This window comes from Salibacter halophilus (assembly GCF_008806325.1).
GTDB classification, from domain to species: Bacteria; Bacteroidota; Bacteroidia; order Flavobacteriales_G; family Salibacteraceae; genus Salibacter; species Salibacter halophilus.
Map to the genome: position 1 here is coordinate 57,672 of NZ_WACR01000003.1, position 57,671 is coordinate 115,342.

Annotated in this window: 54 protein-coding genes (2 of these 54 cut by a window edge); 5 read left to right on the forward strand and 49 right to left on the reverse strand. The window is 42.0% G+C overall.

All coding sequences use genetic code 11. The annotated features are described in order from the left end of the window. A protein-coding gene (locus tag F3059_RS03785; RefSeq protein WP_151166658.1) for a heavy metal translocating P-type ATPase crosses the window boundary here: on the reverse strand, nucleotides 1-740 show its beginning. Its footprint begins 1,294 nt before the window's first position; only the first 740 of its 2,034 coding nucleotides appear in the window; the start codon lies at nucleotides 738-740; its stop codon lies off the left edge, out of view. Between the two features lie 122 nt (nucleotides 741-862). Between F3059_RS03785 and ettA the strand changes: the two genes are divergently transcribed. Next, nucleotides 863-2,554: an energy-dependent translational throttle protein EttA gene (ettA, locus tag F3059_RS03790; RefSeq protein ID WP_151166659.1), complete on the forward strand. Its 1,692-nt coding sequence runs from the start codon at nucleotides 863-865 to the stop codon at nucleotides 2,552-2,554. Between the two features lie 202 nt (nucleotides 2,555-2,756). After that, nucleotides 2,757-3,299, forward strand: a complete 543-nt coding sequence (gene azu, locus F3059_RS03795) for an azurin (protein WP_223274533.1) — start codon at nucleotides 2,757-2,759, stop codon at nucleotides 3,297-3,299. Nucleotides 3,300-3,350: 51 nt separating this feature from the next. On the opposite strand, the gene F3059_RS03800 is transcribed toward azu, so the two are convergent. From F3059_RS03800 to F3059_RS03890, 19 genes are all read right to left on the reverse strand, one after another. Next, nucleotides 3,351-5,465 (reverse strand): endonuclease MutS2, encoded by a 2,115-nt coding sequence (locus F3059_RS03800; protein ID WP_151166661.1) that lies wholly within the window; start codon nucleotides 5,463-5,465, stop codon nucleotides 3,351-3,353. An 86-nt stretch (nucleotides 5,466-5,551) separates the two neighbouring features. Next, a complete protein-coding gene (locus F3059_RS03805) occupies nucleotides 5,552-6,031 on the reverse strand; it encodes a DUF6495 family protein (RefSeq protein ID WP_151166663.1) in 480 nt (159 codons plus the stop codon). A gap of 40 nt (nucleotides 6,032-6,071) precedes the next feature. Continuing rightward, nucleotides 6,072-6,788 carry a hypothetical protein gene (locus F3059_RS03810; protein ID WP_151166664.1) on the reverse strand — a complete coding sequence of 239 codons (717 nt, stop codon included), beginning with the start codon at nucleotides 6,786-6,788 and terminating at the stop codon, nucleotides 6,072-6,074. Nucleotides 6,789-6,869: 81 nt separating this feature from the next. Then, the gene (locus tag F3059_RS03815) at nucleotides 6,870-7,583 is read right to left on the reverse strand and encodes an SIMPL domain-containing protein (RefSeq protein ID WP_170265025.1); all 714 of its coding nucleotides are present in this window, start codon (nucleotides 7,581-7,583) and stop codon (nucleotides 6,870-6,872) included. A 103-nt stretch (nucleotides 7,584-7,686) separates the two neighbouring features. After that, the gene (locus F3059_RS03820) at nucleotides 7,687-8,202 is read right to left on the reverse strand and encodes a hypothetical protein (protein WP_151166668.1); all 516 of its coding nucleotides are present in this window, start codon (nucleotides 8,200-8,202) and stop codon (nucleotides 7,687-7,689) included. Between the two features lie 83 nt (nucleotides 8,203-8,285). Then, nucleotides 8,286-8,711, reverse strand: coding sequence for a hypothetical protein (locus tag F3059_RS03825; RefSeq protein ID WP_151166670.1), 426 nt, complete (start codon nucleotides 8,709-8,711; stop codon nucleotides 8,286-8,288). Between the two features lie 4 nt (nucleotides 8,712-8,715). After that, nucleotides 8,716-9,255 (reverse strand): hypothetical protein, encoded by a 540-nt coding sequence (locus F3059_RS03830; RefSeq protein ID WP_151166672.1) that lies wholly within the window; start codon nucleotides 9,253-9,255, stop codon nucleotides 8,716-8,718. 243 nt (nucleotides 9,256-9,498) lie between these two features. Beyond that, complete coding sequence (locus F3059_RS03835) at nucleotides 9,499-9,870, reverse strand: DUF6567 family protein (protein ID WP_223274534.1); 372 nt, start codon at nucleotides 9,868-9,870, stop codon at nucleotides 9,499-9,501. A gap of 209 nt (nucleotides 9,871-10,079) precedes the next feature. After that, nucleotides 10,080-12,542, reverse strand: coding sequence for a replication restart helicase PriA (gene priA / locus F3059_RS03840; RefSeq protein WP_151166674.1), 2,463 nt, complete (start codon nucleotides 12,540-12,542; stop codon nucleotides 10,080-10,082). 172 nt (nucleotides 12,543-12,714) lie between these two features. Beyond that, nucleotides 12,715-13,773: a glycosyltransferase family 2 protein gene (locus F3059_RS03845; RefSeq protein WP_151166676.1), complete on the reverse strand. Its 1,059-nt coding sequence runs from the start codon at nucleotides 13,771-13,773 to the stop codon at nucleotides 12,715-12,717. Between the two features lie 111 nt (nucleotides 13,774-13,884). Then, the gene (locus F3059_RS03850; protein WP_151166678.1) at nucleotides 13,885-15,558 is read right to left on the reverse strand and encodes an efflux RND transporter periplasmic adaptor subunit; all 1,674 of its coding nucleotides are present in this window, start codon (nucleotides 15,556-15,558) and stop codon (nucleotides 13,885-13,887) included. Nucleotides 15,559-15,560: 2 nt separating this feature from the next. Beyond that, nucleotides 15,561-16,799, reverse strand: coding sequence for a TolC family protein (locus F3059_RS03855; RefSeq protein ID WP_151166680.1), 1,239 nt, complete (start codon nucleotides 16,797-16,799; stop codon nucleotides 15,561-15,563). Then, entirely contained in the window at nucleotides 16,796-20,746 is a 3,951-nt protein-coding gene (locus F3059_RS03860; RefSeq protein ID WP_151166681.1) for an efflux RND transporter permease subunit, read from the reverse strand. The genes F3059_RS03855 and F3059_RS03860 overlap by 4 nt, the downstream gene beginning before the upstream one ends. Before the next feature lie 70 nt (nucleotides 20,747-20,816). After that, a complete protein-coding gene (locus F3059_RS03865) occupies nucleotides 20,817-21,245 on the reverse strand; it encodes an HYC_CC_PP family protein (protein WP_151166683.1) in 429 nt (142 codons plus the stop codon). A gap of 47 nt (nucleotides 21,246-21,292) precedes the next feature. Further along, nucleotides 21,293-22,615 (reverse strand): DUF58 domain-containing protein, encoded by a 1,323-nt coding sequence (locus F3059_RS03870; protein WP_151166685.1) that lies wholly within the window; start codon nucleotides 22,613-22,615, stop codon nucleotides 21,293-21,295. Then, nucleotides 22,616-23,683 (reverse strand): AAA family ATPase, encoded by a 1,068-nt coding sequence (locus F3059_RS03875; RefSeq protein ID WP_151166687.1) that lies wholly within the window; start codon nucleotides 23,681-23,683, stop codon nucleotides 22,616-22,618. Beyond that, entirely contained in the window at nucleotides 23,680-24,930 is a 1,251-nt protein-coding gene (locus F3059_RS03880; protein WP_151166689.1) for a DUF4350 domain-containing protein, read from the reverse strand. The genes F3059_RS03875 and F3059_RS03880 overlap by 4 nt, the downstream gene beginning before the upstream one ends. Beyond that, nucleotides 24,917-25,579 carry a hypothetical protein gene (locus tag F3059_RS03885; protein ID WP_151166691.1) on the reverse strand — a complete coding sequence of 221 codons (663 nt, stop codon included), beginning with the start codon at nucleotides 25,577-25,579 and terminating at the stop codon, nucleotides 24,917-24,919. The genes F3059_RS03880 and F3059_RS03885 overlap by 14 nt, the downstream gene beginning before the upstream one ends. After that, nucleotides 25,576-27,438, reverse strand: a complete 1,863-nt coding sequence (locus F3059_RS03890) for a stage II sporulation protein M (RefSeq protein WP_151166693.1) — start codon at nucleotides 27,436-27,438, stop codon at nucleotides 25,576-25,578. The genes F3059_RS03885 and F3059_RS03890 overlap by 4 nt, the downstream gene beginning before the upstream one ends. Before the next feature lie 53 nt (nucleotides 27,439-27,491). Here F3059_RS03890 and F3059_RS03895 point away from each other — a divergent pair, with 53 nt between their 5' ends. Continuing rightward, a complete protein-coding gene (locus tag F3059_RS03895) occupies nucleotides 27,492-28,202 on the forward strand; it encodes an RDD family protein (RefSeq protein WP_151166695.1) in 711 nt (236 codons plus the stop codon). Here F3059_RS03895 and F3059_RS03900 read toward each other — a convergent pair. Further along, entirely contained in the window at nucleotides 28,192-28,641 is a 450-nt protein-coding gene (locus F3059_RS03900; protein WP_151166696.1) for an RDD family protein, read from the reverse strand. The two genes, F3059_RS03895 and F3059_RS03900, sit on opposite strands and share 11 nt — an antisense overlap. Nucleotides 28,642-28,782: 141 nt before the next feature. On the opposite strand from F3059_RS03900, the gene F3059_RS03905 reads away from it, so the two are divergent. Further along, entirely contained in the window at nucleotides 28,783-29,805 is a 1,023-nt protein-coding gene (locus F3059_RS03905) for a DUF4421 family protein (protein WP_151166698.1), read from the forward strand. A gap of 252 nt (nucleotides 29,806-30,057) precedes the next feature. Here F3059_RS03905 and F3059_RS03910 read toward each other — a convergent pair whose 3' ends face one another. The 14 genes from F3059_RS03910 to F3059_RS03975 all read right to left on the reverse strand — a co-directional run bounded on the left by F3059_RS03910 (nucleotide 30,058) and on the right by F3059_RS03975 (nucleotide 39,365). Beyond that, nucleotides 30,058-30,699, reverse strand: a complete 642-nt coding sequence (locus tag F3059_RS03910) for a DUF6266 family protein (RefSeq protein ID WP_151166699.1) — start codon at nucleotides 30,697-30,699, stop codon at nucleotides 30,058-30,060. A 180-nt stretch (nucleotides 30,700-30,879) separates the two neighbouring features. Beyond that, entirely contained in the window at nucleotides 30,880-31,083 is a 204-nt protein-coding gene (locus tag F3059_RS03915) for a hypothetical protein (RefSeq protein ID WP_151166701.1), read from the reverse strand. A gap of 243 nt (nucleotides 31,084-31,326) precedes the next feature. Beyond that, entirely contained in the window at nucleotides 31,327-32,070 is a 744-nt protein-coding gene (locus F3059_RS03920; RefSeq protein WP_151166703.1) for a CPBP family intramembrane glutamic endopeptidase, read from the reverse strand. 26 nt (nucleotides 32,071-32,096) lie between these two features. Beyond that, on the reverse strand, nucleotides 32,097-32,477 hold the full coding sequence (locus F3059_RS03925) for a cupin domain-containing protein (RefSeq protein ID WP_151166705.1): 381 nt from the start codon (nucleotides 32,475-32,477) through the stop codon (nucleotides 32,097-32,099). A 2-nt stretch (nucleotides 32,478-32,479) separates the two neighbouring features. Beyond that, a complete protein-coding gene (locus F3059_RS03930) occupies nucleotides 32,480-33,217 on the reverse strand; it encodes an alpha/beta fold hydrolase (RefSeq protein ID WP_151166707.1) in 738 nt (245 codons plus the stop codon). A gap of 9 nt (nucleotides 33,218-33,226) precedes the next feature. After that, nucleotides 33,227-33,559: a putative quinol monooxygenase gene (locus tag F3059_RS03935; RefSeq protein WP_151166709.1), complete on the reverse strand. Its 333-nt coding sequence runs from the start codon at nucleotides 33,557-33,559 to the stop codon at nucleotides 33,227-33,229. 114 nt (nucleotides 33,560-33,673) lie between these two features. Further along, on the reverse strand, nucleotides 33,674-34,072 hold the full coding sequence (locus F3059_RS03940) for a hypothetical protein (protein WP_151166711.1): 399 nt from the start codon (nucleotides 34,070-34,072) through the stop codon (nucleotides 33,674-33,676). Between the two features lie 67 nt (nucleotides 34,073-34,139). After that, complete coding sequence (locus F3059_RS03945) at nucleotides 34,140-34,967, reverse strand: helix-turn-helix domain-containing protein (protein WP_170265027.1); 828 nt, start codon at nucleotides 34,965-34,967, stop codon at nucleotides 34,140-34,142. A 5-nt stretch (nucleotides 34,968-34,972) separates the two neighbouring features. Next, entirely contained in the window at nucleotides 34,973-35,443 is a 471-nt protein-coding gene (locus F3059_RS03950; protein WP_151166716.1) for a hypothetical protein, read from the reverse strand. Continuing rightward, nucleotides 35,440-36,204, reverse strand: coding sequence for a hypothetical protein (locus F3059_RS03955; protein ID WP_151166718.1), 765 nt, complete (start codon nucleotides 36,202-36,204; stop codon nucleotides 35,440-35,442). Before F3059_RS03955 ends, F3059_RS03950 begins: the two co-directional genes overlap by 4 nt. A 144-nt stretch (nucleotides 36,205-36,348) precedes the next feature. Then, on the reverse strand, nucleotides 36,349-37,539 hold the full coding sequence (locus F3059_RS03960; RefSeq protein ID WP_151166720.1) for an FAD-dependent oxidoreductase: 1,191 nt from the start codon (nucleotides 37,537-37,539) through the stop codon (nucleotides 36,349-36,351). A gap of 88 nt (nucleotides 37,540-37,627) precedes the next feature. Further along, on the reverse strand, nucleotides 37,628-38,611 hold the full coding sequence (locus F3059_RS03965) for a hypothetical protein (protein WP_151166722.1): 984 nt from the start codon (nucleotides 38,609-38,611) through the stop codon (nucleotides 37,628-37,630). After that, the gene (locus F3059_RS03970) at nucleotides 38,604-39,110 is read right to left on the reverse strand and encodes a transposase (RefSeq protein ID WP_151166724.1); all 507 of its coding nucleotides are present in this window, start codon (nucleotides 39,108-39,110) and stop codon (nucleotides 38,604-38,606) included. The genes F3059_RS03965 and F3059_RS03970 overlap by 8 nt, the downstream gene beginning before the upstream one ends. A 9-nt stretch (nucleotides 39,111-39,119) precedes the next feature. Beyond that, entirely contained in the window at nucleotides 39,120-39,365 is a 246-nt protein-coding gene (locus tag F3059_RS03975) for a hypothetical protein (protein WP_151166726.1), read from the reverse strand. 81 nt (nucleotides 39,366-39,446) lie between these two features. On the opposite strand from F3059_RS03975, the gene F3059_RS03980 reads away from it, so the two are divergent. Beyond that, nucleotides 39,447-39,926: a MarR family winged helix-turn-helix transcriptional regulator gene (locus F3059_RS03980; protein ID WP_151166727.1), complete on the forward strand. Its 480-nt coding sequence runs from the start codon at nucleotides 39,447-39,449 to the stop codon at nucleotides 39,924-39,926. 76 nt (nucleotides 39,927-40,002) lie between these two features. On the opposite strand, the gene F3059_RS03985 is transcribed toward F3059_RS03980, so the two are convergent. The 14 genes from F3059_RS03985 to F3059_RS04045 form a co-directional block, all read right to left on the reverse strand. Beyond that, entirely contained in the window at nucleotides 40,003-40,656 is a 654-nt protein-coding gene (locus F3059_RS03985; RefSeq protein WP_151166729.1) for a pentapeptide repeat-containing protein, read from the reverse strand. 881 nt (nucleotides 40,657-41,537) lie between these two features. Beyond that, nucleotides 41,538-41,747: a GDCCVxC domain-containing (seleno)protein gene (locus tag F3059_RS13775; protein WP_151166731.1), complete on the reverse strand. Its 210-nt coding sequence runs from the start codon at nucleotides 41,745-41,747 to the stop codon at nucleotides 41,538-41,540. A gap of 20 nt (nucleotides 41,748-41,767) precedes the next feature. Further along, nucleotides 41,768-43,114, reverse strand: a complete 1,347-nt coding sequence (locus F3059_RS03995; protein ID WP_151166733.1) for a dihydrolipoyl dehydrogenase family protein — start codon at nucleotides 43,112-43,114, stop codon at nucleotides 41,768-41,770. Between the two features lie 3 nt (nucleotides 43,115-43,117). After that, entirely contained in the window at nucleotides 43,118-43,732 is a 615-nt protein-coding gene (gene merTP, locus F3059_RS04000; protein WP_151166735.1) for a mercuric transport protein MerTP, read from the reverse strand. Continuing rightward, nucleotides 43,729-44,115, reverse strand: a complete 387-nt coding sequence (locus F3059_RS04005; RefSeq protein WP_151166737.1) for an ArsR/SmtB family transcription factor — start codon at nucleotides 44,113-44,115, stop codon at nucleotides 43,729-43,731. The genes merTP and F3059_RS04005 overlap by 4 nt, the downstream gene beginning before the upstream one ends. Before the next feature lie 130 nt (nucleotides 44,116-44,245). Continuing rightward, the gene (locus F3059_RS04010) at nucleotides 44,246-44,581 is read right to left on the reverse strand and encodes a YnfA family protein (RefSeq protein WP_223274535.1); all 336 of its coding nucleotides are present in this window, start codon (nucleotides 44,579-44,581) and stop codon (nucleotides 44,246-44,248) included. After that, nucleotides 44,578-44,943: a DUF3703 domain-containing protein gene (locus tag F3059_RS04015; RefSeq protein ID WP_151166739.1), complete on the reverse strand. Its 366-nt coding sequence runs from the start codon at nucleotides 44,941-44,943 to the stop codon at nucleotides 44,578-44,580. The genes F3059_RS04010 and F3059_RS04015 overlap by 4 nt, the downstream gene beginning before the upstream one ends. Nucleotides 44,944-44,964: 21 nt before the next feature. Continuing rightward, entirely contained in the window at nucleotides 44,965-45,759 is a 795-nt protein-coding gene (locus F3059_RS04020; protein WP_151166741.1) for a cation diffusion facilitator family transporter, read from the reverse strand. 1 nt (nucleotide 45,760) lies between these two features. Then, entirely contained in the window at nucleotides 45,761-47,032 is a 1,272-nt protein-coding gene (locus tag F3059_RS04025; protein ID WP_151166743.1) for an efflux RND transporter periplasmic adaptor subunit, read from the reverse strand. 27 nt (nucleotides 47,033-47,059) lie between these two features. Next, the gene (locus F3059_RS04030) at nucleotides 47,060-51,472 is read right to left on the reverse strand and encodes a CusA/CzcA family heavy metal efflux RND transporter (protein ID WP_151166745.1); all 4,413 of its coding nucleotides are present in this window, start codon (nucleotides 51,470-51,472) and stop codon (nucleotides 47,060-47,062) included. A 308-nt stretch (nucleotides 51,473-51,780) separates the two neighbouring features. Continuing rightward, entirely contained in the window at nucleotides 51,781-52,104 is a 324-nt protein-coding gene (locus F3059_RS13865) for a DUF6660 family protein (RefSeq protein ID WP_394349547.1), read from the reverse strand. A 63-nt stretch (nucleotides 52,105-52,167) separates the two neighbouring features. Next, nucleotides 52,168-53,619: a DEAD/DEAH box helicase gene (locus F3059_RS04035; protein ID WP_151166747.1), complete on the reverse strand. Its 1,452-nt coding sequence runs from the start codon at nucleotides 53,617-53,619 to the stop codon at nucleotides 52,168-52,170. Then, nucleotides 53,620-55,671: a Piwi domain-containing protein gene (locus F3059_RS04040; RefSeq protein WP_151166749.1), complete on the reverse strand. Its 2,052-nt coding sequence runs from the start codon at nucleotides 55,669-55,671 to the stop codon at nucleotides 53,620-53,622. 12 nt (nucleotides 55,672-55,683) lie between these two features. Continuing rightward, a protein-coding gene (locus F3059_RS04045; RefSeq protein ID WP_151166751.1) for a type I restriction endonuclease subunit R crosses the window boundary here: on the reverse strand, nucleotides 55,684-57,671 show its 3' portion. The gene runs 1,267 nt beyond the window's last position; the window shows 1,988 of its 3,255 coding nt (coding positions 1,268-3,255); its start codon lies off the right edge, out of view; it ends in the stop codon at nucleotides 55,684-55,686.

Below are 57,671 nucleotides of genomic sequence, written 5' to 3' on the forward strand. Positions count from 1 at the left end.
TTTAGCGAACCATTGTCGTTTACTGATCCTCCGATGACTTCGTCACCATCGCTTTTAGCCACAGGTTTGGATTCACCTGTGAGCATCGATTCGTTGACATGGCTCTGACCATCCTTCACAATACCATCAGCCGGAATTTTAGCTCCAGGTTTGATGAGTATGACGTCATTTTGTTTGAGATCTGTTATTTCAACTTCCTCAGTTTCATTCTCGCTCGTAAAGCGAAGGGCAGTGGAGGGCATCAGTTTGGCTAGTTCTTCCAGTGCATTGGAAGCGCCCATAACCGATTTCATTTCAATCCAGTGTCCCAAAAGCATGATATCGATAAGGCTGGCGAGTTCCCAAAAAAATACTTTTCCACTGAGACCAAAAACGACTGCACTGCTGTAAAAATAGGCGACTGCAATAGCCAGTGCAATCAGAGTCATCATGCCGGGCTGTTTATCACTGATTTCATCTTTTAACCCTTTGAGGAAAGGCATTCCTCCGTAAATGAAAATGACCGTTGAAAGACCGAATAGCACGTATTTGTCTCCCGTAAACTCGATGGAAAAACCAAACAGGTTTTGGATCATGGGAGAGATAAAGACAATTGGAATAGTGATGATCAGCGATATCCAAAATCGCTTTTTAAAATCTTCGATCATGTGAGCGTGATGGTCGTGGTGATCGTGGTGTTCGTGATCTTTATGATTATCGTGATTGTGCTCTTTGTGTTCGTGGTGATGTTGATGATTCATGCTTTCAAAATTAAAAATATGTAGCAACATTTAAAAGCTCTGCGGACAATAGTACCTGCTGTGCAACCTTTCAACAAAATTGTTGCAAATTTGCCCTCGCAATTTTTAAACGAACACTTCCAATGTCTGACGATAAAAAGATTATTTTTTCGATGCAGGGTGTCAGCAAGATACACCCGCCAAATAAACAGGTTCTCAAAGATATTTACCTGAGCTTTTACTACGGAGCCAAGATCGGTATTCTCGGTTTAAACGGTGCCGGTAAATCAACGCTCCTCCGCATTATTGCCGGAAAAGATGAAAGCTACCAGGGCGATGTTGTGTTTACACCGGGTTATTCTGTTGGCTTTTTAGAGCAGGAACCTGAGTTAGATGAAGCGAAAACGGTAAAAGAGGTCGTGAAAGAAGGAGTTGCTGATACGATCAAGCTCCTTGAAGAATATGAAGATATCAACAAGCAGTTTGAAAAGCCTGAGGTCTATGAAGATCCCGATAAAATGGAAAAACTCATGGAGCGCCAGGGCAAACTGCAGGATAAAATAGACTCATCAGGAGCGTGGGAAATCGATCAAACGCTCAACCGCGCGATGGATGCACTCAATTGTCCGGATGAAGACAAGAAAATAGAAGTCCTTTCAGGTGGTGAAAAAAGGCGTGTGGCGCTATGTCGCTTGCTACTACAAAAGCCTGATATTCTTTTACTCGATGAGCCTACTAACCACCTCGATGCTGAATCGGTACTGTGGTTAGAGCATCACTTGCAGGAGTACAAAGGAACTGTAATCGCGGTAACGCACGACCGTTATTTCCTCGACAATGTTGCAGGATGGATTCTCGAACTGGATAGAGGTGAAGGCATTCCGTTCAAGGGAAATTACTCGAGCTGGCTCGAGCAAAAATCAAAACGTTTAGAGCAGGAAGAAAAGCAGGAGACAAAGCGTCAGAGAGCACTCAAAGAAGAGCTCGAATGGGTTCGTAAAGGACCAAAAGGACGACAATCAAAATCGAAAGCACGTCTCAAGAATTACGAGACAATGCTCAATGAGGACGTCAAAGAGAAAGAAAAGAATCTCGAGATATGGATTCCGCCAGGGCCGCGCCTCGGGAATGAAGTGATCAAGGCTGAGCACGTCAAAAAGGCTTATGGAGATAAACTGCTCTACGAAGACTTGAACTTCGATCTTCCGCCTGCAGGAGTTGTTGGGATTATCGGTCCAAACGGTGCCGGTAAAACTACGATCTTCAGGATGATTATGGAAAAGGAACAGCCTGATGCTGGAGACTTCAGCATTGGCGATACAGTTGAGATCTCTTATGTCGATCAGAGCCATGAGGATATCGATCCTGAAAAAACAGTTTGGGAAGTGATCTCGGGCGGTAATGAACACATCGAACTCGGAGGTCGCTCGATTAATAGCCGTGCGTATTGCTCGCGTTTCAATTTCAATGGATCTGACCAACAGAAAAAAGTGGGAACGCTTTCCGGAGGAGAACGAAACAGATTGCACCTCGCGATGAGTTTGAAACAGGAGGCGAATGTGCTGTTGCTCGATGAGCCTACTAACGACATCGATGTGAATACGCTGCGCTCGCTCGAAGAGGCGATCAATAACTTTGCGGGTTGCTCCGTGATTATTTCACACGACCGCTGGTTCCTCGATCGTGTTTGTACGCACATTCTTGCATTTGAAGGGGATTCACAGGTTTATTACTTCGAAGGTTCGTTTACTGAGTACGAAGAGAATAAGCGCAAAAGAATGGGCGATGTTGAGCCCAGACGCTTCAAATACAAAAAGCTCACTAAAGAAGATTAATACTCGAAAGCCTCTGAATTTCAGAGGCTTTTTTTGTAAGATTATTCAATGGTTTAAAATCATTTATTTTACCTTGAATTCTCTGAACCAATCCTGGTTAAACCTGTTATAACAGCAATTAATAATACGATAAAGCGAAATATGATTTTTGTCACATTGAGTTAAAAACTCAAATGTTAATTTTGAACAAAATTTAAAAACTATGAACAAGGTATTTCTAACTATTACAGCAGCTACAATGCTACTCGCTTCTTGCGGAGGCGGTGGAGGAGAGTCTAAAAAAGATTCTTCTAAAGATGAAGGAATGAAGATCGAACAAAAGACTCAGGAAAAAGCTGAGAAAGATGTTCCTGAAACAGTTGAAATCACTATTGAAGGTGATGACCAAATGAAGTTCAACATGAAAAAGATTGAGGTTTATGAAGGTCAAACTGTAAAACTCACTCTCAAGCACGTTGGTAAAATGACGAAAAAAGCAATGGGTCACAACTGGGTACTCTTAGCTAAAGGTGTTGACAAAGCTGCTTTTGGCGCTGAAGCTGCCGGAATGGAAAACGGAATTGAAAACGATCACATTCCCGCAGACAGAAGTGAAGACATCATTGCACACACTAAACTTCTTGGCGGTGGCGAAGAAACAACGATCGAATTTGAAGCTCCTGAAGCTGGCGGATACGATTTCATGTGCAGCTTCCCCGGACACTACGCTTCAATGAATGGTAAATTTATCGTGAAGAAGCCGTAAGGATTAAGCACAATATTTCTTAAAAAAACCGACTTTCACGAGTCGGTTTTTTTATGCCTGGTGGAGTTTTTTGAGGTCTGCCGTGGTCTTAAAGTTTCCGAACAGTACAGTAGCTCTTTTTCCTTCAATATCAATGACTTCTCCTTTTTGGCTTCCACCTTCAATCACTACTTTGTCGCCCACCTCAATCTTTTGATACTTTCGTTTTTTAGGCTTGATCAAATCGCTTTTTTCCCGTTGCTTTTCAATAGGTGCTAACTTCTTTTTTTGCTTCTCTTTTTGCTGTTCAGGTTTTTGATTTTTGGTGTATTCAATCTTGAGGAATTTCACAAAATCTCTGATCACCTTCTTCAGGTTCTTACCGTTGTAGGAATCGATAAACCCTTTCAGTTTTTTGCCGAAATTGATGAAGTCATTATTCTCCTGCTGCGTTTGCTGGAGTCTGAGGAGTTTAAATTCGAGTTCTTCACGTCTGAATTCAAAATCTTCCTTTGAGCGTTTTGCTTTTTCTATTTTGCTCTGCAGCTCGTTTTTCTTTTCGGTCAGAGCCAATTTCTCGCGCTGTAACGTACCGATTGACTCATCGAGGTCGAGCTTGCCTGAGTGCACGCGGCTGCGCGCTTCTTTGATGATTTCCTTTGGTATTTTGTTTTTCTCAGCTACTTCAAAAGTGAACGAACTACCGGGCTGACCAACCGATAGCTTGTAGAGCGGCATCAGCGTTTTGCGATCAAAGAGCATACTGCCATTATGAGCTGCTTCGAGCTGATCGGCAATGATTTTGATATTGGCGTAGTGCGTGGTGATGACTCCGTAAGCTCCGGTTTTGTAGAGTGCTTCAAAACACACCTCGGCCAGTGCACCACCCAGCTCCGGATCTGACCCAGTACCAAACTCATCGATCAGGAATAGTGTTTTCTTGTTCGTCACAGTGAGGAAGTGGTACATGTTTTTGAGTCGGTAGCTGTAAGTGCTGAGCTCGTTCTCAATGCTCTGGTTGTCGCCTATGTCGGTCAGGATCTGACCAAAAATACCACAGCTCGATCCTTCCTCAACCGGAATGAGCAATCCGCTTTGCAACATGGTTTGCAACAATCCAACAGTCTTGAGGGAAATACTTTTACCGCCAGCGTTTGGACCGGAGATCACGAGAATGCGTTTTTCCTTGTCGAGCGCGATATTTTGCGGAATAGTCTTTACTTTCTTTTCCTCATTCTTGAGCCACAACAGCGGGTGCAGACACTTTTGAAAGTTGATGTGCAGTTCATCGGGGCGCAGCTCGGGCAAAATGCCGTTGATGCGTTTTGAGAAATGCGCTTTTGCCTGCACAAAGTCCATGTCGACCAGTACGTGCTGATAGGCTTCCAAAACAGGGACATGGACTTTGATGTCATTCGTTAGCTGACGCAATATGCGGTAGATTTCGTCCTGTTCTTCCTGCTTGAGCATTGCCAGCTCATTGTTGTGCGGAATAGCACTCTGAGGCTCTATAAAGGCAATTTTACCCGAGTTTGAACTGCCCAGAATCATGCCTTTGATCTTGCGTTTGTGCTCGGCCGGTACTGCCAATGCACGTTTTCCGTTGATGTACGTTTCTTTGGTGTCGTCAAGAAATCCTGCATCGCGGTAGCGGGACAGAGCTATTTGAAATTCGCGCTCGGCACTTTTCCGCACCGATTGCAGTGATTTCCGGATCTGACTGAGAGTTTGTGATGCTGAGGACTTTACCGTTCCGTGACGGTCGAGTACTTTTTCTACCAGCGCCACAATTTCATTCGACTGTTCGAGGTGAGCGATTCGCTTAGCCAGAGTGGGATAGAGCTCTTCGTTCTTTTGGAAAAACACGATGAGCCTGTTGATTCCGCGCGACAATGACGCGATGTTCATGAATTGCTCGGCTTCGAGAACAACATCGTCTATCTGAAGACGCTTGAGTTCAGTTTTGATTTCTCCGCTCTGAATACCCGGAATCGTAATTTCCTCAAATGACTCAACGTATTCTTTGACACACGTGAGTTCGAACTCCAGTGATTTCACGTTGGTCATAGGAGAGAGGTGGCGCACGATATCAGCAGCGGTGTTGGTTTCGCAATAATCCGCTACCAAATCGCGCAGTTTGTCAAACTCTAAATCCCTTTGATTTTGATTGGAAATTATGGTACTCATGCGGTCATCGTAAATCTATTGCAAAGAAAGTGCATTCGTGAATAGACGCAAGAAACAGCGTTTTGTTTTGAGTGATTGCCCGCAATTTATGAAATGAGTTCTTTCAGTTGGTTGTAGAGATCGTCATTAGCCATGTAAGCACCTGATTCCATGATCTCAAACATTTCCTGTTCGCGCAGCTTGTTGTACTTTTTAGTGGCCTCGTAAATCTCGACAGAATCAGTTTTGTCATTCAGCAAGTCTTTGAGCGTATCGCCCAGTTTGCCTTTTGTGAGGTTTACGGTCAGATCACGGGAAACTCGCACAGCGATCATTTTTACTTCTTCATCGAAAAAACGGTACGTGCGGAACTCGTGCGAGCCAACCTGTTCGAGGCACTTGCAGTTCAAAAAAGCCTTTTCAAACACAACATCACTGAACAGTTCGATGAGTGCATCGGCCTTTTCCTGTTCATTGTTCTTGAGCTTTTCCCAGTCTGCAGCCGTAATGCTGTTAGCCGCCAGGAATGTGATAAAATCTTTTTCGAGCGCTTCCAGCTCGCGATTTGTCAGTCTTCTGAATTTCAAAGTTGTCGATTTTGTGCAAAGGTGGGGAAAGGAATGGTACCTAATTGAATTCTAACCTATTAATTCTTGAGCTTGGAATTACAACTATAGAATTTGAATTATTGTTTTTTACAAAAATATATTTGTTTGTCTTTCCAATAAAGATATTGCCATTTTTCTTATTACAATAAATTATGTCTTCAGTTGTATGTATTGTATACTCTGATTTATTTCTAATTGTTTCTTGAATATCTTTTTGTGCAAATAGATAAATAGAAAATGTTATGGTTACGATAAAAATAATTATTGCATCAAAATTTGAAATATTTATTTCGTTATTTTCATTTTTTGAAAGAAAAAAATAAGTAGTAATTTGAATCACAGAAAATAATAACAAATAAATGATGGGGTAGTTGTAATCACTAATGTCTAATATTATAAGGCTCAGTAGAATAACGAAAAGAATTGAGAAAAATATAATATAGCCTATTTTATATTTATATGTAAATAACATTATTTCTTGTAAAGCATCTTTTGATTTGCCATCGTATTTTTTGCTAATAAAGTTAATTGATGATTTTGTTATGAAAAATAGAACTATGAAATACATAATTATTAAATGAATGTCCTCTAGAAATAGTGTTATAATTTCTTGAAATTCTAAATAATTTATTATTTGAATATTAAAAAATGAGTAGTAAAATATTAATTTTAGAATTCCAAAAAAAACTAGGATTGCACCAGCTAATGGTGAAGCTTTTACCAGTTTTTCAATCATAATTAGTATTTTTAATAAGTTGTAGTACCGTTTGATCTTAATTTACAATAAGTGGCTTTCTAATAAATAATCACCAAAACTTTACTCTATCTCAAATTTCACGTAGATCGTAGTTTCCAGTTTTATTTTCTTGAATTGAACAGGTTTCACATTCTCCATATCAGGTTTTGAATATTGAGGATTTGGAAGGCTACTGGAACCCCGGACTTTAATTCCGTCAATGAAGTAGTGATTTGAGTTTCGCTCTTTGATCACTAGAGCATTACCGGTTTTTTGGCCAATCGCATTTAAAAGGTACTCAGCTTTTGTTTTTGCCGATTTAATAGCTTTTATTTCATTTTCTTTTTTGAGTTCCTTGATTTTTGAGTGATTAACTCGTGCGATAAATGCATTGTTAATTTTCAACTCATCTAGTTTTTCAAAGACATCCGCAACTTGTTTTGCGGTAGATAGTTTGAGTTCATATTTACTTTGTGAAATGACATCTTTCTTCATCAATGTTACTTTCACATAGTCGGCTTGAGCGTCAGCAACTGTCAACGATTCAATTGGGATGTTCAGTTTTGAAAGAGCGTTCTTTAAATCCTTTTCCTGTTGTTCAACTGATATTTTGTCTCTGCCGGATTCTCTTTCTTTTACTGTAATTGAAAGGTAAATCTCATCAGGAACGATTTTCTTTTCAGCATGACCAGTGACTTCGATATATGGTTTTTTTTCAATGTCTTCTTTTTCCTGTCCGAAGCAGAGTTGAGTAACAAAAAGAAATACAAGGGTGAGTGATAGAATATGTTTCATGGTAAATATTTTCATTTTGGGATTGTTGCTTTTAAATTTTTAAAAGTACGAAATCTGCTAACTATTTTGATTGAGAAGTAGTGGAGACTAAATGATAGCATTATCAATTTGATTCATCAGCAATAGGGAGCTTTTTAATATGACCTGTTATGTAGCGTTGAATTTCATGGTCTTTTTCCTCAAATTCTACACTTACTCCAGAATCATATAAGAACTTTAATGTATCGGCAACTTTAAAGGGATTTCCAAAGCTGTAAAGGATGTAGCTCCATTTTTTAGTTACTATATTAAGTCCTAAATACTTTGGCTTTTTAATAGCATAGGTATTGTAGTAAAGAACATGGTCAATATCAGATAATTGAATGTTGCAAGTGGGTTTTGTTCCCGGAAGTGTTTTGCGTTTTAAAGTAATTTCATTTTTATTTAATTCCCAGCCGTAATATTTCTTATCAAGAAGATGGATAATAGTTAAAAATAGAAATAATAGTAAAGTTGCTGTTAATGAAATTATCCAGCTTTGAGTTAATATGATTAGTATGCTAACAGGTAAGATAAAGAAGATCATACCCTTGATGAAATCTTTATCAGATGGCGGGTCCTTTTTCCAAATTACATTCATTGGTTTACTTTAGATGATGATTGGTTCTGATCATTTCATAAAGAACTGGTCATTTAACGCTATTCTTTATTTGTATTTGATAATCAAATCTCTAGCTTATCTGTATCGATTTTGTATCTGATAATTTGACCATGACCGGAGTCGTGCCAAATAATGCCTTCTTTTAATGAAAGGCCAACTTTAGCACGTTGTTGATTGCTGTTTGACTTAAAAATAAATGTGTCATGCAATAGTTTATCTAATGAATACGAGGCTCCACTAAAGGTTATTAATTCTTTACTGTTTGTATCGAGATGAAAAGAGAAGGAAGGATCAATCAGGTTCGAGTCCTTTCTGTACAAGAATTGTGTTGTGTCATTTACGGTCTGTTTAATGTATGTATACTCTAATGTGTCTATTATCGAACCATTTCTGTAATGCCGTTTGAAAAACACTCGTTCAGAATCAGGCTCTGACCAACAAGATGTCAAAATAAAAACACACAATACAAATGCAGTCAACCTAAACATAAATCTATTTATTGATTATATCCACCTGATCTTTTGTACAGTACCATCTGGGTTGGCACGTCTGTATTACACAACCGCCTAATTTAAGTTTTTCTTGTTTTGCTAACTCCAGTGTCTTTTTTGTAGGTAAACCGTATGCATACTTGATGATGTGTTTTCTCGATTTACACACGTGACACTTTGGCTTTTTATCACTTACAACGAAATCACAGGATCTCTCAGTTTCTACAGGTTTTATTTTGACAGTGATAAAAGTAATTTTACCAGCTCTCACTATTATTCCTTTTACAATTTCTTTCGATTCTCCTTTCGTTACTTTTACACTGTATATTCCACTTGCTAAGCTATCAATTAAAAGTTCGTTTCTATCGATAGATTTCCAGCTTTGAACAGTTACATTACTTGAATCTGATAGATATAGATCATAGTTGAAAGTAGCAGAATCATTACTATCAACTACAGAAATATTTAAATTACCAAAATCCTGGCTTAATGAAACTTGAAAGAATACTATGAAAAAATAGAGTAAAAGACTCCTCATCATTAGATTAATATTACTATCAAAATTGATCATACAGCCCTTAAAACTAAGCAAAAGCAATTAGATCATATCTATGAACAACTTTTTCAAAATCTCCATTTGGTTGAAGTAGAGAGAGGGAGAAGAGGGAGATTGGAATTGAGCCAAATAAAAAAGCGTGAATACCTCTTTCTGTTCAATAAAACCCCTCACGGCAACGAACAGAATCTAACAAAGTATTCACGCGTGATAAAAAAACTGTTAGAGTTAATCAGTAAACTCTACAACATAACCACTAACAGTGATGGTTTTTTGGTAGAAAAATGGATAAACCAAAGTAGAGTGTGATTCTGTAGTCATGTTTATGATAGCTTTTGAACTACCAATTATATCTGCATTTGACATCATGTTCGATCTGGCATTTTCAATTAGAGACTTATTTGTGATTCCTCCAATTCCAAGAACGTAAGTTGCAGTTGACTGACCACTTACTTTCCTGACTACCTCAAAGTTTTTTTCACTAAGTTCAACTTGCGTTGTATTGTTGTTGTTGTTTATAAATGCACCTCTGTGCGAACCACAGCTCGATGCTATTATCATGACAAACAATGTAATTGCTAAAAATTTAAGTTTTCTCATAAAAAGGATTTTTTGAGTTTAGATTATCAGATTAATTGCCTTCAAATGAGCTGAGAACGGGTTATAATAGGAGACAAGATAGCTACATACTTTTGTTTTATTAATGTTAGTTAATACAAAATAACATTCTGAAAATTAAATAGAATTAACTACACTGCAAAATATTGGGCTTTTAGATTTGGTTGTACTTTGTAAGTAATAAAGAATAGTTAAACCGGATCAACGTCAACAATAACCCGCACACTCTTGAAATTATCCATCAGGTTGAAATCAGTTATAAGGGAAGCAACTTGTTCCTTGGTTTTACCCAGGTGTAATTGCTTTTCTAACTTGATGAGGATCTGACGGTGATATTTGTTCTTGATTCTGGCAACTGCAGGGTATTCCGGACCTAAAATGCGATCGCCCAGGATACGTCTCAACATTCCGGCTAATTCATTGGAACCGTTGAGGACAAGGTCTTTGTCGTGGTGGACGACTGTCAGCTTGATGAGTCGGTAGTAGGGCGGGTAGTGAAAGTTTAAGCGTTCGTGGTCCTGCACGTTGTACATCGCATCGTAGTTATGCTTTTTCACTTGTTTAATCACCGGATGGTCAGGGTCAAAGGTTTGGATAAACACTTTACCACGTCTGTCTTTTCGGCCGGCCCTGCCTGCAACCTGTGTCATGAGTTGAAAAGCACGTTCGTGCGCTCTGAAATCCTGAAAGTTGAGCATGAGATCAGCATTGAGGATTCCCACGACACTTACTTTTTCAAAATCGAGTCCTTTTGTGATCATTTGTGTTCCCACCAGAATATCGATTTCACCGGTTTCAAGCTCGTTGATAATTTGCTGATGGGCGTTTTTACCACGGGTAGAGTCGAGATCCATTCGTTTGATGCGCGCTTCAGGGAAGTAGATCTCAATATCTGACTCGATCTTTTCTGTCCCGAATCCTTTCAGTTGAACTTCTGGTGATCCGCAAGCAGGGCAGGTCTTTGGATGGGGAATATTGTAGCCGCAATAATGACATTTCAGCTTTTGCAAAAACTTGTGATAGGTGAGCGTGACATCGCAGTTTTTACACTCCGGAGTCCAGCCACACGTGTTGCACTGAACGAAAGGCGAAAAGCCTCTACGGTTCTGAAAGAGAATCACTTGCTCCTTGTTACTTAAAGCTTTTTTTACCGCTTCGTAGAGCGGTTCGCCAAAGTGCGTTTTCATCTTTTTCTTGCGGTACTGTTCACGGAGATCAACGACTTCCATATCGGGCATTTGGGCGCTTCCATGTCGCGACCCCATAAAAGCATAACCGTATTTACCGCTGTGGGCATTGAACCTGCTCTCAATACTGGGAGTAGCGGAACCGAGGAGCATATTTGCTTTGTGCATTGCAGATAGTACAACAGCCGTATCACGAGCGTTGTAGCGAGGTGCGGGGTCGTATTGTTTGAATGACTGCTCGTGTTCTTCATCTACAATGGTCAGACCCAAATTGTTCATCGGTAAGAAAATAGCCGATCTGGCTCCCAGTATGAGTTTGGGCTGTTCAGTTTTCAAAAGTTTTTGCCAGATTTCTACACGTTCCTGGGCATTGAATTTCGAGTGGTAAACAAGGATCTGATCACCAAAGTGTTTTTCAAGTCGGGAGATGATTTGCGTGGTGAGCGCAATTTCGGGTAAGAGGTAGAGAGCCTGTCGGCCAGAGTCGAGCGTTTTTTGAATGAGCTTGATGTAGAGTTCCGTTTTTCCCGATCCTGTAACGCCCTGTAATAAAACAGGTTTTCTGCTTTCTTCAAATTGAGCTTCGATCGATTCCAGAGCAGCCTGCTGTTCCTCGTTGAGCTGTTTTTCGCCCGGTTCTGACTGATAACTGGGAAGCCTGCCAACTTCCAGAGACTCAATCTCAATAATTCCTTTCTCAGCCAGGGCTTTGACCTGAGCCGATGAAGCCTGTGCTTCTTTTTGCAATGTAGTCTTTTTGACTGCCTCAACTTTTTCGGGAGGTGTTTTACCCAGTTGGAGCAATTTCATGAGTACATGCATCTGCTTTGGAGCATTGCTCAGCTCATCGAATGCCTGTTTGAGTTGCTCTTCGCTTTGGTAGTTGGGAGAGAGAGTCACAAAATCGTTCATCTTGGGCTTGTAGCGCTCCTTTACAACTTCCTCAATCAGAATGATTTGTTTGGCGATAAGTCCCTGAACTATTGGGTAAACAGTTTTGAGCTGTAGGATATCAGAAACCTCTTGCATGGTGAGTTTTTCATTGCTCTCCAGCGCTTCAGCAATCAGGTATTCGCGATCTGTTAGTTGATCGAAATCGATTTCCATGTGGTGATTGAGCATGATGATCGTTTCACTACTCACTTTGAGTCCGGCCGGCAGTGCAGCAGCCATCACTTCTCCCAAACTGCACATATAATAATCGGCAATCCAGCGCCACAACTCAATTTGATTGGGCTGAACAATAGGAAATTCATCAACCAGTTCGCTAAGATATTTTGCGCGGTAATGTTGTGGAGGAGTGTGGTGAATTTTATAGATGATAGCCGTGTAGATCTTTTTCTTGCCAAACTGGACCAAAACCCGCGCTCCTTCGCAAATCTTTTCGTTCCAGTCCTTAGGCACGCGATACGTGTAAGGACGCGGTACGGGCAACGGCAAAATGACATCTACAAACTTCGTCTCCATGGAGGCTCAAAGCTATTACAAATGCTCAAGATGGTAACGGTCAGAGCCAGATTTTGCAGGTTATCCATTACTATTGGATAAAGTTGTTCATTAGTAATGAATGAAATTCAAATAAAACAAAGGTTTATGACGGTTAAAGAATCTAATAACGATTAGAGCCACATTTTGCAGCTTATCGTTTCTCAACCGGGTCCCAGTGTAAATCCGGAAATTTGCGAACCTTTTTGATGAAGAATTGATACACAAGGCTTTTGGGGCAGATACCAAAATGATTAGGAGTTTTGGATTTAAGTGAATTGACGATTTTACGCTTTTTGAGCCATTTGCCCAGCATCATCGTGTATTGCCAGTGTGCTTTGAGAATAGCTCCGCTCGATTTAGGGTTACCGTCTAGAATCATCTTGATCATAGCAGCGTAGTCGAGGAGGAGTCTGAATGGAATTTTATAGAACAACTGATAAGCAGGTAGGTTTTTGGTAAGCATGATCAGGTTGTTGCGGTGATTGCGGAAAACTTTACCCGGACTGCCGTATTGAATCACAAAACCGCCCATGTGGAAAATCTTGCTTTTGGGCTGAAACATGATTTTGTAACCCATCAGTTTGAGTCTCCAGGCGAGGTCGATCTCTTCCATGTGAGCAAAGAAGTCGTTGTCTAATCCGCCAGATTTGTGGTAAGCATCAGCATTGATGAATAAACAGGCTCCTGATGCCCAAAATATTTCACGTACATCATCGTACTGACTTTCATCTTTTTCCACCTCGTTTACGAGTCGGCCGCGGCAAAACGGAAATCCGAGGTGATCGATGTAACCTCCGGCAGCACCTGCATACTCGAAATATTCACGTTTGTCAAAAGACATGACTTTTGGCTGGACAGCCGCAATTTTCGGATCTGACTCGAGTAATTCGAGTCCGGGTTCTAACCAACCTTCAGTTACTTCGATGTCAGAACTGATGAGCACGTAATTCTCTGCTTCAATTTGTGGGAGGGAAGCGCAGTAGCCATTGGTAAAACCTTTGTTGACTTCAAGCTTGATCACGCGAATATCGGGGTGATTTTCAGCCATCCAGGGCGAGAGATCATCAGTTGAAGCGTTGTCGACCACAACAATCTCAACACCTTCAACATGATTAGTTGTCGCGATAATTTTTGGTAAAAACTCGCGGACTAATTTGAGACTGTTATAACTGAGCAATACTATTGCAACGCGTGGCTTTGATTTATTCACGTGACTCGATAAGAGGGTTTGCTAAAGCATGCAATTATAATGATTACAGGGGAAATAATTTCATTTGAATAAAATTAAACGCTCAAACCTTCAACATTAAACCTTTCAAGCTTATTTCACTTCACCTGTTACAGAACCACAGGTCAACATACTCGATCCAAAATACGGGTTCCTTATCTTTTTCTCTTTGCTCAGCCAGTCACCACCATCGTAATCGTTAGCCATAGGGCAGTGCTGGATGTAAAGTTTATCGGTCAGAGCCGTACTCTTAGAGAGTTTGATCATCGAATTTGAAATATCGAGAAAGGTGTTTCTCAAAGGTTCTAGATCCTCTGCGTTTACAGCTTTTTCGAGGTTAGATTTCAGTGCTTTATTGACTTTCATATAAGCCATATGTGCCTTGTGACTCATAGCTTTCATGTCGATGTTCTCTGTCAGTTTCAACGTTTGTTCAGCTGCTTTTTTAGCTCCCTCAAAATTGTCGTTGACTAGAGAGTCTTTGAGTGCGAGATAGCTGACAATAAGTTGAGATATTTGTTTATCAGATTCTCCGTTTGATTTCGGTTCTGACTGTGAACTGTTCATCATGCTGGATTTATTCGCCAGTTGAGCTGCTGCATCCACGTAAAAAGCTCCGTTTGTAACAACTTCTTCGCCAACTTTTAATCCGCTAGCGATAATCTGCTTTTCGCCAAGGCTGTTTCCCAATTTAACTTCACGCATTTCAAATTCATCACTTTCTGAAGATACATAAACGACACTTCTTTTGCCTGTCCACAATACAGCAGATTTTGGTATTGTAATTTGTGAATTGCCGCTCAATCTTGCTTTTACTGTTGCATTGGCAAACATGCCGGGTTTGAGATTTCTCTTTTGGTTTTGAACAATAACCCTGGCTTCGGCTGTTCGTGTTTTGGAGTCAATTATAGGATCGATGTAATCGATAACGCCATTGAAAGATTGACCAGGTAGAGCTTCAATTTCAAACTGAACAGAATCACCGGTTTCAACCCACTGAAGGTCTTTTTCGAAAAGATCGAGCATAAGCCAAACGCTCGATAAATCGGTCAATGTGTAGAGTGCATCTCCTTTGTGTACGTGATCTCCTTCGCTGACATTAATTTTAGTAATGATTCCACTTTTATGAGCATAGATGGGGAGTGTTTCATAAATTTTATCGGAGTTTATGATCTTATCGATTGATTTTTGCGAGATCTTATAATTGCGGAGCTTTGCTACAGCAGCATCTTTGAGTGATTCATTTCCGCTTTTAACTGCCTGCAATAGCTCTCGCTGTGCGACCATTACTTCTCGTGAATAAACCTTCCCGATTTCATCCCCGGGCGAGATGTATTTTCCCTCATAATCTGCATAGAGTTCTTCAATTCTTCCTTCAAAATGCACAGCCTGGCTAACGTCTGCTGTTTCATCCGGCACGATTTCGCCATCGAGGCGGAGAGTCTTAACCGGCTCTGACCGTTTTACAACTGATGTTTGAATGTTTGCCAGCTTTTTAGCAGTTGCTGACATTTTAACTGCGCTAGCAGATTCTTCATTGTTGGTCTCTTCAACCGGAATCAACTCCATGCCGCAAATGGGGCAGTTGCCCGGCTCATTTTGACGAACCTGAGGATGCATGGAGCAGGTGTAAATTGTACCATCCTGCGTTTCGTGATGGTGTGTTTTCTCAACTTGTTGATCTGGTGCAAACCACAATCCTGCAGAGATACCAATCAGCAGGCAAATAATGGCGATTACGTATTTATTCTGAATGATATTTTTCATGACTACTTTGTTAAATCGTTAGTTAAGTAAATGAGTTCTGATTGTTTGATATTTAGCTTTTTAGCCGATTCTAATTCTTTTAGTTTGAAGTCGAACAGTTTCGATTGTAATCGCAGTACTTCTTCGTAATCTGTTTGTCCGTTCTGGTATTGATCGAGCAGCAATTCAACTGCCATTTCAGCTTTGCCGATCTTTGTTTTGTAGAGGGCAATAAGCTTCATTTCCCGGTCGATAGCAAACAGTACATTATCCAGTTCGCTTTGGAGTTGGTTGACTTCATCCTGAGCTTGAAACTCGGCTGCTTTTTGAAGATGAATTGCTTCTTCCCGGGCAGCTCTATACTGCTTTCGGTAAATCGGCAGGGAAATAGAGAGCTGTGGTAATAATGCATCCTGTCCGTTTTTTGGCAACTGAGCATCAGAACGTTCCGTAACCACAAAATAATTGATTCCCACACCAATTTGCGGTAATCCAGCCTTTAATGCTGCATTTTCCTGTTCAGCAAAGGCTTTTTGTTCCTGTTCATAACGTTTTACTGCAGGATGATTTTTCATTGATTCACGGTCAGAGCCGGAAAGCGAAAATGCTCTTTTGAGGCTGTCTGTAGGTTCTATTTTGAACGCTTCCTTTTTGTTCAGTAACTCATTTAACTGAGACTGAAGAGCTGAACGTTCAGCTTTTAGGATTTCAATTTCAGTATTGATATCGTCAATCAGTAAATCTGCCCGAATCACATCCACACTGCTGGCATTACCTGATTCTTGTTGGAAGATAGCTTGCTGTCTCAGCTCTTTTAGTAAAGCCTTCTCAGATTCGAGTATTTCGAGTTTTTCACTCCACTCAACCAGAGGGTAGTAAGCCCTGGCGAGATCAGCATAGAGTTTGAGTTTTGCTGCCTCAAACTTTTGAAACTGCGCTTCTGCCTGGTAGGCAACAGCACTTTCTTTGGCTCTCAAAGTTCCGAACCACGGAAAACGTTGCGATAATCCAATCTGTGCTCTTTGTGGACCTACACGCGTTTCAATTGGATTGATAAAATAACCAAATGACAACTGCGGACTCGGCATTCCGCTCACAGCAGCTGATTTTTGCATCAGTGCTTCAAACTTTTGGTATTGAGCCTGAACGCTCGGATTTGTTTGGAGAGCATCTTTGTAGAGAGAGTCTAATGACTGTGAATTAACCAATTGTCCTACCAATACAAATCCAATGATCCAATATATTTTTAAAACTTGTTTCATGAGTTCATGCTTTTAAATTCCTTTTTCTTCTTCAAATAATACAGTACCGGTACCACGAAATAGCTAACAGCAGCTACGATCATTCCGCCAAATGCCGGAATCGCCATTGGAACCATTATATCTGATCCCTTTCCGGTTGAGGAAAGGATCGGGAGTAGTGCTATCAGCGTAGTAGCCGAAGTCATGACTGCTGGCCTGATACGTTTTTTGCCGGCTTCAACCACCGCTTTTTTGACCTCACCTAAACTCTCAGGACTTCTTTTCCTGAAACTCTGATCAAGATAGGTTCCCATCAGTACTCCATCATCAGTTGCAATACCGAAAAGTGCAATGAAACCAACCCAAACGGCAACACTGAGGTTGATGGTTTTGATCTGGAAAATGTCGCGGAAGTTCATTTCGAGAATACTGAAGTTCATGAACCACTCCTGACCGTAAAGCCAGATCAACATGAAACCACCGCTGAAAGCCATAGCAATTCCGGTGAAAACCATAAAGGATGTGCTGGCAGAATTGAATTGAAAGTAGAGGATGAGGAATACTACCACGAGAACAATCGGGATGATAACGGAGAGTCGTTTCTCAGCTCTTACCTGGTTTTCATAGTCACCGGAGAACTCGTAGCTAATTCCGCTCGGAATGGTTAGTTCACCACTTTCCAGCTTTTCATCGATCAATCGTTGAGCATTCTGAACTGCTTCAACCTCGGCTGTTTCATCAGTTTTGTCGAACAGCACGTAGCCAACCTTGAAAGTGTTTTCACTTTTAATGGCCTGGGGTCCGCGTTCATATTGAATTTCGACCACATTTGAAAGTGGAATTTGCGCTCCGCTTGCTGATTCGATGTAGATGTTGTCAATCATTTCAGGGGTATTTCGCAACTCCCGGGGATAACGGATTCTCACATCAAATCGCTCGCGGCCTTCAACGGTGGATGTAACTTTCATGCCGCCAATTGCAGTTTGGATGGTGTTCTGAACATCGTCTACTGTCAATCCGTAACGAGCCATTTTTTCTCTCTTCAGATCCAAATTGAGGTAGGGCTTGCCTACAATTCGCTCAGCAAAGACCGCTTCATCTTTCACACCAGGAGCTTCTTTGAGAACCTTTTCCAGCTCAGAGCCGAATTCTTCAATCGTTTTCAGATCCGGACCAAAAACTTTGATTCCCATTGGTGCTCTCATGCCGGTTTGCAGCATGACTAGTCGTGTTTCAATAGGCTGGAGCTTTGGAGCACTTGTAACTCCAGGTAGCTTTGTCGCTCTCACAATTTCATCCCAAATATCATCAGTCGATTGAATTTTAGGTCGCCAATTGCGGAAGTAGCGTCCGTCAGCATCCTGAATCAATGCTGTGCTAAAATCTTTCCCGATAGCTGAGAAAAGTGAGTCTTGTCGGTTCTGATCGAGAGCTTCACCGTTTTTATTTGTGAACTCCTGGTTTGAGTAATTGAAAAAGTTATTGCTATCGCTCAGAATAAAATGATTGTTTTCATTGACTGCAAAACGAACTTTTCGACCATCTTCATCGAGGATATACTCTGGTTTGTAGCGGATGATGTTTTCAAACATCGAGATAGGAGCGGGGTCGAGAGCTGTTTCTGCTCGTCCCATTTTCCCAACGGCTGATTTGATTTCTGGGATAGCATAAACCCGAGTATCGAGAAGTTGCACAATTTCCTTGTTGTATTCCATTCCGGAGTGTGGCATGGAAGTAGGCATGAGCAAAAAGCTTCCCTCGTCAAGTGCGGGCATGAACTCTTTGCCGATTCCCGGGAAAGTATGATTCATTGCAGACCATGCGCTGGTTTTGCGAATGTTGACATCCATTTGATCAAATCCTTTAGCAACAAATCCGAAAACGGTTGAAAATCCAAGCCATATCACGACACCAAACAGCATGAGCACAGCCGGAATCACTAAAAATGTTTTAGCGCGATTGAGAATTCTGTTCAGAATTTGCTCATAATAGTATTCGAGCAGTTTGAAACATGAGAGGATAATTCCAATCAGAATGATGACGAAGAAGAAGTTTGCCCAGTTTGAGTTTTGCGCTCCCAGCGGCAACCAGTTGATCGCTAATAACCAGGAGGCTGAAACAACTGTTATGAGCAGTGCACTGTACTGCAGTTTCCAGCGGTAAATTTGCCACAGTTTTTGCCAAAACCCGCTCGTATTTTCGATTGTGTTATCAACCTTATTTTTAATCCAATCGGTATTGCGCATGAGTCCGGTTAATCCGAAACCAAACAGCGTAAGTCCGGCCCACCAGTTATTGTAAAACAGTGCTAAAACTCCTGTGATCAATAGCAAACTGTTCAGAACCGAGCGCCACAGCTTACGCCTGATTTTAATTCCGAAAAACCAATGCGCCAGTGCCGGAAGGATTAGCAATGAAACGATGAGTGCAGCAACAAGCGCAAATGTTTTGGTGAAGGCAAGCGGTGTGAAGAGTTTTCCTTCAGCTCCCTGCAGTGCAAAAACAGGGATGAAACTCACGATGGTTGTCATGACAGCCGTTACGATTGCCGTGCTCACCTCGGCAGCGCCATTGTAAACTGAGTCTGCCAGTTGACGGAAAGCGGGCTTACGGCTCTGACCGTTATCTCGTACTTCATCAATTTTCTTGAGCACATTTTCTGAGAGTATGACACCCAAATCAACCATTGTTCCGATAGCGATAGCAATTCCCGAAAGCGCTACGATGTTGGCAGTGATCCCGAAATAGCGCATGGCGATGAAAACCATGAGAACAGCAATGGGCAAGAGACTTGAAATGAGAAGCGAGGCACGCAGATTGAAAACCATAACGATGACCACGATAATAGTAATCAGGATCTCGAGCGTGAGCGCTTCTTCTAGTGTTCCCAGCGTTTCCTGGATGAGTCCGGAGCGATCGTAAAACGGCACGATTTCCAGTTTACTCACAGTCCCGTTATCGAGCTTCTTTGAAGGTAAGCCGGCCGATATTTCAGCGATTTTCGCTTTAACGTTTTCGATCACTTTCATCGGGTTGGCTCCGTGACGGGCAATTACAACTCCACCAACAGCTTCAGCACCTTCTTTGTCGAGTAAGCCTCTTCGTTGAGCAGGACCTGTTTTAACACGTGCTACATCTTTGATTTTAATCGGTTTGTGGTTGTTCACTTTCAGAACCGATTGTTCGATATCTTCAACGCGTTCTATGTAGCCCAGTCCGCGTACGAGGTATTCTGCTTTGTTGATCTCAAGTGTTTTGGCTCCTGCATCGCGATTTGATTTGCGAACAGCATTGACAACCTCGCTCAGTGAAATGTCATAGGCTTTGAGTGCCGCGGGATCGACATCAATCTGATATTCCTTAACATGCCCGCCAATTGAAGCCACTTCAGAAACTCCTGAAGTTGCATTGAGACCGTATTTTACGTAGTAATCCTGTATGGTTCTCAGCTCGTGTAAATCCCAGCCTCCTGTTGGGTTGCCCTGTTCATCACGCCCTTCAATGGTATACCAGTAAACTTGTCCCAGTGCTGTAGCATCCGGACCCAGAGAAGGTGAAGCGTTTTCCGGTAACAGATTGGGCGGAATGGAATTCAGCTTTTCAAGTATTCGTGAGCGTGACCAGTAAAATTCTATGTCTTCTTCAAAAATCAGGTAGATACTCGAAAATCCGAACATCGATGAACTGCGCACGGATTTAACTCCCGGGATTCCCAGTAAATAAGAGGTGAGCGGATACGTAATTTGATCCTCTACATCTCGTGGAGACTGCCCGGCCCACTCGGTAAAGACAATTTGTTGGTTTTCGCCTATATCAGGGATGGCATCTACAGCCACCGGATCTGACGGTAAAAACCCTGTTTCCCAGTTGAAGGGAGACGTGACGATTCCCCATCCAATAAAGGCGAGGAGTAGGATAGAGGTCACGAGTTTATTCTGTAAAAAATAACGAACTATTCTGTTGAGCATGATGAAAAATTTGATACAACACGATTAGGATGAATGCGCTGTGCGCTTCAGCAAAGTGATGCACCAAATTCTACAGTCTGAAAATCTGGAAAAGAGCCTGAAATGAGGATGATTCAGGGGGAGGAGCCTCGTAATTTGCGAGATTAGAAAGCGATTGAGGCTGAACGAGGTCAGGGATATAAGTAGAGATAAATGCAACCGCAAATTTTACGAGCGGAAGGTTTTGAATATCAGAAATTTGATAATCAGTATCGAGTACGAAACTGTGGTAAACATCTTCGCAACACGATTTCTTTTTCATCTGGTCAGATCCATCGTCATGATGATGGTGGTGACACGACTGTTCAGCTTTGCGTTCCATACCACAGTCCAGCTCAGATTGCCCGGCAGCAATATTTACGTCAGCGATTTCGCCACCGCAAAAGTGAATGCCCTGTGTGAGCCACAAATTCCCGATCAACACGATGATCGATAGTGATATGGAAATGAGTTTTTTCATTTTCGACTCACAAATTTAAGGAAAAATTGGGAGTAACGTATTTGATGCTAAATCATCCCCCTCGATTTAAGCTCCAAATATTTGTTGATGGTGTTTGTCGAGAGATCCTCCGGTTTAGTGCGGATGGTTTGAATACCAGCATTTCTCAGTTCGTAAGTAGCCTGTACGAGTTCGTGGCTCAGCTTTTCGGCCATTGTTTTAGATGCGATGTCGAGTGTTGTGCTTACTTCCTCATTTTTAAACGCTTCCAGTTCAGTGTTTTCGAAGAAAATAACCACGAGGAGGTGTCTGCGGTTGAGGCGTTTTAAGTGAGGTAGTGCGCGTTCAAGTGCATTCAGGTTCATGAAATTGGTGAACAACAGTAGCAACGAACGTCCTTTAACTTTTTGCTGTATTGTGCGATAGAGCTCAGGGTAGTTTCCTTCAGACTGACTTTCCCACTGATCGTAAAGTGAGTCCATGATGAGCTGTAACTGTTGATTTCTACTGCGAGCCGGAATGAAAGACTCCACATCTTTTGAAAAGCTTATCAATCCTGCATGGTCCTGATTGCGTAATACGATATTCAACGTGCTCAATGTGGCGTTAATCGCATAATCCATCAGGCTCAAACCTTCAAATGGCATGCGCATAACCCGGCTGGTGTTGATAATAGCATAAATCTGTTGTGATTTTTCATCTTGGTAATTGTTGACCATAAGCTGGCCACTTCTGCTGGTAGCTTTCCAGTTTACTGTTCGGGGGTCGTCACCTGGTACATATTGCCTGATATCACTGAACTCATAGCCGTGCCCAATCCGTCTTATTTTCTTGATTCCGGGATGTGTTTTGTCGGCAGAGAAGACCATCAAATCGTACATCTGCATTTGGATGAATGAAGGATATACTTTTACGATTTGCTCAAGATCTAAAGATTTGCGCAGTTCTATCATCCGTGCGTGGCTGGTAATAAACAAATGGAGTTTTTCAAATTTGTAAGCTCCGCGTTCAAGAGGTTTTAAATCATAGGTGAATTTGTATTCGTCATTAGCGGGAAGGGGAAACCGGATCTGAAAATCGCGCTTTTGAAATTGTACCGGAATTTCATCGATCAGCCTGATGTCAATGTTGTGAGAACTCTCATTATCAATTGTAATGAACACCTCATTTTCATCAAACATCGAAAAGTGTTTGGGTAGTTCACGCTGTGCTTTAATCGAGCTCAAACTCTTATTCAAGATGACTCCGTTGTGAATGACAACAATGGTCAGAGCCAGGAGTAATCCAAACCCAACAGGCACGAGCCAACTGTAAGCAAAACCCATAGCGAAGATGAATACGATACCACCCAACGCGTAAAAGAAACGGTTTGTCAGGAAAACATTGCGCATTTAGCGTGGTACTTCAATTTCGTCAATAATGGATTTGATGATGTCTTCACTCGAATAACCTTCCATCTCAGCTGAAGCACTCAAAATGAGTCGGTGGTTGAGTACCGGCATGCAAGCTCGCTGGATGTCATCAGGTTTTACGAATGAGCGTCCAGCTATAGCTGCAAAGGCTTTTGATGTTTTGAGAATAGCGAGAGATGCACGGGGAGAGCCACCCAAATAAATGGATTCGTGATCGCGTGTGGCGTGAATGAGACTCGTGAGGTACTTGATGATTTCGTCAGATATGTGGATTTGTTCGATAAAAGACTCGCACTTTTTGAGGTTTTCGGTGTTCATCACAGCTTTTACATTGTCCTCAACTTCTCTGCGGTTAAAATCACTTTTGAATCGATCGAGAATCGCTTGTTCCTCATCTATACTGGGATAGGGGATCTTTATCTTGAAGACAAATCTATCGAGCTGACCTTCAGGTAAACGGTACGTCCCTTCCTGGTCAATCGGGTTTTGCGTTCCGATTACGAGAAAAGGATATTCGAGCGGATATGTTTCGCCTTCCATCGTCACCTGTCGTTCTTCCATTACTTCAAAAAGAGCGGCCTGCGTTTTAGCTGGGGCGCGGTTGATTTCATCGATCAGAACCAGATTGGAGAAAATAGGCCCTTTGTGAAAACTGAAATTTCCGCTTTTTTGATCGAAAACCATTGTTCCCAAAACATCAGAAGGCATGAGATCTGGAGTAAACTGAATCCGTTTGAAATCGACTGAAAGTGTTTGCGAAACCAATTTCACTAAAAGAGTCTTGGCTACTCCCGGGAAACCTTCAAAAAGGACATGGCTGTTAGTGAAGAGAGCAACCATGGTTTCGTCAATCGCATTATCCATCCCGATGATGACCTGGTGCAGCTCCTTTTTGATCTTTTCAACACTTTCCTGAACTATATTCGTCTCAGGCCTGGGAGTAGGAACTTCATGTGCCGGCTTTTGATCCTCGGGTATTTGCTGGTCACGGTTCTGACCATTAGTGTCTTTCTCTTCTTCGTTTTTAGGATTTTCTTCGTTCATCATTTCGCATTTTTATAAAAGTCCTGTAGGGCGTAATACAAATTACTCAAATCTTTTTTGGTGGCATTTGGGTTGTAAACCACTTTTCTTTCAAGCGTATAAAGTTGTTGAATTTCTGTCAGATCCAATCCAGACAGCCTGGCGAGTTTTTCCTGAAAGTCATCTTTGGCAGGATTGCCGGTTAATCGGTATTTTTTGCGGATGTGATCGGCAAAGAGTTTCATCATTTCCACAGCAATGTATTTTGGTGATCCCGATTGCATGTAGAGCACACCGAGTGAACGGGCGAGTTCTATCGAAGTGTTTTCAACTTTTGGAGAAATGGGAATTATCCGTTGCTCTCTGCGACTGCGGAAAATGAGGAATAATAAAACTCCGGCTAATAAAGTGTACCAGGCGTATTTTAATGACGGTTGTTTTAAAATATATTTGAGTGGCGATGTGTTGTATGGCGAGGGTTCTGAATCAATTCTATAATGAAATTGATCGTGATAATTATCCCACACAATTTGTTTGTTGGGTAGTTGAGACAAAACATCTGACACATATTCGAAGCCCTTTTTCTCTTTCAAAAAGTAGTTGGTAAAGAGAAGTGGTTCGTAGTGGAAAAAGATTTTTCCATCTCCAACGCGAACAGAGTAGTAGTTGATGTATTCAGTGTCAGAGTAGAGGTTGTTTGAGATGACACCCAATACTGGTTGATCGCCTTCTTTCCTCAGTGAGTCTGAAGCGTAAGACCAGTTTCTTGAATTAGTTTCATCGCCAAAACGGTAAGTGAATGTGTAAGATGAGTCATAAGGCTCAGCACGAACTCTTACAGTTTCACTGTGTAAATTAGAGTAGTAGTTTAGGTTATAGCCGTATTCTTTTAACCTTTCAAAAAGTGAATTTGAAGGAGTTGACGCGCAAATGAAAGCTGAATTTCCGCGTTTCACAAAACTGATAAGGGCTTCAGCATTTGCAGAGTCTAAAAAATGCCTCGATCCGAGGAAAAAGTAATTGACATTATCCAGTGAATCGGCACATTTTGTCAATGGTCTTTTAATACCTCCCGGCTCTGTTGGACTTGATGTGTTGACTAGCTCATAGAATAGCTTAAAATCATAAGGGTTTTGGCCGTTTTTCCTGAATGTATATCTCCAGTTTTCGAAATTGCTCGTGAGAGCTATCAATACAAAAACACCTACAACAGCCAGTAGAACCAGTGTAATGATCACTTTGAGGCCTGTATCGCGACTATCCCTCTTCATGGCTGTTGATTTTAGTATTCAACTTATCGATACGGTTGATCGCGAGTTCAAAAACATCATTGGTCAGATCCTTTTGGCCGTACCACACTTCATCGTAGATCTGTACGAGGTTGGCAAACGTATCCCTGACTTCCCATTCATTAATTTCATTGATATACTGCTCGTTTGTTTTGCGTTTTTTCCATGTGATGTAGTGGTTATCAACCATCTGTTGCAGCACCATCAGGAATTTGATGTGCAAAGCACTTCGAAAATCTTTTTCATCGAGCGCTTTTTGATAAATATTGTCAAGTGTGACATCGGGCAGGTTTTCCTCGGCATCTTCTATGGATGTTGCCTGAATGCGCTCGTCTTTCACACGATCGCTTTTTGGTGAATTCTTGATGATCACAAGAATAAGAATGACAATTCCTGTGATGATAACTCCAAAAAGGATGGCTCTCCAAAACTCTGTATCAATGTTCCAGTTGGTTTGCTGATTGGTTTGTGTTTTTTCCTCTTTAGGTTCTTCGTCTTTCATTTCAGAATAGGAGTAGTCTTTACTCTGTTCTTCCCATTCTTCACGATCAAGTTTGAGCGAATCAGATTGTGACATCCCATAAAAAGGAGGTACTAGCAATATCATCAACAGCAGGAGCAGCTTTTTCATGAATTGTGGATGTTAGATGGTTTCACGATGTTGACTCCTTCGTTCGGTTCTGACTGTAACGGGAAAGCCTCATTGACCTTGTCTTCAAGACTTTTAGCTGACAATATTTCCAAAAGGCTGAAATACGCTAAGCCGAGTGTTGAGAATAATGTGCTGTAAATGGTGAAAAGTATAAATACGAGTAAGGCTGTTCGTGCAATGTAGAATGTTGTGGAGTACAAATCCATTCCAAATAAAGTTACCAGTCCCTGAGTTGTTAGATTTAAAACGAGGTTGTTTACCAGGCCGATGATAAAACCATACATAACCACAAAAACAGCTGTGAGCCCGTAGATCTTGGCAAGCGAGCTTTTGTTGATTGTGTGGTTGAAACCATCTGCTATAAAGCTCATTCTGCCAGAGGTTGAAACAGTCGCTGTCATCGTTCCCAAAATGGGTAGAAAAAAGAAGCTCGCTAATACCATCCAGCCATTAGTGAAGCACAAGGCGAGGAGCAGACCAATAATTAAACCTGAAAATATGATAGAAAGTGTATTTCTCTTCCATGTTTTTCCGTTGTCAACTCCATTTTCATGAATATTGAAGGCCGCTGTTATCCAGGCTAAAGAAATGATCAAAGCATTGAGCAATGTGAAAAAGAGACTGTCGCCAGTACCGAAGAAGTTCCATACCTGGGTGAGATCGCTGAGATTTGAAATGATCATGATATCAGCGAGTTCCTCGAGTGAAATATATTTAGCAACAGATGAAATGACCACGAGTGACCCGCCAGTGATGAGCCATCTTTTTCGTTGCTTTAGAAGTTGACGAATAGCCTCCCAAATAATGGTGAAATTCTTTTCAATTCGGTCAAATGCGAAGTGTGATGTTTTTATCGGCTGGATGTAAGTCTTAAGTTCATCTTCAATCTTATACTTTTTTGCTACTCTGCGCGGATACCAAACAAAGTACGCCAGTACAAAAGCGACAGACAACAGAATTGCAGATAGCCTGATTATCCAGTGCATATCAGTGAGGCGCGTGATAAAAGCTTCAACCAAACCGGAATAGACGAGAAGTGGCATTAGCCCCAGCATTAGCATAAGGCTTTTTCTACCGGCTAATCTAAAAGCATCTAGACGTGAGTACGTTCCGGGAAAGAGAACGCCTTTTGCCAAAACGAGTCCGGCAGCTCCAGCGAGTACAATTGATGAAATCTCAATAACACCGTGCTGCCAAATTGTGAGAAAAGACTCAAAAAACAGACCTCGCTCAAAGAAAAAGAACTGGAAAACTCCCAGCATAACTCCGTTGTAAAGAAGAATCATCAGCGTACCCACACCAAAAAATAAACCCATTATAAAAGTGCGAGCAGCAACGAGCAAGTTGTTAAAAGTGATACGGAGAAACATATTTCCCATCTGCTTATCTTTATAAACAGCCATGGGATCACCCTTTTCAATGTTTTCAATTGTCATGTCGACATAGTCAGATCCCAATATGTATTTGGCAAATTCAGGATTATAGATTGATGAAAGAACACCAATAGCCATTGAGAGGACCAGAATGACAAATGAGAGCAGGAATTGCTTTCGCGATTCAAACATCGCGAGTGGGAGGTCGATTTTCCAGAATTTCTTGATGTCTCTCCACTTTGCGATTTTAGACTTGTGAATGCGGAGAGATAAAAATTGAGTGATTCCGTTCAAATAGGATCTGACCAACCGGTTAGGGTAATGAGTGCGAGCATGGGAAAGGTCCTCAACCGTTTCCATGTAATGATTTGTAATGCGGTTAGGTTGACGGATGTTTTTGTCGAGTTCTTCCTCAAACTCTTGCCATTTGCGCTTATTTTGATCAATGAATTCTGTTTCCTTCAAATCTTCATTTTTAAAATTAGGTCACATAGAGTAGCTTTGTTAACTACAAGGATATGAAAATAATGGAATTTGAAAATACGCAGGGCATCACTTTACAGTACCCTGTAGCTAATCTGATGGAACGAATCATCAGCTTTGCGCTCGATTTCATTATTTTGGGAATCATACTGTCAATTCTCTCATTTCTATTCGGTTGGTTAGGCGGAACAGTTTTGTCAATCGTCATTTTAGCCCCGGTATTCATTTTTTATGCTTTAGCTTTTGAACTTCTCAATGATGGTCGATCACCGGGCAAAATGATCATGGGACTCAAAGTAATGCGCGTTGATGGAAGATCAGTTACACCATACGATTACCTGATGCGCTGGATGTTTAGGTGGATCGATATCTACATGAGTTTTGGATCGTTAGCATCAATTACGGTCGGAGCCACACCCCGCGGACAAAGAGTGGGAGACATGCTAGCCGATACGTCAGTCATCAGGGTTAGAAGCATGCGAGTTTCCATTGACAGATTGATGTCACTCAGTAAGCTATCAAATTACAAACCTCAATTTCCGCAAGTTGTAGACCTCGAAGAAAAGCAAATCGTCCTCATCAAAGAATCGCTGGACAGATTTAAAAAATACAGAAATGCGGGACACAGTGACTTGCTTGAAGAACTTGCCAATCGGGTTGCTGTGGCTCTGAACGTTGAAAAAACAGATCATCCAAATCAATTCTTGAGAACAGTAATCAAAGATTACGTTTACCTTACCCGTTAATTTTTACAACTCTGGTACTGGCAAAACCATCGTGCCACATGTGAGCATTTTTAGAAAAGGCAGAAAATTGTTCAAACGGAATAAATCTGGAAACGGAGCGAATGAAATAGTCTTTAAATCGTGGCTTTTCACCGTTTTCTTTGATTACCCGTGTTCTAGTGATGTACTTTCCAATAGTTCTCCCATTTGAAATTGTTTCAAATATGAGGTAGTAAAAAAAGAACACAATTATTCCGGAAAAGCTGAACATTGTTGAGTCGAGAAAGCTATCACTAATAACCCTGGTCGATAGCAACATAATGGTCCCGGCAAAAAATACGAGATAAAGAACAATAGTATCGATTAAATAATTCAGGAAACGCAAGCCGGCATTAGCACTTGGAAGTTTGCTGGTGTCATTTTGTGTAAATGAATCGTCTAAAACTGTATGATTGTCCATAGTTGATTTGATTGAGTTTGATATGGACAATACTAAAACAAAAAATTGACTGTTTTTGAATACTTGTGTTGATACAAAGTGGTTTAGTATTTTGAAAGTAAAGTACTTTTGTGCTGATTTATAGATAAATCAATTAATGAAGTGATCCTATCTACCAAAAATATATTCTCGTTCATCCTGGCTATTTTTCCTTTAGCTACTTATGCTCAGCTAAATGATCAAAGCTTATATGAGAAATCGGTTCTGTGGGTTGAAGAGAATTTGAATTATTACGATTCTAATTATGTGGAAAAGTTTCCGTTCAAATACATGGTCGGAACCAGACTTTCGAGATGGGATAATGCTTACGACCTCGAATTTGGAGATAATGAAGCGCTCAACCTACGATCTGAAGCTTTTCACAGCGTGGGAGTTTCACTCGGTTACAAGCTGATTTCATTTAACTACAACATCAATTTTTCCCGTTTTGATTCGCAAAATGATTTGAGTGATAATCAATTTAACGTGATGCTCAACACGAGCAGATTAGTTGGAGAATTTTCTTACTCGATAAACGAAGGAGGCGTTACTGTTGAAACGTACCGGAAAGAAGTAGAAGGAGAGGAGCAATCTATCGATATCGATAAATCATTTGACGGATTGCGGAATCAATCATTTAGTCTGGACCTGCATTACTTTTTCAACGGTAAAAAGTATTCTAATGCTGCAGCTTATTCGGTGAGCTACATCAACAAACAAGTTCAAAATGCAGGTTCATTTATAGCAGGTGTTTCGTTTTCAGGACAGGCAACGTATATCGACTTTCAAAAACTGGTAGAGGAAACTGGAGTAGAATCTTTTCCAAATCGAGATGAGCTCAATGTCAACTACCGCACTTTAGCAATCAACTTTGGTTATGGCTACAGTTTCGTGTTTTTCGAAAACTGGTTACTGAATGCTACTGCTATTCCTACGGCCGGAATTAAGTTCTATGAACAGGAAGAAAACGAGGCCAACGGGCGTTTTGCTTTGGGAGGTAAATCGCGACTATCAGTGGTTTACAATAGAGAGAATCATTTTATCAGTTTGAACTACAACAACTTTTCAGAGGTTTACTTTTCAGAAGATTACCGCCTTACAAACACATTGGGGACTTTGAGTTTATCGGGTGGTATTAAGTTTTAGGTTACTTCCCGATACAAAAAGTAACGAGTTTTCTGAACCTACTGCCAGATAAGCAATTCAGGATGTATGTCCTAAATAGGGCAACAACTGGGCAACAAGAAATCATAAGGCTTTAGAAAACAGGGGATAAAGAAAGGAAAATTAAGGGAGTTCGAGAAATGAATGTTTTCCTAATTCTGGGCTAAAGGTAAGGCAAAAAAAGAACCGCCTCCAAGTGGAAGCGGTTCCCGACATCTGCAACATCAACCAGTATTAAGCAACAGTTACTGATCCTAAATAAGAGCTGTTAGAGACTTTGGTGCCATCTTCAGAGATGAAGCCTAAGAACACTTCGACATCATCACCGGTGAAGTTAGAAGGCACGGTAAGGGTTTCTGCGGTAGCTGATCGGGCAGCTCCTGCGGTGGTGTATACTGCTTCTCCCTTAGTTGGGTTCAGGATCACGATAAGTGCCTTATCGGTCGCCTGAGCACCTCCAGAGCCTGAGTTGTCATCCCAGGACACATCTACCTCAGCGGCATTGGTGGAAGCGGCTGCACCGTTTTCACCTCCGGCAAGGTTTCCACGACTCACCAGCGCATTCGGGTAGTCGATGGAGTAGTTTGGATAAGTCCCGGTAACAGCATTGTTCAGGTTGTAGGACATCGCGCTGTTAAACTGGGTCATACCACTCGCATACTTCTTGAAACCAGTCCGGAGGAACTCAGTAATTGGCTGCAAGAATCGCAACACTGTCACGAACTTGGTTCGTTGATCGACCTGATCGGGGGTTTTAGGGTTTGCTACACTTGAGGGCTTGATACGTAAGTAGTCAATGCCCTTCCAGGTTCCACCGATGACGTTTCCAACCTGGCCGGACACACCTCCCAAGATTCCTTGATTAATTTTTCCCATGACTTTTCAATTTTTATGGGGTTAAACAAAATATTCGGACTTGACACGGACTTGGTACGGCCTTGTCCTTACTACAAATATGACGTGAAATAGCGGTAAAGAGTGCTGGTTGAGAGTAGGTTGCGCCCGTCTGCCGAACCTTGCTTTATTTGGCATTAAAGAGCAAACGGAGAACAACCATTAAAGACCTTTTTTTTGCATTTCTGCAAAGTTTGCGGAAGCTTCAAAGGTGGCTACAGAGATGAGGCCGGGGCACATCACCGCATCAACCCCATCAATATTTTTTTTAGAGAAAAGAAAAACGAAAAAAGAAAAGAGAAGCCATGTCATCAGGCGGGCGGGGCTGGACTGACAAGGTTTTTGGATTAAAAATACTTCCGCCAAAGGCGGAGGAGATTTTTCATTCAAAACCCGCAGGGCATGACCTTAGCAGACCAAAGCGAGGGGTTGTGCGAAGCCCGACTACTTTTGCTTGCCTCTTTTTGTTTTTTTCTTTGAAACAATTCTACGAATATTTAATGCAAGGCTTTAAGACTTAAAAGGCAGATAAAAGGACGCAAGGCTTGCAAACTTTGCAATCGTTGCAAAGAGGATCACCACAACCAAATGACAATAGGGAAAATCGATTTAATTCTCTAGCTGACGAGCTAGTTTTTTATGCCAATTTTTCAAAAGATAAAACCAAAGAATAAATGAAAGACCAACTGTTACAAAGGTAACCCAGTGTGTTGACTGCATTAAGTTATTGGCCCAAATATGAAGCGTTACAGGAACCAATAAAGATTTACTACGCTCTGTTGAGTAACCGAGTAAAAATGATAAGGCTATTGAACCAGCAAGAAGAGGTAGGGTACGCAGCATACCTTCTGAAATAGTTTCTGAAATCCATAGAAACCTAATGTGCCAAAATTCCCATAGTAAACCAATTGTAAGCCAGCGCCACAAGGCAGGCACAGGCCGTAAAGTATCTTGAAGAAAACCGCGCCATCCAAGTTCCTCACCTATTGTAAAAACGAAAGAAATAGGAATAATTAAAAGGAAATTAACTGGTTTGTATTGCTCAGAGAAAGGAAAAGCAAGGTGTAGAAAAAAGAAAAAAAACCAAGGGCCTAAGAAGAACAGCAAGCTACGTAGGATCTGTTTGCCAAACAGGGATACATGCCTGACGATTTTCTTCCTAAAGAAAGTGTAGGAAAGCAATGCTGCTACACCAGGACCCCACATAATAAATAAATAGGGGTTAACGGCTGGTATTCCAAGAGGTGATAGCCAAGATTGAAACCATGACATATTCAGAAAAATAGGCCAAGCAATTGCACAGGCTATACTGTAAAATAGGATGACTGCTGCAATTCTCTTTTTTTCACCCATTTTAATAAGATGTTGAAATTATACAATTACTTAAGGATAGCCGTGCCGTATTTCATTCCTACGTCTTCGATTTCTCCATGAATTTGATCCCACTCTCTAAACATGTCTTCTATACCCGCTGGTGAAAAAAGAAACATGACATGACTAGAGAAATTTTTTACAGGAGACCATCTATGCCAAGATGCTTTTGGAATTTTTAAATGATCGCCAGATTTTAAAAGGTATTCTTCATCTGAAACACATACTTTTAAAGCACCTGAAAAGATTAATACCCACTCATCTTCTTTGGAGTGAAGGTGCCAGGGCGTGCCCGGATCATCTGACGGAATATTAGAAGTTGCTAAAAAGAAACGCCCATTTGTCGTTTCTGCGGTTTCATGGTAATTGAGCCCAAAATGTGTTTCCATAATCAAGCGTTTATACCTTTTATTTTGCGTTTGTAATCCAATAGCATTGACACTAAAAGCCCTGCTAATTCAACAGGGTGTGATAGCATTGGCAAATGACCTGAACTGAGTTGTTTGATAGAATGAGGACGGAAATTGGCGATTGAATTTTTCTGGGAGCTTAGTGGATACGCTTTGTCAGAAAGTAGTTTAACATAGCCTTTGTAAATTCCACCGAGATCGTATTGAACCTTGGAGCCGAACAATTGATATGATTCAGCCGCATATCCATTGATTATGGTATCCGCAGAAGCTTCGACTAGTCCTTCACAAAGACTTTTGCGTATAACGTTTTCAGGGGGCTTTGTGCCTGCCAATCGGGTAATCCACGGCATCAAAATCCTTTGTGGTATGGGAAGAGTGGAAAAGAAGTTATTGCCTGGGCATGGTACAGATGCTCCGATACCAATAATGCCATTAATCTTCTCTCCGATATTGTCAATGAGCTGAAGACCAACGATTGCTGAAATGGAATGGCAAACAAGAACTACTTTACGATGCGATGAGTGCTGCAGAATTGCCTCACCCACAGACTGACAATAATCTTCTAAAGTGATTTTTCTTTTGAAGGCCTGATTGGATTCACGAAAAGGAAATGGAGCGCAAGTGCTTCCGGGAAAGTATTGCTGTGAAAAGTCTTCCCATATGTAGGAAGAAAGACCAGCGCCATGGAGAAAAACTATGTTTTTACCTACTGACACCATCCTTAATTACTCCTTACTATCTACAAAAGGATTTTTCGCTACACCACCTATAGGTACGGTTTCGGCACCCAGACCATTGGTTTCTTCAATAATAGGCATTGCTTCTGCGATGATGGATTTTATCGCTGGAAGCTGCAGGGATGCATCGTGCGCTTTTTTCGAAGTCCAGATTTCGGTAACCCAAATGATATCCTTGTTGTTGGATTCCTGAGCAATGATATATTGAATACACTCTTCATGGCCTTCTAGAATCTTTGAGGCCTCAATTAATAACTTAACTAGCTGATCACCTTTTCCTTTTTTGGCGGAAAGATTACCTATTAGGCCATAAAAATGCATGGTTTTTTCTTTTTAGTTTCGAAAGACAAAGAAATAGTTAAATCAGCTTTTCTAATTGTATAAAGCCGACATTTTATGCCATTGTGATGCATGTGGATACTGTTTAACATCTGTTTAAAATCTCAATCTTTTTAGGCATATTAACTCTATATGAGACTTGTAAAATTCAATATCAGCAGAAGTTTTATCGCAGCGAGGGTCTTCCTCTATGCGCTGAAAAGTCACCGCAATTTGTTCCTTTTTGTCCTGCCAGTTTATAATCGGCACTGTTATATAGTTTCCTGCAGGTATGACATACTCATGAAGTGATTCTTTTGAAATAGAAAAGCTACTAGGATAATCACTACCAGCAAAGTATTGTTGTCCATCAAAAATTCCATAAAACTTCACCCCCGATTTTACCGGAATATGATGTTCCAATTCTGCCCAGGCCTTTGAAATGCCTTCAGGAAATGAATACTTGGTTATAAAATGTAAAGTTATAGGTGATGGTATTTCCTTTATGTCGAACATGATATTATTTCATTAATTATACATACTAATTTGCCGCATGGATTTAGACGCTCTTAATATCTAAAATTCACTGTTTAGGATAACCCCTATTGCCTTTTGATTTAATCAAGTACTCCTTTGGCGTTATGCCCGCAAAAGCCTTGAAGTCGCGGATAAAATGGGACTGATCTGCATACCCTGCTTGGTAACCAATACTAGTAAGTGAGACAAGGTTTTTTTGGTGTAAAAGATTCAATGCATAATTGAAGCGATGAATACGTTTGTAGAGCACCGGGCTGACCCCCAGTTCTTCCTTAAAATTTCGTTCTAAAGTTCTCTCAGATACTTTAAGATTGCGCTGAATGTCGTGCAATTGATGACCTTGATAATATAGTAAAAGAGCTTCTTTAGTCCTGTTTAATCCTAGTGTTGGTTTGGTTTTTAGATTACAAAGGAACTGGACCAATGCATTTAATTGGGTGCTAAGACTGCCGGAAGCAAGCTGTAAACACAATTCTTTGCAAGCTACTAATTCTGATAGTGGCAAAGCTGAATTGGTAAGATCTGCTGCGTTAATTCCAAAGAGCGTTTTCAGTGCATAAGGCTTCAGTACTATTCCGATGTTACTGTAAGGAGGATTGGCAACAGTAGTTGCCCAGCGAGTCTTTTGGCCATAAATCATCAAAGCTGGTAGATCGGAAAAACCATTGATACTAATTGAGCCAGGTATTCCTTGGTAAATTATCCCAGGTTCACCATCAGCTATTAAATTATAGATCATTGGGCTCATACTTCCAGCTCTGTAGCTATCGAACCAAAAAAGGGAAACATAATCTCTTAAAAATGGGGGAGCCGGAAATTCATAATACTCCAAAGAGGAATGGTTTACCAAGTATGTTCCTTTTTCCTTTTTCATCAGCTTTAAGGCTTTATGTCTTCGAATTTGTTTCCATTCAATCCATAATTGAATTTTTTCCATGTAACCAAAACCGGTAGCATGATCAATGTAAATGAAGGTATATTGATAAAATAGACGTTGTAATCTGCTCCAAATGAAAAAGACAATGCACTATCCAAAATGAACCAACCTGTCATCGCCAGGGCAATAGCGTTGCGAGCCCATTTCTCCTTGCGTGCAAATGGATACTTGGCGATATACACGATCAGGGTGTGAAAGCCTACAATGGTGGCCCCGATGATACCGAATAACCAACTTTTGAAAGCCATCATCTTTTCGGAAGGGGCATGGCCGTTAAAGAAGGTTTGGTAGGTGCCTTCGTTATGTATTTGAAACAGAAAGCTATTTCCCGCAAAGGCGATAAGCAGCCCGATGCTTATGGTAACCAGATTAATGGCTATAAGCCAGTTTTTCCAAAAGGCAAAGTTTTTCATCCTGCCTGTTTTTTAAGTTTGTAGCGATACCAAACCATACGTAAAAGCCCGATAATCGTACCTATTGGGATGAGGACGAGTGCCTTATAGAAGAATCTTGGGTCTATTTCTTTTAACCAGATACCATTAAGAACTGACAGGCCAAATAGGGTGAATAAGACAACAAGAACTTTGTCTATTGTGGCAAGATGGCTCAAACGTAAAAGCATGAATGTCAATAGGCCGAGTGCAAGGGAAAGCAATATGTTCAGATGAATGGATGGAAATAATACAGTAAACAGGCTTAAGACTGATAAACCAATTATTATTTGGGTCAGCTTCTTAGAATACTGATTTTTAATTTTTCCGGATAAGTAATAGAGGAATGGGTTAACCCTTTCTTGATTTGAAAAAGCATAATATTCTCTATAAATTTCAAAGGTTGTGATACCTAGGAGAACAACATTTATTAGAGGGGTGGCTCCAAAGCCAGCCAACAGTGTAAAAATGAAAATAACTAACGTTAGTGGCAAAAGGAGCAACAAACCTGCGCCTGCATAGCGAAGCGACAGCACCAATATACCAGCCACAACCTGAAGGAATGCAATTGCGTAGAATAGATAAAGTACACATGCCGAAAATAACTCATCAGGAACCCTTGAAGGCCCAATGACATTACCAATGTAGTCAGGAGCAAGCTTACTAAAACCTGCTGTGAGATAGACAAAGCCTAGTACCAATCGAAAAAAAAGCGAAATGATATTTTTATTGGAGTAGGTCAACAGGAGCTTACTTTGAAAGGATTTATCAATATGATCATGTTTTTGTATTTCAATTAGCTATGGATTTTTTGGGTTTGATTTTTTCGTTTGGTCAAATTTCTGGTTTAAAGGAATCTTTGAATTGTACAGAACCGACAAATTGTTTCAACAAATGCGGACTTGCAATGCGTCATAGGCATACACCCAATCCATCTTCTTTTTTTCAAACTTTATAAAATGCCGGAGAAATAGGTCTCTAAAAAAGACGGCAACCGGATTGGGCTTTGATTTGCTGTTGCCCACTTTTCGAGCTTGTTGGATGATTTTCTTTACCCTTGGTTTGCGATGATCTTGAAATCTGGCAAAAGCAGCTTGTGGAGATTTTTCTGTTTTAAGACAACGATAAAGAATGGCAACATCTTCCAATGCTAAGGAAGCACCCTGTCCAATATGTGGAGAGGTCGCGTGCGCTGCATCGCCCACAAGGCAAACATTAGATGTATACCACATCTCCAGTTCCGGCATATCATAAATGGGATAAGCGAAAATATCTGTGCTTTGCCGGATAAGTTCCTTGATTGGTGGATGATCTTTTTCATGGAGTTTTATCAGGTTGTTTTTTATTTCTTTCTGCAGAGTGGTTTTTATTTCCTCCCGTGTCGGTTCTGCTTTGCGATAGTAATTATTAAACCACCACACCTGATGATTACTAGAGGTGGTGTAACCAAAAAAGGCGCGAGTACCGAACGTCATAGACACGGGCTTGGCCTCAAAGCACCAACCTGGAATGGATAGTATTGAGCCTGTTGATAATTGATGAGTGTATTTGGGCTTGTGGGCAAATGGGAAAATAATTCTCCTGCATTCGGAATGAATGCCGTCTGCACCGAACACAAGGTCCACTGGTTCAAGATTTCCATTTGAAGTAATGGGGAGCACCTGGTCATCTGTCTCTTTCAAATTCACGATGGAAGTATCATAAAGCACAGTAATGTCCAACTTTCTCATTTCATTGTGCAATAGTCTACTAATAGATGATCTTTTTACCTGAATAGACTGCCATCCGTACTTTTCAACTTGATGATCCGTGTCTAGCTCTGCAATTTTCTTTCCTTTTGCATTGAAGAAGTTGATAGCGCCAGGAGAATACTCCCTGTATAGCTTACTTAAGTCAATAAGATCTGAAAGTACACATAGGCCATTGGGTGAAATCCCTAGGAAAAGACCTTCATCTAATTCACTTTCATTACGGCTTTCTAAAAGTGTGACCTCTGCACCTAAGCGATGGCAGTAGATGGCTAAAGCCGGGCCTGCTATTCCGCCACCTACAATAAGGATTTTTTTATTTACCATCATTCTTCCATTTGTTTTTTGATTTTAATAAACCAAAAGCGATTAAGGCGGCAAATACAGCCGCAAAAATTAGTTCTGTTCTCATGGTTATCTACAATTGATTGACGTAGGCTTTAATTAATTCAGTGCCTTCTTTATGTTTTAAGGTAGTTCCAATTTTGGGCATTACCTCATCGTCCCAGTTGCTTTCCATTCTTTCCGGTATATGATAGCGAAGGGGCTGAATGCCGGTTTGATTATGAGGGGTTGAGTACCTTAAGTCTAAAGACCATTCTGATGCCACACCTGACGGGTTATGACAATGAGCGCAATTGACATCCAAATAAGCTCTCGCTCTTTGTGCTAAGGTGTGATTACTATTATCCCATTGAGGTAGCTCGGGTAAATTATTAGTTGAACTCCCACTGAGATAACCGTTGCTTATCCAGGTTTCTAACTGAGATTTGCTAGACCCTTGCCAATCTGGGATATTAAGGTTAGCCACTTTGGGTCCAATAGGTCTTACTCTATTATTAGAGTTGTGGCAAGTAGTACACTCAGAATTTGAGGGGATTTCGTATGTAAATTGCTTGCGAGAGCCATTTGGCAGAAGTTGTTCCATTGATACTGATGCCCCATCTTCAATTAGGTATGCTTCTGTTTGTTGTGTATTCCATTTATAAACTCCTACATTCCATTTCCCTTTATTTTTGATTAATAATCTTGTTTCGATAATTTGCTTAACCCCACTATTCGGCAGTTGGGAGGACTCATAATAAAAGGACTTAGCTATAATAGTGCTTTCAGGATAGTCAATATTTGAGTTGTTTAGAAGATCCAACTTCTGACCTTTTGGTAGCTTAATGATTCTTTGCTTAGATGCATAATCAGTGAATAAAGGAGTATTCAATTCATAAATAAATGCACTTGAGTCTGGCACGAGGTCCTTCAAGGGTAATTGGTATATATTGTATTCTGAGAGTCTATACTTAAATGATATGTTGTTCTCAATAGGCTCAATAAACCATTGATCTTCACATGCATGGAAGACAGCTATAATACTTAGAACAAGTAAGGTGGTTATTATTTTACGCATTTGAATTTCGTTTTACATTAGACCAGAGGAGACCAGCAAAACCTAAGTTTATTAGGAAGAAAAGGCCCACCCTGAGATAATTTAGATTTCGCCATTCCGCTGCTTTATCAACTAGTGACGGGTCGACCACTGATTGTAGTTCCATGTTTTGAAACTCAATTATTGTTGGTGCGAAATACTGAAGTGTCCATACCCTTACCCCCATATGGGCAACTAACAGAAGCAGCATTAGATTACGTGTTTTTTTGAATTTCCAGTTGAAAACAAGTGCTATAAGTATTAATACTTCATGTGAGGAGTGAACAATAATCCAGAAGTTTTTGAAATCAAGACCATATGGTCCTTTAAAGAAAAATAATGATTCCGGAGGGGCAGCAGTCCAGGCCGGAATCATAATGGCTGTCTCCCAAAATTGAGCACCATTCATAATAAAATAGGCTGCGGTCGCGATGAAGAGCCATAAGTTGGCTCGATTTTGTTTTTGTAAAGTGTCGATCATATTTTTTTATCAATGGTTCATTATTGCAATAGGTAAGTCTTGAGCTTTAAGCATGTTTTGAATTTCTATGGAGCTGAGAGTATTCGATTTAACGCAGAGCACATTCTCCCAGTCATCGATGTCTAATGACCACCCGCTTATTAATTCATGAGAATTGAGCAGTTCCTCCAATAATTTTTTCATGAATGGTTGAAAACCATGCAAAGTAAAAACATGCACCTGCTGGAAAGTCCTTGGTATGCTGTTGTTTTCCATAAGAAAGGCTAAATTTGTCTTAGAATTATAATTGCTTTTTAAGTTAGTATCTTAGTTGCAAAGATATATACCTAGTAAGAAATGACAAACAAAAAAGGAAAAAAAGAAGATTCGGTAAGAGAGAGGTTGGATGTACTTGGAAGAGAGATGACTACTCAATCCATTCTTTTTCATCAGGCCATCGCGGAAAGTGCTGGACTTAGCGGAACAGATCATAAGTTTATAGACCTGTTCTTTCAGCACGGGTCTATGACTGCAGGTAAACTCGCAAATCTTACAGGGTTAACAACGGGTGCGACCACGGGTGTCATAGACAGACTAGAGAAAAAGCAATTGGTTAGGAGAGAGCGGAATCCCAACGATAGGAGGCAAGTCCTCGTGGTATTGAACGAAAAAGAGGCCCAAGAAAAAATTGGACCTGCTTTTAAACATATGCAAGAAGGATTGGAGAGCTTATATCAGGGTTTTTCAGAATCGGATTTAGCCATTGTCGAGGAGTTTATGATTAGGACCATCACCTTTTATAAAACTCAGATTGAACAAATTAAGTCTAACCGCTAAAATAAAGTAGAGTCGTTTCTAGTACTCTACTATTTATCGGCAATTAGATGCATGAAGACTGCCCTTGGATACTGTATTACCGGTCCGATTTTGAAAAATTTGCACCTTCAGTGGTTGATTTTTCCAGGGTGGCCCCTCGTAAATCTGCTCTTTCAAAATTCACTTGATTCAACTTAGCCCCTGTAAAATCAACATTGGTAAGATCTGCCTTTACAAAGCTGGCACCCGTTAGATCTGCGTTCTTAAATGATGTACCGCTTAGATCACATTTATCAAACTTAACTTCACGCAAGTCCAACCCATCAAAATTGCGTATGGCCAGTCTTGATCCCGTGAAGTTTATTCCTGGCTGCAGAATAGCTCTAAGATTAGGGACGCTGCGCAAGTCAATATATGACAGATTCGCACCTTTAGTGTTTGCATCTGAAAGGCTAGCACTATCTAGATCGGCCTTATACAGATTAGCGTTTTGGAGATTTACCTTATTCAGTGTAGCAGAACTAAAATCGGTTTTAGATAGATCCGTATTTGAGAAATCCACTCCAGTGAGGTCAAGGCCTGTAAAATCCATATTGGATAAATCAGAATAGGAGTTAGTTCTCAGGTGTTGCTCTAGTTGTTCTTTAGGCATTTCATTTAAAGCATCTTTTTTAGGGTTTGAGTAATCACAAGAGTTCATAAGAAAAGTTAAGATGGCAACAGCCAAGGTGATTGTAAAATTGTTTTTCATGAGTATAATAGCTTTGTTTCTAAATATCTTAGCTGCAAAGATAATGTGGAAATTGGATTTTCAAAGAAATATGAGCAGGAAAAAGCGCCTGCGGCCAAACGGCTGGCTGGCGGCTGCAATGAGTGAGGAACGAACGGATTGCGGACCGCCAGACAAGCTTTAGCGAGCCGACCTGCGAGTGGAGCAAGGGTGGAGAACAGAGAAAGCCTGAGGAACGAAGGCGGCTGGGCGACATATGTGGACTGACGAAAACGGAGGCGATTGGAGGGCGTAGCTTTAGCGGAGACCGAAAAGAGCCGAGGCTTGAGGAAGGACTTACACAAGGGCTGGCGTGTTTTTTTGTTGCTTTTCAGGGCTACCTTTAAAAATCAATTGCTTCGCCCTGAATACAAAAAACATGACAGCCCGCAGCCCGCAGCGACCCGCAGGCGAGCAAAATTATGGGCAGCCGGTGGACTGCTGACCGGCTGAATGGAATGAAGTGAGGGCTCGCAACGAAATGTAATGAAGCGGGACAGCAGGACAGAGAAGGCTGCCGTGAGGATGACGACTGAGCTGCAAGTAGCATGACAGGCTGCCTGAAAGGCACCCGTAGGGCGTGATATTGCCTGGAACACCTTATAAATTTAACGCTTAGTGGAAGGCTGTAGAAACGGCCTGGCATGGTACTTTGCCGAAGGAGGAAGACGAACACCGCTTTTCCTGCGTTTTGTGCGGCTGGTTAAGCAAGTGTGGCAACTGAACGGAATGGAGCTTTAGCGGAATGAAGAGAAGGCGCTACTCTTGCTGCGCGGTGACGGAAGCTGGTGACTGCAAGAAGGGAGGAACGACCGACTGGAAGGAACCTGCTGGAGGCACATTGCTTTATTAAATGTGTATTTTCAATTGCAACAAGATTTGTCCTGCTGAATCGGTGGACAATTTACCGTACCATAACTGCAATAGACGCAGCAGTCACCTTTTTTGGGTTTTAATACTTTGGAGCAGTTCTCGCATTCATAGAAGTATTGACAGGCATCCGTAGGCATGGTTTCTTCTTTCTGAAAACCGCATTTTGGACAAGTAATGATTGACGTTGATATAATTTTCATATTCACTCTTTTCAAAATTCTTAAAGCATGTATGAGAGATCTGAACCGAAGGTTGGATAGGCATAAATCATCTTTTTTAAATCCTTTGATTTCAATCCGGCTGTAATGGCTATCGCAAAAAGATTAATGGTTTCGGCTGCCTCTGGGCCAATTAGATGTGTTCCCAGCAACTGGCCACTATTTTTATCGGTTATGGTTTTAAAAGCGTATTGATCTTCATTCAAGCGTTTTGCATTGAACCACGAACTTGCTTCCTCATAATTTACTGACACCTCAATATTCTTTGCCTTAGCAGTCTGCTCCGTTAAACCTACACTGGCAATGGAAGGAATGGTGAAAACCACCGAAGGAATAGCACCATAATCAACAGATTTTTTATTTCCATTGATGATATTAGTAGCTACCACATGACCTTCCATGACGGCAACAGGAGTCAGAGGCAGGCCAGAAGAGTTAGCCGTATCGCCAGCGGCATAAACGTGCGAATTCGAAACACTTTGCAGGTGCCGGTTTACTTCAACACCATTAATGCCATGGGAAACTCCGGCTTTATCTAGGGCTAAATCTGCAATGGCCGGCACCCGACCGGAGGAATTAAAAACAGCTTCGGCCTGAAAATGAACTTCCTTTTCTTCTTGTCGGCCTTTAACGATTAGCATGTTTTTTTCTTTGTGAATTTCCAATGCTTCAGTTTCCAGATGGATTTTAACGCCTAATTTTTCTGTAGCCGATTGTAGATGCTTCACGATGTCTGAGTCAAAATTCTCAAGGGGATGAGTGCCACGGTGAATAATGGTAACCTCTGCACCTGCCCGGGCCGCAATGTGGGCAAACTCAAAGGCAATATAACCGCCTCCTATGAATAAGATGGAGTCAGGTAATACATCAAGATTCAGAAAGTCTGTACTCGTCAATGCATAATTTGCCCCCGGTATTCTCAGCGGACGTGGTTGAGCACCGGTAGCTATGAGGATCTTTTCAGCCTCTATCTGCTCATTTCCTAATTGAAGTTTGTTCTTTCCAATAAACTCAGCCTTTTCATGAAAAGTCTTTACTCCATTTTTACGGAAGCCATTTTCTACTTTAGCAGGCATTGGCTCCGTAAAGGTGTTTTTAAAGCGCATGAGGTCGCTCCAATTTATTTTCGGTTTTCCGGTAATTCCTTTTCCCTGGAGATTTTCTGCCATATTTATTGCTTCAGTGGCACTGATCAATACCTTCTTTGGATCACAACCCCTAAGCGCACAGGTGCCTCCGTAAGGTAATTCATCGGTAATGCCTACGGATAAACCAGAAGCAGCACATTTATTGGCGACTGTGATACCTGCCATGCCAGCGCCAATTATAAATACATCAAAATGCTGCATGGGTTATTGATTTTTTATGTCAGTCACTTTATAACCTGTGCTATTGATTGCTTTTTCAATTTCACCCACTGAAGTTTTAGAGGAATCAAACTGTACGATGGCATTTTCATTTTCATAAGAAGCTTTCACGTCCACGATACCATCAAGTTTATTTACTTCATGGCTGACGTGTTCTTCGCACCCAGTGCAGGTCATGCCGTTTACGAAAAAGGTTGCTGTTTGCACGTTTTGCTGATCAACAACAATCACTTGCCGATCTTGCGAGGGGTAAAAAACATTTGCATAGAGCGGAAAGGCCAGCATCAACCCAGCAAAAACCGTTACTATGGCCAGGAATTTTTTGGAATGCCAGAAAGACGGCTTTTCATCATCCTCACAAGCACAATCAATTTCTTCTTTAGAACGTGGCTTTAATTTTTGATACCAGGCAAAGCCCAAAACAAGTATAGTAATACCTATTAAGTAGGGACGTGCGGGTTCGAGCCAGGAAAAAGTGGAAGCTGCACCACTGGCGCCTGCGATCAAAGCCAACACTGGTGTTATGCAACATAGTGACGCTGCTATCGCAGCAACTATCCCTGTTCCTAAAAGTCCTTTAGATGATTTACTTTCACTCATAATGTGGCTTCTTTTAGGGATGGAACCCGAAGATTTTCCAGCATTGGTTTCAAATCTTTTAATGCTTCATTTTCCAGTGAATAGAAAATGGTCTTGCCTTCTTTTCTTGAAATAATAATCCGTCCGTCTCGCATTTTCCGCAGGTGCTGCGAAACAGCCGGAACGCTCATTTGTAGGATGTCGGCTAAGTCGCAGGGACAAAGTTCTCGTTCTAAAAAGAGGAGGTAAAGCATCTTCAGGCGCACTTCATTTCCTGCCAAAGCAAGCACAGAGGCTAACTGATTTACCTGAGGCTGGAGATTTTCCAATTCGGACCTTCCTCTTACAATTTGCGCCTGGTCTGCCTCGGCACGTATGCAATTTATGGGATCTGCTTTTGACATTCTGCTTCACTTTATCACAAAGGTACATTACTGTTGTCATTTAAGCAAATGATTAAATGTAGTAGAAAACATTTTTCGCCAAAATCTTAATTGCGCTCTTGTACATTACACGGAATGAGACAAGGATGAACTACGTTGATCTTGGAGCATACATGATAATCAGCACACCCAGCAATGCAACAGCGCCTCCGATAAGATCATATTTGTCGGGTATAATTCCATCCACTTTCCAGCCCCAGATAATAGCCATCACAATGAAAATGCCGCCATAGGCTGCATACACACGGCCAAAATTTGCCGGTTGCAAGGTGGCCACCACTCCATATCCTATTAATATAAGACCACCCAAAATACCAATCCACCAAGGCTTACCTTCCCTTAAGCTGAGCCAAACCATGTAACCGCCTCCGATTTCGAATAAGCCGGCTAATACAAAAAGAAACATTGATTTTATAATTGTAATCATTTTACTCTGCTAATTATTTGTTGTATATCCTGAGGTATTTCCATTGGTCTAAGAGACGGTACATTGGCCCCGCCTGTATTGCCTACAGGAATTTTTCCAACAAAAGATTTTACGCCTCCCACCAGTAATCGTGGTATTTGTCCTATCACCTCTTTGGTACTTTTAATTCTGGTACCAAAGAAAAGCATCTTCCAATGCACATAGCTGTGTTCCCAGGGATAAGCCTGGCCTATTATATGTGCCCGTTCAAGGTGTCTCCAGGCAATGCTGAATTGGTTCTTTTCCAGGGCAGCCCGATATGCTCTAAGCTCCTGTTCGAAGTAGGGCTGTAACCTGGCAGGCATAATGGTGTTGAGTTTCATATTATTTGCTTAATTCTCTTATTATTTAGAAAGTTTTAAAATGCGAATAGCGCCCCGCATCACAAAGGCGAACACGATTCCACCAATTAACAGGTCCGGCCATTTGCTGTTTAGAAAATAAACCATTACACCGGCCAGGATCACTCCACCATTCACAATAATATCGTTGGAAGTAAATATGGCACTGGCCTGCATGTGAGCTTCATCGCTCTTAGCTTTATTGATCAGCCAAAGCGAAACCAGATTGCCTATGAGTGCCAGTACTGATATGATGATCATCCACTGAAACAGGGGCGTTCCGCTTTCGCTGAAAAACCTGCGCAATACTTCTGAAAAGCCTAATAGTGCCAGTCCCATCTGAAAATAGCCACTGATTTTAGCTACTTTTTTCTTACGAGACATGGCAGCACCTACAGCAAATAGGCTCAGACCGTAAACGATGGAATCTGCCAGCATATCCAGAGAATCGGCTATTAAGCCCATAGAACTGGAAATCCATCCGGTAGTCATTTCTATTACAAATAAGCTGAAATTGATAGCCAGCACCCACCAAAGTATTTTTCGCTGTTGGGAGTCGTCAGTAGCCAACGGCAACTCAGCTTCATCTTCCGTACTTTCCAAGTGGTCACTGAGCTTAAGTTCACTAATGGCCTGATGGATCTTATCCACTTCGTTTGTGTGATATACTTCCAGTTTGCGATTGGGGATATCAAATGAAAGCTGCTTTACTTCATTATAAGGTTCCAGCTTCATACGGATCATCTGTTCTTCTGAGGGACAGTCCATTTTTGAAATTATGAAAGTGGATTTTTTCATTTTAATGACTATGCGATGTCTGACTTTTCTTCATCTCTGAGATAAGGTAGTAGGCATTGTTCCAGGCTACTTTAGTTCCTTTGGGAAGTGGTTCCAGCAGGTTTATTTCCACCCAACCTTCATCAATAACACCAGTTCGTATTTCCACGGGTTTAAATGCCCACTCCGTCTCACCATCCTCATTGTGCTGTTCAGCTATGAAGATATAGGGTTTACCTTCTTCCTCGATAATGGCACTTTCCGGCAGGGCGTTTACAGCTTTATTCTCCGTGTGGATTTTTCCGTTGATGTACATCCCTGGTATCAGGAATTCCTTCTTTTGCTCAATTTCTGCGTGGACGTGAACCGCTTTGGGGTTTTGTTCAAATTGTTTCCCTACCGAATAAATTTCGGCTGTAAGGCGTGAACCGGGCACGGACTCCACAGTAAAAGAAACTTTCTGCCCTTCTTTCACTTTGTATACATCTTTTTCGAATACCATTAAATCTGCGTGGATGTGCTGGGTATTGACAATTTTGAACATTCCCGTTTGCGGCTGAATGTACTGACCTAACTGGATCAACACTTTTTCAATGTAGCCATCTATGGGGCTTACCACCGGCACCTGCTCATATACATCACCATTCCTGATTTTCTCTACCTTCAGGTTCAACTGGCGCAGTTGGGCTTCGTAGCCCTTTACTTCTCCTTTCATGGATTGATAGTCAGACTTGGTCTCCTGAAAGGTTTTGCCGGAACCTACTTCTTCTTCGTACAGCTTCTTTTGCCGGTTGTATTCCTGCTCAAGGTATTCACTGCGGTTGTAGGCCGTGATGTACTTGGTTTGAATCTCGGTTAGATCAGGGTGAGACAGGTATGCCAGCACCTGGCCTTTACTGACCTTATCCCCTTCTATCACTTTGATGGAAGTGATATTGCCTCCAACTATCGCTGTAACGGTGGCCTCGTGTTGTGGTGGCACTTCCAACTGGCCATTGGCTTCTACCACGCCCGATATGGGGCGAGTGGGCATAGTGTCCACTTTCATCCCCAGGCTCTTAAATTTTAAGTTGGACAAATGAACTTCGCCCATGCCTTCTTCCCCGTGGCCTTCGTGCCCGCCTTCTTCATCGCCATGCCCCTCATGGCCGTCTTCTTCACCGTGGCCTTCGTGCGATTCGTGCTGCTCACCTTCCTCGTGATTATGCCCATCGCCATCGGTTTCGTTGCCACAGGCCGAAACAAAACCTGCTATAAATAGCAGTGCAAATAATTTTATGATCTGATTTTTCATGTCGTTTATTTTTATCCGTTACCGGTTTTAGTTTGTTGTTTGTAAATAGTATTCGAGTTCATAGCGGCTGTCCAGGTAATTGCCCAGGGCATTCCATGAATCCACTTCTATGCGGATAGCGTCCCTTATGTTTTGCAAAAAACTTACATAGTCTATTGCGCCTTCTCGGTAAGCCGTTATCGAACCTTGTCTTTGCTCGCGTGCCAGCGGCAATGCCTGGTCTCGATAGTAAATCCATGAGTTACGCCATTTCAGGTATTCTTCCCGCATGGATTGGTACTCGGCATTGAGTTGTAGCTGATTTTGCCTGAGATTTTCCGTGGCAATTTCGCGCTGGATTTTAGCCTCTTGCGTACGGCCCAGCTCGGGCCCAAAAAACAAGGGGATTTGTATGCCTATTTGGTAGGTGTAAAACCCGGTTTGCCCCCCAACTTCTTGCCAGCCATACTGTCCTTGTAACTTGGGCAAAAACTCCGATCTTCTTTCCTTTATTCGAGCATCGGCCACTTTTATTTGCTGTTGATACACATTAAGCAAAGGGTGAGTACTTAGGGAATCCAAGTCATAATTAAGGATTCCGGTCAATTGCTCACTGGGCACATCCGGTACTGTATAAAGGGTATCGCTGACCAGCCATAAGTTGAGCCGCTGCAAAGCGCCCAGGTAATCGCGATAGGCCTGTTCCTTTTGGATGCGCACTTCATTGGCCTGGTTTTTAGTGGCCAAATAGGCCAGTTTAGAAGTTTCTTCTACTTCCAATCTCACATCTGCCGCTCGTTCTATATCGGTAAAGAGCGAATCCAAACGGTTGTACACCTGGTAGGTGTTTTTAGCGGTGTAAACCTGGCCCCAGGCCAACTTCACTTCTCGTTTAAGCTCTGTTAATGACAGGTCGAGAGCGCTTTCGGCAAGGGCTACCCGTTCCTTTTGCAAGCGCAGTCGTGGAGCAATTCCAAAAACATCAATATTTTGTTGTTGAACCCCTATCCGCGTATAAACTCCATCAGTATTGCTGCTTGCTTCTTCCGCTCCCGTGAAAATTTGGGTGTTCCCAAAGTCCCAGGCTGTTTTCTTCAGCGCTGCTTCGCTTTCTATTTGAAGCCTTTTGGCCTTGATCTGAGGGAAATACTCAACAGCCCGATTTTGGGCATCTTTAAGGGAAATGCTTTGCAAGGTATCCGGGTTTATTCCTTGCGCCTTTGCAGATTGGGAAAACCCGAGAAAACTACCTAAACCAATAAGTAGAACGATGGTGTTCAGAGCTGTTTTATGCCCCTGGTTTCCGATTTTCTTTTCCCTGCGTTTCTCAACGAAGGTATAGAGTACAGGCAGTACAACCAGCGTAAGAAGTGTAGCCGACAGCATACCGCCAATTACTACGGTGGCCAATGGCCGCTGCACTTCCGCTCCGGCAGATGCCGAGAAAGCCATAGGCAGGAAACCGAATATATCCGTGGTTGCCGTAAGCATGATGGGGCGAATCCTTTCTTTGGTACCGGTCAAAATTCGATCCTTTAAGCTGGTCACCCCTTCTTCTTTGAGGGAATTGAAGCGGTTGATCAGAACCAAACCATTCAATACAGCTACACCAAACAGCACGATAAATCCAACACCGGCTGAAATACTAAATGGCATATCTCTCATCCACAAGGCAAAAACGCCCCCTATGGCTGCCAGGGGAATGGCCATGTAGATCATAATGGATTGCGAAAATGACTTTAGTGCAAAATAGAGCAGCACGAATATCAAAAAGAGTGCAATGGGCACTACAATAGTGAGCCGTTTTTTGGCACTCTGTAAATTCTCAAATTCGCCACCATACGTAATATAATAGCCAGATGGCAGATTCAGCTGTTCATCTAATTTGACTTGTATATCATTCACTACCGACTCCACATCCCGGCCTCGCACATTTACACCTACGTAAGTCCTACGGTAGGTATTGTCGCGGCTAATCTGCATCGGGCCTGGTTGGTAGCTTATGTCAGCTATTTCTTTGATGGGAATTTGTGTTCCGTTCTCAAGGTCGATATACAGGGTGCGCAGGTCGTCTATACCCTGGCGGTGGGCCTCATCAAAACGGATGACCAGATCAAAGCGTTTTTCGCCTTCAAAAATCACCCCTGCCTTTCCACCTGCAAAAGCAGAACTGATATACTCGTTCACCTTTTCAATGTCCAAGCCGTATTGCGCCATTTTCTTACGGTTATAGCGCACGGTCATTTGAGGCAAACCCGAAGTCCGTTCGGGATTTACATCACCAGCACCCGGCACGGTCTCAATAATATCGGCCATTTCCTGAACTTTGGTAGCCAATACATCCAGGTCTTCACCATAGAGCTTGACAGCAATGTCCTCACGCACACCTTCCAGTAGTTCATTGAATCGAAGTTCCACAGGTTGTGTGAACACAAGGTTGACACCAGTCAACCGCTCTTCAAGCAGTTCCTTGATTTCGTCAATAAGCCCTTCCTTCGTTTCTGCCGTAGTCCACTTATCCCGGTCTTTTTCCAGAATGAGGTACATATCGGCAATATCCATTGGCATAGGGTCGGTAGGAATGTCGGCCACACCAATGCGGGCTGTTACCGTTTTGATTTCAGGAAAATTCTCCAGTAAAAGGTTCTCAATTTTATAGGAAACATCTGTTGCCTCACTCAGCGAACTTCCCGGCCTTATCAATGCCTGCATGGCGATATCACCTTCATCCAGTTGGGGTACAAATTCTCCTCCCATTCGGGAAAAGGTATAGCCCGCTATGCCGAGCAGAACAACAGCAACGATAATTACCATTGTTTTAAACCGGAGTGCACTTTTGAGTAAGGGCAGATAGGCCCAATGAATGCCACCAATGACTTTATCACTGATTTTTTCCAGCCAGCGTTCAAATCGCCCAAACCAGTTCTTTCTGTTTTGGATGGGTTTCATGAAAAGGGCAGACATCATGGGAACGTAAGTGAGGCACAAGACTATAGCACCTATCATGGCAAATCCAAAGGTATAGGCCATGGGCTGGAACATTTTACCTTCCACACCTGTGAGGAAAAGAATAGGGGCAAATACAATCAGGATGATAATCTGTCCGAAAAAGGCTGAACCCATCATTGTGCTGCCGGACTCATAAGCCACCTCATCCATTACACTCTGGTTGAACTTGATTTTCCCTGACCGAATACGTTTCTGAATTTCGTAAACTGTTCCTTCAATAATGATCACTGCCCCGTCAATGATGATCCCGAAGTCAATAGCGCCCAGGCTCATCAGGTTGGCCCAAACGTTAAACTGCTTCATCAGAATGAAGGCAAAGAGCAGAGAAAGCGGAATGGTAGTGGCCGTAATGAGACCCCCGCGCAAACTTCCCAGGAGGATTACCAGTGCAAATATTACGATCAGTGCGCCTTCAATCAGGTTGTTCTTTACCGTATCAGTGGTTCTCCCTATAAGTGCGCTACGGTCGATAAAAGCATCAATCGTGAGCCCTTCGGGAAGCGATTTTTCTACTTCCTCCATGCGCTCTTTCACGTTTTGGATAACGGCATTAGGGTTGGATCCCCTCAGCATCATTATTATGCCTCCTACGGCTTCTTTACCATCACGGGTGAAAGCCCCGTAGCGCACCTGGTGACCAAAATGAACTTTCTCGGCCACGTCATCAATGGTGATGGGAATGCCATTTTCGTTTCGGATTACAATACTCCGTATGTCGTCCAGAGAGCGCACCAGTCCTTCCCCGCGAATGAAATTGGACATCCGGTTTTTTTCGATGTAAGCACCGCCAGTATTTACGTTATTTCGGGCAAGGGCACCGTAAACCTCTGAAATGCTCACATCCATGGCGTTGAGCTTTTCAGGATTAATAGCCACTTCGTATTGTTTGATGTAACCACCAAATGAGTTGACCTCCACCACACCATTAAGCAAGGTGAGTTGTCTTTTTACGATCCAATCCTGAATGGTTCGCAGTTCCATTGGACTGTAGACAGTGTCATAACCCGGTTTCGGTTGGATGGTATATTCATAGATCTGGCCCAAGCCTGTAGAAATAGGACCCATAGTTGGGTCGCCAAACTTTTCGGGGATGGTCTCCTGTAATTCATTCAGTTTTTCCTGTACCAGTTGGCGGGGCAGATAAGTACCCATATCGTCTTCAAAAACGATGGTGACGACCGACAGGCCAAACCTTGAAACGGAACGGATTTCTTCCACTCCGGGAAGATTTCCCATGGCCAGTTCCACCGGATAAGTGACAAACTGCTCGATATCTTCGGTAGCCAGGTTTTCGGATACGGTCATTACCTGTACCTGGTTGTTGGTGATATCCGGCACCGAACCTAGGTTAACCGTGGACATGGAGTAGATACCCACTCCTATGAGGGCCAACGTGAGCAGGCCCACAATAAATTTATTCCTTATGGAAAATGAAATGATTTTGTCTATCATAATGCTTTGATGTTATTTTAAATGGACAGTGAAGTAATGATGTATCCGTTCGATAGTGGCTAAGAGCAGGATTATACAAGCAATGGCAATTAAGAACCACTTTAGCACTTTTTGCCAGGTAACTTTCTCGCTGCCTTTTTTCTTTTTACTCAACTGCCCTTTTCTTGAATTAAAAATTCTTGCTACAGATAATGCCGTTTTCCGGCCTGATACAAAAAAGGCTTATGAAATCAGGATTATTGAAATAGCTGCTCTATCAGCTCCTCTGAGGAGATGAAAAGGCATAACTATCCTGAAATTGCCCGGGTTTAGGCCCTTGGAGGAATAAAAAGCTCGAAGAGGTCGAGGCTTTTGAAATTTTGATGATAAAAAGGGTAATGCGATGGATTGCCAAGTGGATTGGCTTCGCTCATTGCATTGGGGAAGATAACATGGATATGGCAACAATGGCAGGAGCATATTGGATTACATAAGTCATTGGAAGATGACCCGTTATCGTGCCCGGAATGGGAATCACTGCTCATCACAACCTGCTGATTTTCAGTAGAGGAATTATTGCTAAGATCATCCGCGCAGGTTATGAACGAAAGACCCAGAAAATAAACTGCCAATATGTAGCATAGCCATTTCACAGTCGGCAAAAATAAGGAAAGGTCTTGAGATTTCAAAAAGTAGCTGCTGGAGGCCCGAAGGTCTCAGAATGAGGTTTCTTCAACTTTTAGAGACGCTTTTATTTCTTCGCGAATATCCTTTCTCAAGTGATACCAAAATCCTTTCTTGACCGGGTTGCCTAAGGTGGCTAAGCGTTTGTGACAATAGGAAGCCTCTGTATCGGACAATTCCAACCTTCTTTCAATGAGGTATTCCCGGTATTTGTAAACGGCTGAGATCAACTTATGATCCTTGCTCTTGGCAAAGCTGATAAAGCTTTCAAAAATAAGGAGCCGCTCTAATTCTTCTGTTAACTCCATCAATTCTAAGCCTTCGGCTTCATGAGGGGCCTTTACTTTGCGGACTATCCCCTCTTCATCCTCTACTATAATTTCTTTGGAAGCAGCTGTGCCTTTCCGTTTTTTAACTCCTTCCAATGTCCATTCGCGGTCTACGTAGCTTAATCCATGTTCAAGCCATAAGCCAGCATTATCCAGAACAAGTCCGAATTCCTTTCCTGGGGCAGGGCGCATACACCGTCCTACTTGCTGAAGGTAGAGAACTAACGATTTTGTTGGCCGGGCAAGCTGCACGGCTTCACAATCAGGAACATCAAACCCTTCAGACACGATATCGACATTGGAAAGGATGAGGATTTCCCCTTTTTTGAATTTCTCGAGAATAGACTTTCGTTCTTCTTTTGGTGTATTAGCATCCACATGGGCAGCGGCAATACCCTCGCCATTGTAACGCTGTACAATGGATTTGCTATGTTCGACATCAACAGCAAAGACGATAGTCTTTTTTCCGTTTGCTTTGTTCTTGTAAGTCTTCACCAAGTCAGCCATTAAGTGATTGGCTAACATTACGTTTCTCAGCATCTGAAGGTCGTAATCCCTCATCTTCTTTTTCACTTTACTGAGATCAGGAATAGCTCCCACGAGATGTTTGATTCTGGCTAAATATCCTTTTTCAAAAAAGTAACTGAGTTTGCCCAGAGGAATAAGAATTTGGTACTGATCATCGAAGCCTTCACCGTTTAATCGGACAGGATTAGCAGTCACTCCAAGAAATCGTGCATCAGGGTAAATTTCCCAGAGCTTCTTGTAGGTGGCGGCTTTTGAGTGGTGGCATTCGTCAATAATGACAATATCCGCAGGAGGAAATTTGCGTCTCGAAAGGGTTTGAATACTGGCAACCTGTATGTTCTTATCAGGGTCAGGCTTTGTTCCGGCCAGAATTACCCCAACTTCCACTTCAAACTTATCCTGGAGCCTTTCAACAATCTGCTCTACCAATTCTTTCCTATGGACTACAAGAAGTACTTTCTTCTTTTTTAGATGGGCTTTCCTGACTATTTCAGAAAACACATGAGTCTTTCCAGTGCCGGTAGGCATCTGGAATAGAACGTTCATGAGGTTCTTGCGCTTCGGGTCCCAAGCCTCAAAAATTTGGGTAATGCCGTTTTTCTGATATGGTCTGAGCTGGTCAGGCATTTACAAAAACCACAAATTATTCTCCCCGAACTCAGGCACCTTATCACTTTTGAAATAAGGAAATACCTCGGCTACCATTTCGGGGTACTTGATGGTGACCGGTAGGTTCTGTTGCTTCACAGACTTCCAGTACATACGGCTAAATTGATAAACCTGGTCGATCAATTCCTTTATCGTTTCATCATCATTGAGCAAATTGCTCTCCGAAGCGGAGAAGGTAAGTTTGATGGGGAAAGGCCAATCGCTTATCCGGGAATTGATCTGGTAGCGGGTATTGTTAAAGAGCAGGTACTGATCTCTTCCGATAGGAAGGATCGTACCGCTCAAGGGCAACATGCTTTCATGTTGCATATTGAAGGCCACCAGGTCTTTTTCCTCCGTCTTATTGATGGTTATCACGTAAACAGGGATATTTACATTCAGCTTCTCAAGCATTTCCACTATTGGCTCCAGCTCCCTTTCGCTCATCTTCTTGTAGAAATGAATGATCAGCCGCTTGGTGTTTTCATGCTCCACCATGTATTTGAGGACGGCTTCCCGAATGGAGCCAGCTAACATCTTGGTCTGGTTGGCTGAAAAGCATTTGAAGCCCTGAAAATCGCCTTCGTTGTTGAAGCAGAAGGCACTCCCAACATAGCGGCATTTATCAGTGTATGAGTAGAAAGCTCCGACACCTACAACCAGTTCGTCTTTCGGCTCACGCTTCAAGCGCCAGGGAATGCCATCGAGCTTTGCGAGAAGGGCAGAGGAAATATTGGTCAGGTGAAAGTTATATTTCGGTTTGCCAATATTGCCTTTATAAATTACCTGTGAAGTAATTCCTGGCTCGTTCTTGAGCAGCATTTCCTTCAAGCGGGCATAGACCAATCGTTTCTCAGGGTCTGGGTTGTCCTTTGAAATGGGGCTTACATAAATGGCCAAATACCTTGTGTTAGGCACGGCCTCAAAATCTTTCAAGAACTCTCGGGTCTGATCTAAAACGGTATCGATGCTATCAAAGGCCACGCTCTTATTCTCAAGCATTTCAAAGTTCTGCCTTAGCACTTCATCCATAGCTGGAAAGGTGTAGCCATTGTAGGTGTAGCCTTCAGTGAGATATTGGTATAGACTCTTGACCTTGCCCAACCTTTCGGATTTGGGATAGATGAAGAAGAACTTACAATGGCCCCCGTGAGGTGGGCTGTATGGGCCTTTGTCAATGAATGCTTTGGGGTCAATTCCAACTTCTTCGTTACCAAATTCGAGGTTGTTAGAATCATATTTGGTGCGAAGGATGCGTTTGGGGGGCATGTCAATAAATCCTTCCTGGAATGGAATGATGGACTTGAAGCCGCTTGTGTTTAGGTATTTATTGTAAAAGCCTCTGATCTTTTGAAAGTAGTCTTTGTACTTGGTGCCGAACTTGGGCTTATCCCAAGGAATTTCCAGAAAGGTTTTTAACTCATTGCTGAGCTTGGGGAAAATCTGATCGTGATTTTGCTTTATCTCTGGAGACAGGTATTCGTACTTGTAAACTGCTTTGTTGTACACCACCTTGTTGAGCTTTTCGGTGGGGAAGTTCTTTAGCTCCTTGAGGCTCTTATTGAGGACTTTGGTTGTTCCATCATAAGAAACCAGCAATTCAGGGCTGTCGGAAACCCTTTTGAATTGAACGCGAAGGGAAAAAATCTGAAAAGTGTCGTATTTGGAAGTACTCAACTTGCTATCCCTAAACCAGACCTCCACATCTCCAACGAAATCATACTGGGCCACATCTGCAATAGTTAGGAAATGCTTGCGGATCTGATGTTTGTAGTAATGAGCCGAAAACTTGGCCGATGAAGCAAGTTGTACCGTTGCTTTATAGTCACAATCTTTAGTTGTTTCAAAGTTGGTGTAGAGGTAGGAGATATCCTTTAGCTCATCCTCGTGCTCTTCCCAAAGTATCTTGGGGTATTCGGCTTTATGAAGAGGGGCGTAGCTCTCTATTTTCTCCTTATAGAAGCCGCACTCTATTTCATCAACGGGGTTTTCAAAGTTTAATATGTTGAGCTTTAGTTTCTGGTCTGGCATAGGCAATCATTTTTATTTGTGCGTAAAATGGTCGGCCAATAGCTCCGCCTGTTTAAGCACAGTTTCAATAGCTTGCGGCTGCTTATCAGGGGGATAGCCGTATTTATTGAGCGTCCTGCGTACCAATACCATAAGTTTAGCGCGAACGCTTTCTTTTATCGTCCAATCAATTGTTGCGTTGTTCCTGACCTTCTCTGTGATTTCCCGTGCAATCATCCTCAATGTATCATCCCCTAATACCTGCACCGCACTGTCATTAATTTCGAGTGCATCATAAAAAGCCAACTCGTCTTCATTTAAGCCCATTTTCTCACCGCGCTTGTCGGCAGCTCTTATCTCCTTGGCCAGGTCAATCAATTCCTGAATGATTTCTGCTGTAGTCAGAAGACCATTCTGATACTTCTTAATGGCTGATTCGAGCATTTCAAGAAGCTTCTTGCTCTTGACCATATTGTGCTTTGTCCGCACCCGGATTTCATCATTCAGGAGCTTCTTCAGGAGTTCAAGCGCAAGGTTCTTGTGTTTCATTCCCTTGATCTCCATTAAGAAGTCTTCACTGAGAATAGATATTTCGGGCTTCTGAAGTCCTGCTGCATCAAAAATGTCTACCACCCCATCAGAGCTAAGGGCTTGGTCTACCACTTGCTTTATAGCGGATTCCATTTCAGCATCCGAACGACCACCGGAGGTGGGAGCATCAAACTTCACCAAACGAGCTTTTACTGCCTGAAAGAAAGCCACATCGTCTTTCACTTCCAGTGCCCTTTCATTTGGAACAGACAGAGCAAAGGCTTTACTCAGAAGTGTAACCTCCCTAATAAACCGTTCTTTTCCCTTGTCCAATCCAAGTATGTGTTCTTCAGCTTGGAGGATAATCCCTAATTTTTCCTTCGGTGAAACTTTGAAAAAGCGCTTATAATTAAAGGTGGTGGCATTTTCATAGTAAGCCTGTGGCTCCTCTACAGTTATTTCGTTTTGAGAGCGGCTTTGCTCCGCGAACATTTGCCGCACCACCTCCAGCTTTTCCATGAGCATCTCTACGGCCTTTTCTTGTGTTTCAGTAGGATCACCTTTTCCTCCTGAATCGGAGTAGAATGCCAATGCTTTTTTCAAGTCTGTAGCAATGCCCAGATAATCCACTATCAAGCCGCCAGGCTTGTCTTTAAATACCCGGTTCACCCTTGCAATGGCTTGCATGAGGTTGTGACCCCGCATGGGTTTGTCCACGTACATCGTGTGTAGGCTTGGTGCATCAAAACCTGTGAGCCACATATCGCAAACAATAACCAACTTGAGTGGATCATCAGGATCTTTCATTCGGTTAGCAAATGCCTGACGTTCCTTTTTAGTGGTGTGGTGCTGCTCCATTTCAGGGCCATCAGCACTGGATGCCGTCATTACTACTTTTATGGCTCCTTTAGTAAGGTCTTTTTCATGCCAATTGGGGCGACATTTTATTATTTCAGTATAGAGAGCAGCAGCAATTCTTCGGCTCATGCTGACGATCATTCCTTTACCCTCAAAGACCTCCTGCCTTTTCTCAAAATGCGTGACGATATCGCTGGCAAGGTTCTTTAACCTGCTAGGGTGACCAACAATGGCCTCCAGCTTCGTCCAGCGGCCTTTTGTCTTTTGCTTTTCTGTGAGGTCGTCTTTTTCAAGCTCCTGATCAAGTTCCTCAATGATTCGTTTCCCTTCTTCATCAAGGTTGACCTTGGCCAATCTGCTTTCATAAAATATCCGCACGGTGGCACCATCTTCTACTGCATCCGAAATGTCATAGATGTCAATGTAGTGGCCGAAAACTGCGGGAGTGTTGCGGTCTTCTGCTTCTACAGGAGTGCCTGTAAAGCCCACATAAGTAGCATGGGGTAAGGCATCACGCATATATTTCGCAAAGCCGTAGGCTATGCGCTGGCCTATAACCTCTTTAGTTTCCTTGTCTTTTTCTTCAATTACTTTAGCCTCAAAGCCGTATTGAGTTCTGTGGGCTTCATCAG

Excerpts from the sequence above, each read along its gene's own strand:
- ettA (WP_151166659.1), top strand. The coding sequence starts at position 863 with ATGTCTGACGATAAAAAGATTATTTTTTCGATGCAGGGTGTCAGCAAG.
- azu (WP_223274533.1), top strand. The coding sequence starts at position 2,757 with ATGAACAAGGTATTTCTAACTATTACAGCAGCTACAATGCTACTCGCT.
- F3059_RS03800 (WP_151166661.1), bottom strand. The coding sequence starts at position 5,465 with ATGAGTACCATAATTTCCAATCAAAATCAAAGGGATTTAGAGTTTGAC.
- F3059_RS03810 (WP_151166664.1), bottom strand. The coding sequence starts at position 6,788 with ATGATTGAAAAACTGGTAAAAGCTTCACCATTAGCTGGTGCAATCCTA.
- F3059_RS03815 (WP_170265025.1), bottom strand. The coding sequence starts at position 7,583 with ATGAAACATATTCTATCACTCACCCTTGTATTTCTTTTTGTTACTCAA.
- F3059_RS03820 (WP_151166668.1), bottom strand. The coding sequence starts at position 8,202 with ATGAATGTAATTTGGAAAAAGGACCCGCCATCTGATAAAGATTTCATC.
- F3059_RS03825 (WP_151166670.1), bottom strand. The coding sequence starts at position 8,711 with ATGTTTAGGTTGACTGCATTTGTATTGTGTGTTTTTATTTTGACATCT.
- F3059_RS03830 (WP_151166672.1), bottom strand. The coding sequence starts at position 9,255 with ATGATGAGGAGTCTTTTACTCTATTTTTTCATAGTATTCTTTCAAGTT.
- F3059_RS03835 (WP_223274534.1), bottom strand. The coding sequence starts at position 9,870 with ATGAGAAAACTTAAATTTTTAGCAATTACATTGTTTGTCATGATAATA.
- priA (WP_151166674.1), bottom strand. The coding sequence starts at position 12,542 with ATGGAGACGAAGTTTGTAGATGTCATTTTGCCGTTGCCCGTACCGCGT.
- F3059_RS03850 (WP_151166678.1), bottom strand. The coding sequence starts at position 15,558 with ATGAAAAATATCATTCAGAATAAATACGTAATCGCCATTATTTGCCTG.
- F3059_RS03855 (WP_151166680.1), bottom strand. The coding sequence starts at position 16,799 with ATGAAACAAGTTTTAAAAATATATTGGATCATTGGATTTGTATTGGTA.
- F3059_RS03860 (WP_151166681.1), bottom strand. The coding sequence starts at position 20,746 with ATGCTCAACAGAATAGTTCGTTATTTTTTACAGAATAAACTCGTGACC.
- F3059_RS03865 (WP_151166683.1), bottom strand. The coding sequence starts at position 21,245 with ATGAAAAAACTCATTTCCATATCACTATCGATCATCGTGTTGATCGGG.
- F3059_RS03870 (WP_151166685.1), bottom strand. The coding sequence starts at position 22,615 with ATGCGCAATGTTTTCCTGACAAACCGTTTCTTTTACGCGTTGGGTGGT.
- F3059_RS03875 (WP_151166687.1), bottom strand. The coding sequence starts at position 23,683 with ATGATGAACGAAGAAAATCCTAAAAACGAAGAAGAGAAAGACACTAAT.
- F3059_RS03880 (WP_151166689.1), bottom strand. The coding sequence starts at position 24,930 with ATGAAGAGGGATAGTCGCGATACAGGCCTCAAAGTGATCATTACACTG.
- F3059_RS03885 (WP_151166691.1), bottom strand. The coding sequence starts at position 25,579 with ATGAAAAAGCTGCTCCTGCTGTTGATGATATTGCTAGTACCTCCTTTT.
- F3059_RS03895 (WP_151166695.1), top strand. The coding sequence starts at position 27,492 with ATGAAAATAATGGAATTTGAAAATACGCAGGGCATCACTTTACAGTAC.
- F3059_RS03900 (WP_151166696.1), bottom strand. The coding sequence starts at position 28,641 with ATGGACAATCATACAGTTTTAGACGATTCATTTACACAAAATGACACC.
- F3059_RS03910 (WP_151166699.1), bottom strand. The coding sequence starts at position 30,699 with ATGGGAAAAATTAATCAAGGAATCTTGGGAGGTGTGTCCGGCCAGGTT.
- F3059_RS03920 (WP_151166703.1), bottom strand. The coding sequence starts at position 32,070 with ATGGGTGAAAAAAAGAGAATTGCAGCAGTCATCCTATTTTACAGTATA.
- F3059_RS03925 (WP_151166705.1), bottom strand. The coding sequence starts at position 32,477 with ATGGAAACACATTTTGGGCTCAATTACCATGAAACCGCAGAAACGACA.
- F3059_RS03935 (WP_151166709.1), bottom strand. The coding sequence starts at position 33,559 with ATGCATTTTTATGGCCTAATAGGTAATCTTTCCGCCAAAAAAGGAAAA.
- F3059_RS03940 (WP_151166711.1), bottom strand. The coding sequence starts at position 34,072 with ATGTTCGACATAAAGGAAATACCATCACCTATAACTTTACATTTTATA.
- F3059_RS03945 (WP_170265027.1), bottom strand. The coding sequence starts at position 34,967 with ATGAAAAAGGAAAAAGGAACATACTTGGTAAACCATTCCTCTTTGGAG.
- F3059_RS03950 (WP_151166716.1), bottom strand. The coding sequence starts at position 35,443 with ATGAAAAACTTTGCCTTTTGGAAAAACTGGCTTATAGCCATTAATCTG.
- F3059_RS03960 (WP_151166720.1), bottom strand. The coding sequence starts at position 37,539 with ATGATGGTAAATAAAAAAATCCTTATTGTAGGTGGCGGAATAGCAGGC.
- F3059_RS03965 (WP_151166722.1), bottom strand. The coding sequence starts at position 38,611 with ATGCGTAAAATAATAACCACCTTACTTGTTCTAAGTATTATAGCTGTC.
- F3059_RS03970 (WP_151166724.1), bottom strand. The coding sequence starts at position 39,110 with ATGATCGACACTTTACAAAAACAAAATCGAGCCAACTTATGGCTCTTC.
- F3059_RS03975 (WP_151166726.1), bottom strand. The coding sequence starts at position 39,365 with ATGGAAAACAACAGCATACCAAGGACTTTCCAGCAGGTGCATGTTTTT.
- F3059_RS03980 (WP_151166727.1), top strand. The coding sequence starts at position 39,447 with ATGACAAACAAAAAAGGAAAAAAAGAAGATTCGGTAAGAGAGAGGTTG.
- F3059_RS03985 (WP_151166729.1), bottom strand. The coding sequence starts at position 40,656 with ATGAAAAACAATTTTACAATCACCTTGGCTGTTGCCATCTTAACTTTT.
- F3059_RS13775 (WP_151166731.1), bottom strand. The coding sequence starts at position 41,747 with ATGAAAATTATATCAACGTCAATCATTACTTGTCCAAAATGCGGTTTT.
- F3059_RS03995 (WP_151166733.1), bottom strand. The coding sequence starts at position 43,114 with ATGCAGCATTTTGATGTATTTATAATTGGCGCTGGCATGGCAGGTATC.
- merTP (WP_151166735.1), bottom strand. The coding sequence starts at position 43,732 with ATGAGTGAAAGTAAATCATCTAAAGGACTTTTAGGAACAGGGATAGTT.
- F3059_RS04005 (WP_151166737.1), bottom strand. The coding sequence starts at position 44,115 with ATGTCAAAAGCAGATCCCATAAATTGCATACGTGCCGAGGCAGACCAG.
- F3059_RS04010 (WP_223274535.1), bottom strand. The coding sequence starts at position 44,581 with ATGATTACAATTATAAAATCAATGTTTCTTTTTGTATTAGCCGGCTTA.
- F3059_RS04015 (WP_151166739.1), bottom strand. The coding sequence starts at position 44,943 with ATGAAACTCAACACCATTATGCCTGCCAGGTTACAGCCCTACTTCGAA.
- F3059_RS04020 (WP_151166741.1), bottom strand. The coding sequence starts at position 45,759 with ATGAAAAAATCCACTTTCATAATTTCAAAAATGGACTGTCCCTCAGAA.
- F3059_RS04025 (WP_151166743.1), bottom strand. The coding sequence starts at position 47,032 with ATGAAAAATCAGATCATAAAATTATTTGCACTGCTATTTATAGCAGGT.
- F3059_RS04030 (WP_151166745.1), bottom strand. The coding sequence starts at position 51,472 with ATGATAGACAAAATCATTTCATTTTCCATAAGGAATAAATTTATTGTG.
- F3059_RS04035 (WP_151166747.1), bottom strand. The coding sequence starts at position 53,619 with ATGCCTGACCAGCTCAGACCATATCAGAAAAACGGCATTACCCAAATT.
- F3059_RS04040 (WP_151166749.1), bottom strand. The coding sequence starts at position 55,671 with ATGCCAGACCAGAAACTAAAGCTCAACATATTAAACTTTGAAAACCCC.